The organism is Methylocystis sp., from assembly GCF_051062815.1.
GTDB lineage: Bacteria > Pseudomonadota > Alphaproteobacteria > Rhizobiales > Beijerinckiaceae > Methylocystis.
In genome coordinates this window covers 225396-281354 of the sequence record NZ_JBPFDU010000078.1, presented here as the reverse complement: position 1 = coordinate 281354, position 55959 = coordinate 225396, and the positions used below count along the sequence as shown (strand labels likewise).

Sequence of the window (55959 nt, the reverse complement as noted above, 5' to 3'; positions counted from 1 at the left end):
CGCCTGCCCGGCGGAAAGCGAAAAGCTCACGCGATCGAGGACGCGCCTGCCCCCGCGCAAAACGCCGAGATTGTCGACGCAAAGGCGTAAAGCGCCATCGACGGGCGGCTGAACGGGCTGGAGGACGTCGATCGACATGCGCTCCGCATAGAGCTTTGCGATCGACTCCGCCAGACGGGGCGGACAGATAGCCTCCTTGACGAGGGCCCCTCCGCTCGCGCCTCAAGCGCCCCGCCCTGCCCCCGGCCGCGCCGCTGGCGCAGACGGGACGGGAATGCTAAGCAGCGCGAACCCTTTCTTGGGGCGCTCAGCGGCCCAAGTTCTCGCCAATAGCGCGCGGCGCGCCCGTTATTCAGGGATTGCCCAGTAAGTGACGAAGCATAAGAGCTTAGAGGATTACGCGGCAAGGCGATTCCGTTTTGCTGGCAACGCCTTGCTGGAGTTCAGCGATCCGTTCTTCGCCCAGATCGACAGGCTGCGGGCCGAGTTCGAGGCGCAGGGCAAGCATTTCGTCAGCTTCGCCAATTACGATTATCTCGGGCTCGCGAATCACCCGCGGATTCGCGAGGAGGCGAAGCGCGAGATCGACGGCCTCGGCATCGGCGCGCTGGCCTCTCGGCTTGTCGGCGGCGAACGCACCACGCACAAGCCGTTCGAGGCGGAGATCGCCGAATTTCTCGGCATGGAGAGCGCGCTGACGCTCGTCTCCGGCTATCTCTCCAATGTGACGACGATCGCCTGGCTGATGAGCGGCAAGCGCGACGCGATCTTCATCGACGAACTGGCGCATAACAGCATCGTCGCGGGCGCCGACGGCGCGCCGGCGCAGGTCGTCAAATTCCGCCACAACGATTTAGATCACCTTGAACATCTGCTCGCGCGCCACCGCGAGGAATACCGCAACGTCCTGATCGTGGTCGAGGGCGTCTACAGCATGGACGGCGACACCGCCGACCTGCCGCGGCTCCTGGCGATCAAGGAAAAATTTCAGGTCTGGCTTTTGGTCGACGAGGCGCATTCGCTCGGCGTGCTCGGCGCGACGGGCCGCGGCCTCGCCGAGCATCAGGGCGTCGATCCGGCGCGCATCGACCTCATCGTCGGCACCATGTCGAAAACGCTCGCGTCCTGCGGCGGCTATGTCTGCGGCAAGAAGCAGGTCATCGACTGGTTCCGCTATACGCTGCCGGGCTTCGTCTACAGCGTCGGCCTGTCGCCCGTCATTCTCGCCGCCGCGCGCGCCGCCCTGCGGTTGATGCAGGAAGAGACCTGGCGGATCGCCAAGCTCGCGGACAACGCCGAGCTCTTCCGGAAGGTCGCGCATGAGGCGGGATTCTCGACCGGGCCGGCGATCGGCCGCGGGGTCGTGCCGATCCTGTTCTCGAGCGACGTCGAGACCATGTGGGCGTCGCAGCATCTGCTGGAGAACGGCTATTACGTGCCGCCGGTGGTGCGCATCGGCGTGCCGAAGGACGGGCCGCGGCTGCGCTTCTTTTTCTCGGCGAACCACAGCGAAGCGGAAATTCGCGGCGTCATCCAAGTGCTGCGCGACATGCCGCCGGTGACGGAAGAGGCGCATCAGATCGTCGCCGCGGCGATGGCGGGCGGATAGGCCATTCGCCATATCCGCGTCACTTTGACGCTTTCGGTTAATGCCGACTTGCCGCTAGGACTAGCATCATGGCGCGGATCGAGATTCTTCCGGTCGACGGCCCTTTTCGCTTTGCGACCTTCTGCAGGCTGCCGCGATTGCTCTATGCCGGCGCGCAGGGCTTCGCGCCGCCGCTCGACATCGAGCGCTGGAGCGTCTTCGCGCATAAGCTCAACCCGCATTACAAGCTCGTCGAAGAGCGGAAATTTCTCGCCCGCCGTGATGGCCAATGGGTTGGCCGCGTCATGGCGCAGATCTATAAGCCCGACGTCACGCCGGTCGGCGCGTCCAACGCGCAATTCGGCGCGCTCGACGCAATCGACGACATCGAGGTCGTGCGCGCGCTGACCCAGGCCGCCGAGGACTGGCTGCGCGCCAAGGGCGCGGAGCGGATCAACGGACCGTTCTCGCCGTCGGTCAACAAGGAGTGCGGACTTCTTGTCGATGGCTTCGACGCGACGCCGATGTTTTTCATGCCCTGGCATCCGCCCTATCTCTCGCGCCATCTCGAGGCGCTGGGGTATGAGAAGGCGCAGGACCTCTTGTCCTACCGCTTCGACATTTCGAGCGACGAGAGCGACAAGCCCGCGCGCATTTCAACGCGGCGCGAATGGCGCGATCGATTGAAACTCCGGCCGTTGAACATGAAGGCCTTGAAGCAGGGCGAGACCGCGCTGATGGCCGAGCTGTTCAACGACGGCTGGAGCGGAAATTGGGGCTTCGTGCCCTTCACCAAGGAAGAATTCGACTCCGACGCCGACGCGCTGCAATTTCTCGTGCCGGAGGATTTCGGCATCGTCGTCGAGCTCGACGGCGTTCCGCAGTCATTCGCGATCGCGCTTCCCAATCTCAATGAGATTCTCGCCGATCTCAACGGTCGCCTGTTCCCCTTCGGCTGGGCGCGCGCGTTCAAGCGCTTCCGCTCGCATCAGTTCAAATCGGCGCGGCTGTTGCTGCTTGGCACGCGCAAGACGCTGCAAAGAAGCGCGACCGGCGGCGCGATCTTCCTGTCGCTCGTCGAAGAGATGCGGCGGCGCCACGCGAAAATCCGCGTTCCGCATCTCGAAGCGGGCTGGGTGTTGGAAAGCAACGCCGACATGCGCCGGCCGATCGAAATGTTCGGCGGCAAGGTCGACAAGATTCACCGCATCTATGAAAAGCGCCTCACGGTCGGCGGCGAGGCGATGCGTATGCGCGACGGCGTTAGGGCGACTCAGCTACAGGATGCAACGTCATGAATGGCATATCCGTCACCGCCAATGGCGCCGACCGCTCGCATGTCGAACGGCGCAAGCTGATCCTCGAAAAATACCCGCAAGTGCGCGAACTTTTCGGCAAGGACCCGGTGACCTTCAAAATCACGGCGGCGATTTTCGCCCTTCAGCTCGTCATCGCCGCGATCTTGGGTTCGCTTGGCCTTTCCTATTGGTGGCTGTCGCTCTTGATGGCGATCTGCGTCGGCGCCTTCGCCAATCACGCCAATTTCGTCATCATCCACGACGCCATCCACAATTGCGTCTTCGCGAGCCCGCTCGCCAACAAGTGGACCGCGATCCTTGCCGATCTTCCCAACGCCTTTCCGACGGCGATGGGCTTTCGCTGCTACCACATCAAGCATCATTCGCATCTGTCGGCTTATGATTATGACGCCGACATTCCGAGCCGCTGGGAGGTCGAATGGGTCGGCAATAGCGCTTGGCGCAAGGCCGTGTGGCTCTTCTTCTTTCCCGCGATCCAGCTTGCGCGCCTGTCGCGCCTCAAAGGCACGGTGCCGATCTGGGGAACCTGGACCTATATCAATACCGCCGTCATCGCCGTCTTCGATCTTTTGGTGCTCTGGGCGTTTGGGCCGAACGCCCTGCTCTATCTTTTCTTCTCCTTCTGGTTCTCGGTTGGAGGCCTGCATCCGTTGAGCGCGCGCTGGCTGCAGGAGCATTTCGCCTTCGGCCCCGACCAGGGGACGTTCGATTATTACGGCCCGCTCAATACGCTCGCGCTCAACATCGGCTATCACAATGAGCATCACGATTTTCACGAGATCCCGTGGAACCGTTTGCCGGAGCTGAAGGCGATGGCGCCGGAGTTCTATGACGATCTGCGTTGCCATCGCTCCTGGGTGGCGCTGCTCGTCACCTTCATCTTCGATCCGACCTATTCGCTCGGCACGCGGTCGGAAAATGTGACGCAGGCGGCGGGGCGCGAGGCCCCCATCGTCGCGCCGGCGGAGTAGCTCATGTCTCAGGACGCAAGAACAGAAGCGCTCGACGCTTCGCCCCGCCTCTTCGAGAGCGATCTTCTCGATAAGCTGTCGCGCGTGCATCATTTGACGCCGGTGATCGTCTATTGCCCGATCATTCTCGGCCTGCTGATCTATTCGCTCACCTTCAACAGTCTGACGCTCGTCTTATTGGGTCTTGTCGTCGGCTATCTCGGCTGGACGCTGACCGAATATTTCGGTCACCGCTATCTCTTCCACACCGTGTTCGCGCTGCCGTTCGGCCTGGGGCCGCGCTTCCAGTTCCTCATTCACGGCGTGCATCACATCTATCCCAACGACCCGCTGCGGCTCGTCATGCCGCCGCTGCTCTCGGCGCCGATCATGCTGATCGCGCTCATCTGCGCCCGCGTGCTCTTTGGCGCGACATTCGCGTGGCCGGCGCTGGCCGGCTTCATCACGGGCTATGTGATCTATGATTGCGTGCACTACTGGACGCATCACGGGCAGCCGAAATCCGAGTTTGGCCGCTTAGTGAAACGCCTGCACATGCTGCACCATTTCCGCGACGCCGAAAAAGGCTTCGGCGTGCACGCGATCTGGTGGGACTATGTGTTCGGCACGGCCTATCGGAAGGATGAGACGCCGGGCACGCGCGCGGTGTGAAGGGGGCGCGACAACCCTCTCCCGCTTGCGGGAGAGGGTGGCTCGACGAAGTCGAGCCGGGTGAGGGCCCTCATCCGACCCTCGCTACGCGAGGGCCACCTTCTCCCGCACGCGGGAGAAGGAACCGCGCTACTTCTGCCCCGTCCTTGCAAACCACTCGTCTTCGCTGATCACCTCGATCCCCAGCTCCGCCGCCTTCTTGAGCTTCGAGCCAGCGCCGGGACCGGCGACCACGAGATCGGTCTTCTTCGACACCGACGCCGCGACATGCGCGCCAAAACGCTCGGCCTGCGCCTTGGCTTCATCGCGCGTGAGGCGTTCGAGAGAACCGGTGAAGACCACCGTCTTGCCGGCGACGGGCGACGTGGACGCCACCGCCGGCATCGGCTCCAGCGTGATTTGTTTAAGAAGCGCGTCGAGTTCGCGCTCATTATGCGGCTCGGCGAAGAAGTCGTGCAGCGCCTCGGCGACGACGGGTCCGACGCCATCGATCGAATCGATGCGGGCGCGCGCCTCGCTCCCCAACGCCGCATCACGGGCCGTCTCGCGCAACGACTCGAAGTCGCCGAAATGGCGCGCCAGCCGGCGCGCATTGGTTTCGCCGACATGGCGCATCCCAAGCGCAAAGATGAAGCGATTGATCGGAACGCTTCGGCGCGCCTCGATCGCCGCAAAGAGGTTGCGCACCGAGGTTTCGCCATAGCCCTCGCGTTCCGCGAGTCGCGGCGACATCTGCGCTTCGCGCTCGGAAAGCGCAAAAATATCGGAAGCGGTTTTGATCAGACCTTCGTCGTAGAAAAACTCTATCTGCTTGTCGCCGAGCCCTTCAATGTCCATGGCGTTGCGCGAGGCAAAATGTTTCAAGCGCTCGATCGCCTGCGCCGGACAGACGAGCGATCCCGTGCACCGGCGCACGACATCGGCTTCGCCGGTCTTCGCATCAATCTCGCGCAGCGCCGCCGAGCCGCAGCGCGGGCAGACATGCGGAAATTGATAAGGCTTCGCGCCGTGCGGGCGCTTCTCCGTCACCACGGCGACGATCTGCGGTATGACGTCGCCCGCGCGCTGCACCACGACGGTGTCGCCGATGCGAATATCCTTGCGCGCGATCTCGTCCTCATTGTGCAGCGTCGCGTTCTGCACGACGACGCCGCCGACCGTCACCGGTTCGAGCCTCGCGACCGGCGTCAGCGCGCCCGTGCGACCAACCTGAATCTCGATGTCGCGCAAAATTGTCGTCGCGCGCTCAGCCGGGAACTTGCGCGCAACGGCCCAGCGCGGCGCGCGCGAGACGAACCCGAGCCGCTCCTGCAGCGCGATGTCGTTCACCTTGTAGACGACGCCGTCGATGTCATAGCCGAGCGTCGCGCGTTGCGTTTCGATCGCCTGGTAATGCGTCAGCATGTCTTCCGCGCTCTCGCAGAGCGTCGTTAGCGGATTGACCGGCAGCCCGTAACCGCGCAGCGCCTCAAGCACGCCCAGTTGCGTATTTGCGGGCAGCGCGGACGTCTCACCCCAACCATAGGCGAAGAAATGCAGCGGCCGTGATGCCGTGATCTTCGGATCGAGTTGCCGCAGCGAGCCGGCGGCGGCGTTGCGCGGATTGGCGAAGAGAGTCTTGCCGGACTCCTTTTGCCGCACGTTGAGCGCAGCAAAATCCTTGTGCGTCATGTAGACTTCGCCGCGCACTTCAAAAACGTCGGAATGATCGCCGCATAGCCGTTGCGGGATCTCGTCGATCGTTCGCACATTGGCGGTGACGTCTTCGCCCTCATAACCGTCGCCGCGCGTCGCCGCCTGCACCAGATGGCCTTTCTCGTAGCGCAGCGAACAAGACAGCCCGTCGATCTTCGGCTCAAAGGTGAAGCGCAGCGCGCCGTCGCGCAGACCGAGAAAACGGCGCACGCGCGCGACGAATTCCAAGACCTCTTCGTCCGAGAAGACGTTGCCGAGCGAGAGCATCGGCACGGCGTGCTTCACTTTGGCGAATTTTTCAGAGGGCTTGGCGCCGACCGTCTTCGTCAGCGACTGCGGGGTCGCGAGTTCGGGGAACGCCTTTTCCAATTCCTCATAGCGATGGCGCAGCGCGTCATATTCGGCGTCCGAGATCGTTGGCGCGTCTTCCCGGTAATAGCGCCGATCGTGCGCCGTGAGTTCTTCCTGCAGCCGCGCATGTTCGGCGCGCGCTTCGGAAAGGGAAGGCTCGGGAGGCGACTTTGCCATGTGCTGGACGATCCGGTCGATTGGGCGCGCCAGACGGCGCTTTATTCTTTCAGGGCTGAAAGAGCGAGTTCTAATCGATCGCTACCCCAGAATAGTTCCTCTTTTGCAAAAAAGCTCGGCGCGCCGAACACGCCCCGACTCTTGGCCTCATCCGTGCGCGCTCTGAGCAATCGCTTTACGGACTCGTCTTTGGCGCGGTTAAGAGTCGCCTCCTCGTCGAGCGAGAGACCCCGTAAAATTTCCTTCAGAACGGAGGGTTCCGAGATGTCGAGGTCATCGGAAAAATTGGCGCGATAAACGGCCCGAACGAAAGCAGCAAGCTTCTCCGTCCCATCCAACGCGGTTGCGACCCGAGCGGCCAAAAGGCCGTTGCGCGGAAAGGCGCTGGGCCTGCGCCAGGCGATGCCCTTGCTCTGGCAGAGACGTTCGATGTCGCGCCACATATAGGCGCCTTTTGCTGGATAGAGATTAAACGGTGAATCCCGCCAGCCCTGCTCGGCGAAGATCGGCCCAAGAAGAAAGGGTCGCCACACCATTTCGATGCGAGCGGCGGCGGCCTTTTCCTCGATCTCTTCCGCCGCGACATAAGAATATGTGCTTGCGAATTCGAACCAGAACTCGAGTTTCTCCGCCATCGTCGCCCTACGCCGCTTCCGGCGCGGCTCCGACGAGGCGGCGCGCATCCCGCGCGCTGATCGGGCGCCCAAAGGCGTAGCCCTGCGCGAAGCCGCAGCCGAGCTGATAAAGCTCGATGGCGTCCTGCTCGGTCTCCGCGCCCTCGGCGACGACGTCCATGCCGAGATCCTGCGCCAGCGCGATGATCGAGCGCAGAATGATAGGGCGCGCGCCCTTGCCGGACTGCTTGATGAAGGAACGGTCGATCTTGATCGTGTCGAAAGGGAAGCGCTGCAAATAGGCGAGCGACGAATAACCGGCGCCGAAATCATCGAGCGACAGCCCCGCGCCGAGTTCCCTGATGCGCGCCAGCATCTGCGCGGCATATTCGGGATTCTCCATCACCAGACTCTCGGTCAGTTCGAGTTTCAGGCTGCCTTTGGCGATATCATTGCGCATCAACACGCTTTTGACGTCGCGCAGGAGGTCGTGACGCAAGAGCTGGCGCGACGAGACATTGACGGAGGCGAAAATCGGCGGATCGACCGCAAGCGCGCGCTGCCAGGCCGCGAGTTCGCGCGCCGTGCGCTCCAGCGCCAGAAGTCCGAGGTCGATGATCAGTCCCGTCTGCTCGGCGATGGGAAGGAATTCGGAAGGCTCGAGCCGACCCAGGCGCAGATGGTCCCAGCGCAGCAAGGCCTCGAAACCGGCGATGGTGCGATCCTCGAGCCTGACGATCGGCTGAAAAAATACCTTGATCTCGCCCCGCTCCAGCGCCCGCCGCAGATCGGCCTCGAGCGTCAGCCGGTCGGAGCGCTGCGCGCGCATGGCCGGGCGGAACACTTCGATGCGGTTGCCGCCCGAGCGCTTGGCGTGGCGCATCGCGATTTGGGCGTCTTCCAGCATGTCGCCGGCGCCGGGATGCGTCTGCTGGTCATAAAGCGCGATGCCGATCGAGGCGAACAGCGCGATCTCGCGATCGGTGAAGCGCACCGGAATAGACAGCGAGCGGCGCACCGAATCGGCGATGGAGATGACATGGTCGGCGTGCGACTCCGAGACGAGGATGATCGCGAATGTATCGCCGGAAAGTCGCGCCAGCGTGTCCTGAGGCTGCAACAGCCGCGTCAGGCGATGCGCCACGGTGAGCAGAATGCTGTCGCCCATCGCCATGCCGACCTGCTCATTGATCTGCTTGAAGCGGTCGATGTCGATGACGAGGATGGTCGGGCGCACGTCCTTTTCCATGCGCGCGAGAATCAGCGCGGCCTCCAGCCGGTCGAAGAACAATTCGCGGTTCGGCAGGCCCGTGAGATTGTCATGTACGGCGTCGTGCAGCAGCCGTTCCTGGGCGTTGCGTTCGTCGGTCACGTCATTGAGCGTGCCGACGACGCGGATCACCTCGCCGTCGGGGCCGACGACGGGCCGCGCCCGCAGCCGGTAGCAGAGATAGTGGCCGTCCGCGGCGCGCAGGCGGAAGTCCTGATTGATGCGGCCGCGCCGCTGCTCCAGGATGGCGTCGAGGCAGGCGCGATAGCGGTCCTGCTCGAAGGGATGCAGCAGATCGAGCCAGGAGGAGGCGGCGCCCTCGAGCCCGCCGCGGTCGAGCCCGAGGGCCGCTTCCGCTTCCGGGCTGACATAGATGTGATCCGAGGGCACGTCCCAGTCGAACACGATTTCATTGGCGCCGGTGAGCGCGAGGGCCTTGCGCTCGACGTCGCTGATGGCGCCGTGCGACAGCCCGCCGGCGGCGAAGGCGTTTTGCATCACCGTGAAACCGATCAGCATCACGATGAGCACCAGGCCGCCGACGAGCGCCGGAGACACCAGATCGTTGGTGATCCAGCCGGCGACCGCAAATCCGGCCGTCGCCACCCACACGGCCAGCAGGAACCACGTCGGAATCAGCATGATGGCCCGATCGAAGCCATGCGTCGCGAGATAGAGAATCAACACGAAGCCGACGACGGCGGCCGTCGCCAGCGAGATGCGCGCCACGCCAGCGGCGACGGGCGCGTCGAACACCGCCAGGCCGACGAGGTCCAACAGAATCAGCAGCCACAGGGCCGCGACGTGCCAGGCGCGCACATGCCAGCGGTTGAGGTTCAGATAGGCGAAAAGGAAGACGACGAGCGTCGCCGAGAGAACCGTCTCGGCGCCGGCGCGCCAGATGCGGTTGGCGTTGGCGTCAAAGCCGAAAATCTTGTCCCAAAAGCCGAAATCGATGCACACGTAGGCCAGCACCGCCCAGGCGAGCGCCGCCGCCGCCGGGAAGATGACGGCGCCTTTCACCACGAAGACGATGGTCAGAAACAGCGCGAGCAGGCCGGCGATGCCGATGACGATGCCCTTGTAGAGCGTCAGACTCGTCACCTTGTCCTTATAGGCGACCGGCTCCCACAAATAGAGCTGTGGCAGGTTCGGCGTGCGCAGCTCCGCGACATAGGTGACCGTGGTTCCAGGGTCGAGCGTCAGCCGGAAAACGTCGGCGTCCGAGGCGTCTTCGGCCTCGGGCGGAAAGCCCTGGCTGGCCGTGATCGCCGTAATGCGCGTCGAGCCGAGATCGGGCCAGATGACGCCCGAGCCCTGGAGGCGGTAATGCGGGGCGACAATCAGGCGCTCGATCTGCTCATCCGTGTCGTTGGTGAGCGCGAAAACGATCCAGTTGGGCTGGCTGCCAGCCTCCTTGGCGCCGACCTCGATACGGCGGACGATGCCGTCCGAACCCGGCGCGGTCGAGACCTGCAGCCGGTCGCCCTGCGAGGAATGTTTCTCGATGACATTGGTGAGATCGATCGCCCGCGCGTCTTGCGGCACCCGCACCGACTCCATGGCGACGGCCTGAGCGGAGAGGATGAACAAAAAGAGCGCAATCAGGTATTTTTTCAGACGCACGAATTCTCTTCTCGATGCCGCAGGCTCGGAGAACGCGTCTGGCGCGGCCGATGGCGGGCGCCAAGCGCGTGGGCGGGCTGTCATCGCCAGACTCTGATCGGAAAGTGGTAGAGGCTTCGAGCCTTGCCGGCAAGCCGATTCGCCAAGCTGTGCAATAACGGTATGTTCCTTGCGTCGGCTGCGTTTCTTGGCCGCGCTTGCGGAGCGCGGACGGCGCCAATATACGCTGCTTGAAGGCCACCGTCGCTATCTGCAGGCGCATGGCGGTTTTTTTGCGGTGTGCCCACCCGCGAAGTTCTGGGAAAACAGGAACGGATTGGATGCGAAGCGCTCTCGGCGGCCCTCGCCTTCTGCTGCGCCGCCTCCGCGAAATCAGCGCGGAACCGGTAAGCGCGCAGGCGCGGCTCGACAAGATCGTGGTGCAGATCGCCGCGAATATGGTCGCCGAGGTTTGTTCCGTTTATGTGCTGCGCGCCGACCAGCGCTTGGAGCTTTACGCCACGGAGGGCCTTAACCGCGAGGCCGTGCATCTCACCACGATGCACGCGGGCGAAGGACTTGTCGGCCTGATCGCCAAGAGCGCCGAGCCTCTCGCCCTCTCCGAGGCGCAGGAGCATCCCTCCTTCTCCTACAAGCCGGAGACGGGCGAAGACGCCTATCACTCCTTCCTTGGCGTGCCGATCCTGCGCGGCGGCAACACGCTCGGCGTGCTCGTCGTGCAGAACAAGGTGCGCCGCGTCTATTCGGAAGAAGAGATCGAGGCGCTGCAGACGACGGCGATGCTGCTCGCCGAACTCATCGCCTCGGGCGAATTGCAGGCGATCGAAGACCCGCGCGATCTCGCGCTTTATCGCCCGGCGTCGCTGAGAGGCGCGCCGATGGCGGAAGGCGTCGGCCTCGGCCATGTGCTGCTGCACGAGCCCCGCGTCGTCATCAAGCAGCTCGTCGCCGAGGACATGCCCTCTGAACTCGCAAGGCTTGAACATGCGATCGACGCGATGCGCCAGTCGATCGACGAACTCGTCGCGCATAGCGACCGCATCGCCGCCGGCGAGCCGCGCGACGTGCTCGAAACCGTGCGCATGGTCGCTTATGACCGCGGCTGGGTGCGCCGCCTGCGCGAAGCGGTGATGACCGGGCTGACCGCCGAGGCCGCGGTCGAGCGCGTCCAAAACGATGCGCGGGCGCGCATGCAGCGTCAGACCGATCCCTATCTGCGCGACCGCCTGCACGATCTCGACGATATCGCCAACCGGCTGCTGCATCAGCTGACGGGTCAGAGCTACGTCGCCGATCGCGACAGCGTGCCGGAAAACGCCATCATCGTGGCGCGCAACATGGGGCCGGCGGCGCTTCTCGACTATGACCGCAAGCGGCTGCGCGGCCTCGTGCTGGAGGAAGGCGGGCCGACGAGCCACGTCGCCATTGTCGCGCGCGCGCTTGGCGTCGCCACCGTGGGGCTCGTCGCCGGCCTGATCGACATCGTCGAAACCGGCGATCCGATCATCGTCGACGGCACGACCGGCGAAGTGCATGTCCGGCCGCAGCCCGACGTGCAGAGCGCTTATGCTGAAAAGGCGCGGCTGCGGGCGCGGCGTCAGGAGCAATACGCCAAGCTGCGCGACGTGCCGGCGGTCACCAAGGACGGCGTCGAAATCGGGCTGCACATGAACGCCGGCCTGGCGATCGACATGCCACATCTGCGTGAGACCGGCGCGAATTCGATCGGACTCTTTCGCACCGAGTTGCAATTCATGCTCGCGCCGCGCTTTCCGCGCATGGACGAGCAATATCGCTTCTACAAGGCCGTGCTCGACGCCGAGCCGGATAAGCCGATCACGTTTCGCACGCTCGACATCGGCTCCGACAAGATCCTTCCCTATATGGCGAAGATCGAAGAGGAGAACCCGGCGCTCGGTTGGCGCGCCATTCGCATCGGCCTCGACAGGCCGGGGCTTTTGCGCATGCAGCTGCGCGCGATGCTGAAGGCGGGCGCCCATCGCAATTTGCGCATCATGTTTCCGATGATCGCCAATGTCGCCGAATTTGACGCGGCGAAAGCGATTGCGCTGCGGGAGCTCGACCACATCACGCATCATCGCCATCCGCCGCCGACGCGATTGGAGCTCGGCGCGATGGTGGAAGTGCCGTCGCTCTTGTGGGAAATCGATCTTATCGCCGAGCGCGCGGATTTTCTGTCGGTCGGATCGAACGATCTGGTGCAATACATGTATGCGGCCGACCGCGACAACACGCGCGTTTCGAAGCGCTACGACAATCTCTCGCGGCCGGTGCTGCGCGCGCTCGAGCGCATCGTCACGGCGGGCGCACGGCACAATGCGCCGGTGACGCTCTGCGGCGAGATGGGCGGCCGCCCGCTCGAGGCGCTGGCGCTGCTCGGCATCGGCTACCGCTCGCTGTCGATGGCGGCCTCCGCCATCGGTCCGGTCAAGTCGATGATCCTCAGTCTCAATCTCGAAGAGACGCAGATGTATCTCGCCTCGCTGCTCGCGTCCGACGACGGCAGCGCGTCGGTGCGCGAGCAATTACGGGATTATGCGATCGCGCGCGGCGTGCCCTTGTAGCGAGCGCCCTTTCTTCACGCCGTCGCCCTCACCATTGCTCGGGAAGCCTCCTCCCCATGTTCGCTCAAGACAAGCTCGACCTCATTCTGCGCCGCTACGACGAGATCGGCGACAAGCTCGCGGCCGGCGCCGATGGGCAGGCCTTCGTCGCGCTCTCGCGCGAACGCGCGGCGCTCGACGCGGTCGTCGACAGGATTCGCGCCTATCGCGCGGCACAGCAGGAATCCGACGATCTTTCCGCCATGCTCGCTGACGCCTCGCTCGACGCCGAAATGCGCGGGCTGGCCGAAAGCGAGACGGAGGCCGCGCAGGAACGACTTGCTGCGGCGGAAAGCGCGCTGAAACTGGCGCTGCTGCCGAAGGATGAAGCAGACGAGAAAGGCGTCATTCTCGAAGTGCGGGCCGGCACCGGCGGCGACGAGGCGGCGCTGTTCGCCGGCGATCTCTTCCACGCCTATCAGAGATATGCGGCGCTCAAGGGCTGGCGCATTGAGATCGTGTCCGAAAGCCCCGGCCCGCTTGGCGGATTCAAGGAAATCGTCGCCGAGATCATCGGTCGCGGAGTCTATGGCCGGCTAAAATTCGAGTCGGGCGTGCATCGCGTCCAGCGCGTGCCGGAAACCGAGACGCAGGGTCGCATCCACACGTCGGCCGCGACGGTCGCCGTGCTGCCGCAGGCCGAGGACGTCGACGTCGACATCGACGAGAAGGATTTGCAGATCGATACGATGCGCGCGCAAGGCGCCGGCGGCCAGCACGTCAACAAGACCGAGTCGGCCATCCGCATCACTCATATTCCATCGGGCATCGTGGTGATGATGCAGGAGGAGCGCTCTCAACATCGCAACAGAGCCAAGGCGATGAACGTTCTTCGCTCGCGTCTCTATGACGCCGAACGCCAGCGCCTCGACAAGGAACGTTCGGACGATCGCAAGCAGCAGGTCGGCTCAGGCGATCGCTCCGAGCGTATCCGCACCTATAATTTTCCGCAGGGACGCGTCACCGATCACCGCATCAATCTCACGCTCTACAAGCTCGACCGCGTGATGGAAGGCGAGTTCGACGAGATCTTCGACGCGCTGACGACCGATCATCAGCAAAAGCTCCTCGCGCAGAGCGAGGCGTAGAGGCGCGCCGCCGAAATGACGTGCGCATGCGTCCTGTGCGCCGACGCACGAACGTCGTTAGAGGCTCTCGCTAGAGTGCGGCTACTCGCCAAATGACGAGTGAGAACGCCGAGGAGAACCTCATGTCCACGTTGAAAAAGATCGTCTCTACGAGCCTCGCCGCCAGCGTCATGTTGGGGGCGGTCGCGAGCGCCACGCCGGCATTGGCCTGGTCCAAATGGCATCATCACGGCTATGGCTGGGCGCCTTACGCCGTGGGCGGCGCGCTCGCATTAGGCGCAGTGGCGGCGGCGGCCGCGAGCGAGCCGGATTGCGATTACGTTCGCGAGCCGATCTATAGCCGCCGCGGCTATGTCATCGGCTACCGCGCCGTGCCGATGTGCTGACGCGGCCAAGATCCCATCGTCAGGAAGGGGCCGGCCCACGCCGGCCTTTTCATGTCAAGCGCGCGGCGCTCACCAGCCGTAATCGAAATACTGACCGATTTCATTGTAGCGCTGCGGATCTTGCAGCGAGAAATCCTGCTGCTCCAGGAAGTAATTGTCATTGGCGTAACGATTGGGCTGCAGATTTCCCTTCGCCGCGTCCGGCGCCGCGCCGTCGTCGAGCCAGTCTTTGCCGGTCGTCAGATTATGCGGCAGCGGAATCGGAAAATCGTCGCCCTGCGTCGCGGTGACCTGCCCCGTCGCGACAGGCGCGCGTTGTTTCGATTTCGCCAGAGCGTCGCTCGAGGCGACCGCGCAAATGAACGCGAGGCCCAACGCCAGTGTCAAAGACTTACGCATTTTCGAACTCCGTTTCGCGTCAAGCGGCCACTCTAGCTGGATCGCCCGCCGTATTGCTAGTGTCGGAAGTGGCGCACGCCGGTGAAAACCATGGCGAGACCCTGCTCGTCCGCCGCGGCGATGACGTCCTTATCATTCATAGAGCCGCCGGGCTGGATGACGGCCGTCACGCCTGCCTCAGCCGCCGCCAATAGTCCGTCCGCAAAGGGAAAGAAAGCGTCGGAAGCGACGACGGCCCCTTTCGCGAGACTTGTCGTCAACCCCGCCGCGCGCGCGGCCTCCTGCGCCTTATGCGCGGCGGTGCGCGATGAGTCGACGCGCGACATTTGCCCGGCGCCGATTCCCACCGTGGCGGCTCCCTTCGCGTAGACGATAGCGTTCGACTTGACGTGTTTCACGACGCGGAAGGCGAATTTGAGATCCGCGAGCTCCTCGGCCGTCGGTTCGCGCTTCGTCACAACCTGCAGATTCATCTCGTCGACGACGGCGCAGTCGCGCGATTGCGCGAGAAAGCCGCCCGAAACCGAGCGATAGGTCAAGCCGGCCGCGCGCGCATCTGGAACGCCGCCGGTCAACAGCAGGCGCAGATTCTTCTTGGCGCCGATGATCGAAATCGACTCTTCGTCGGCGTCTGGCGCGATGATCACCTCGGTGAAGATCTTGACGATCTCGCGCGCCGCTTCGGCGTCGAGCTTGCGATTGAGCGCGACGATGCCGCCGAAGGCGGACATCGGATCGCAGCGCAACGCCTTGGCGTAGGCGTCGACAAGAGTCGCGCCTTCGGCGACGCCGCAAGGATTGGCGTGTTTGACGATGACGACGGCCGAGGTCCGCGCCGGATCGAATTCCGCCACGCATTCGAAGGCTGCGTCGGTATCATTGACGTTGTTGTACGAGAGCTGCTTGCCCTGAATCTGGCGCGCCGTGGCGACGCCCGGCCGCTTCTCGCCGGTGAGATAGAAGCCCGCGGATTGATGCGGGTTTTCGCCGTAGCGCATCGGCTCGGCGAGTCGTCCGCCGAAGGCGCGTAGCGGCGGCGAGGCTTCGCCAAGCTGCTGCGCGAGCCAATTGGAAATCGCGGCGTCATAGGCGGCGGTCCGCGCGAACGCCTTCTGCGCCAGCCGTCGACGCGTCGCGAGCCGCGTTGCGCCCTTCGTCGCCGCGAGTTCCTCGATGAGCACGGCGTAATCATCGGGATCGACCACGACGGCGACGTCGTCGTGATTCTTCGACGCGGCGCGGATCATCGCCGGCCCGCCGATGTCGATGTTTTCAACGCATTCTTCGTACGGCGCGCCTTTCGCCAGCGCCGACTCGAAGGGGTAGAGATTGACGACGAGCAGATCGATCGGCCGGATGTCATGCGCGAGCATCGCCGCTTCATGTTCGGGATTCTCGCGGATCGCCAGAAGGCCGCCATGCACCTTGGGATGCAGAGTCTTCAGCCTTCCGTCCATCATCTCCGGAAACTGCGTGAGATCGGCCACATCGCGAACCGCGAGACCCGCCTCGGCGAGCGCTTTGCGCGTGCCGCCGGTGGAGACAAGCTCCACGCCATGCGTCGCCAGAACGCGCGCAAACTCGACGAGGCCGGTTTTGTCGGAAACGGAAATCAGCGCGCGCGCCACGTGGCGCAAATCGACGGGCATTGCATACTCCTAAACTGGCGCCGCGCTTATCACACCTTGCCGCCGGGAGGAACTTGCTCGCCGGCGCGCCGCCGGAAGCTCCAAGCGATCTCGGCCCCAGGAGCCGCCGCCCCTCGCAAAATGATTTGCGCGCATTTGCGCGCGCCGCCGGGCGCGGCGAAGAAAATACTGTCTTCGATTTCGGGCGTCAGGTCTTGCGCTTCAAAGATGAGGAGTTCGCCATCGGCGAGCGTGAGCTCGATTGCGCCATCGGCGTTCGGCGCGATGCGCACGCGCGGATGAATGTGAAAGCGCAGGGCGAAGTCGCTCGCTTGCGCATGACTTCCGCCGCGCTCCGCAGCGATGAGCCGATCGACTCCGAGGAGCGCGGCGCCATCGGCCGGAAGGGTCAGTTCACGCTGATGGACAAGGCCGAATTCGCGCACATAGCCGTCATGCGACAAAAGGAGCGTCGTCTCGCCGTCGAGACGGCGGCGCTCGACCGCCGTGTTGCGCGGGCCGCCAAGAACGCGCCCGGCGCGCCGGCGCGGCGCGCTCTGTGGCGCGATGCGGGCGCTGGAGCGGTCGCCGAGGACAAGCGTCGAATGCGCGGCGGTGGCGCGCGCCAGCTCACGGGCGTCGAGATGCGGCGCCGAAGGAGCGCCGCAATTGACGACGACCCGCTCGATTCCAAGCGAATATTCGAAAGACAGGCTGCCCGCGTGCGCGGACAGGGAAAATTCGAAAGGCGGCGGCCCGCCGGCGTCGACGAGGACGAGCGCGTCGCCCGCCTCCATGCGCTGATAACCGGCGTATGGGGCGTTGACGGGCGGCGCGCCGCGCGTGTCCTCGTGGGCGAGCGCGCTCGCCAGCCGGTCCAGCGCCGTCGCGCCCATGCCGTTGAACAGCGCCAGCGAGCCGTCGCCATGCTGCAGCATGCGCAGCATCGGCATCATCCGGTCGATGGCGCGCAGGACGGCGGACGGCGTTTGCAGGCCGCGGGCCGCAATCACCTGCCGCAGCGGCAACAAATCGAGCAGCAGGTCGACCGCGACCTGCGGATTGCGGCTGACATGGCCGCCGTCGATGAGGATCTGGCGGTCGAGCTCCGCGCTGAGCGCGCGCGACACATGCGGGGCGATTTTGCGGCCAGTGTCCGCGCAGACGGCGAATTCGGCAAGCGCGATGGCGCAGAAGGCGCGATCGGCGCCGCGCGCGCCATCGCCGGCCAGCGCCCGCCACAACAGCCGGGCGTTGCGCGCGAGCGCCAGCATGAACGCGTCATAAAAATCGGCGTCGGCGCCGTCGAGCAGCGTCGGCGATTGCGATAGAAATGAGAGGAGGCGCCGCGCCACGACGGCAGGCTCCATCGCCGGATCGTCGGCCGGAATTTTCGGAAGCGAAAGAAAATCGGCGACAAGCTCCTGCGCAGTGGCCAGGGCCACCCTGTTGTCCGAGGCCTGCAAATGCCGCAGCCAGGAGAAGCCTGCAAGGGAGCGCCGCCAGCATTCGGAAGGCGCGGCGACCAGAAAAGGCGATACGCCCCGCGCCTGTACGGTTTTGCCGTCGAAGGAGAAATAGCCGGCGTAAATCTGGTCGGCGACGGTCGAATCGGTGGTTCTGATGTCGGGAGGCGCGATGCGCAGCCGCTCCGGCGGCGCGATCGCCATCGACTTCATGAGATGATAGGGCGCGGCGGCGCCTCGCGCGAAGGCCCCCGCCGCCCGCGCCGCCGAAACGCTGGCCAGCCGAACCCGATCCCGCAACATGATGGCGCTCAGTGGGCGTCCTCCGACAGCGGCTTTCGCGCGATAGATCCCCACCGGCAACGCGCCGACCGGCACTATCAAACCCCGCCGTCCGCTTATAGTCCAAATTTCCGTGACTTCCGAATGAGATCGCGCGGGCTTTGGCGCTACGCCATTGCATGCGAAAGGGGGAAAATGGCAATGTCGCGCCTCTTTTTTAGGAGGCTTCGCCCATGCCGCTTTACACGATCGACGGAATCGCGCCGCGCCTTCCGGCCCCCGGCCGGTTCTTCGTGGCTCCAGGCGCGCATGTCATCGGCCGCGTCGCGCTGGAGGAGGACGCCAATGTCTGGTTCGGCTGCGTGCTGCGTGGCGACAATGAGTGGATCACGGTCGGCGCCCGCACCAATATTCAGGAAAACAGCGTTCTCCACACCGACATGGGCTTTCCGCTCGTCATCGGGCCGGACTGCACGATCGGCCATGGCGTCATTCTGCATAGCTGCATCATCGGCGAAGCGACGTTGATCGGCATGGGGGCGACAATCCTCAACGGGGCGAAGATCGGCGCGAACTGCCTCGTCGGCGCCAATGCGCTGGTGACCGAAGGCAAGGAATTCCCGGACTTTTCGCTGATCGTCGGCTCCCCCGCCAAGGCGATCCGCACGCTCGACGAAGCGGCGCGCGACCGCCATCTCGACTCGGCGAAACATTATGTAGAGAACGGCCAACGCTACGCGAGCGGGCTGACGCTGATCGGCTGAAAGCGGCCTCACCGCGACACATACAGCGGGGCGCTGGTCGCCGGGGCAATCGCCACCCAGGCGTTCTGATTTTGCTGCGACTGTCGCTTGACGAAGCGATAGGGAGCGCGCGTCCAGGGCCGCATCTCGTTGGAAAGATTGTCGAGCACGAATTCGCCGCGGTTGGTCTTGACCGTCAGGACCGAATGGCCGTCGCCGTTCTTCTCCTTCACCACCGTGAGCAGCAGCGCCTGCCGGGGAAAGCCTTCCTCGATCAGCATGCGGCGCTTTAGAAGCGCGAAATCCTCGCAGTCGCCCTTGCCGTCGCTGGGATAATCCCACTGATCGACCGCGCCCCAGTGATCGACGTCGGCGATCGGGGCGATATTCTCATTCACCCAGGCGTTGACGCGCGCGATCTTGCGAAAAACGGCGGCGGTGAGTTCGACCTCCTGCGGCGCGGTTTCCTCGTTCTGGCATTCGCCCCGGTAGCGCTGGCAGAAGTCCACCCAGCCGTAGGGGACGCTCGTTTCCGGGCCGAGCGTGGCGAAGGTCGCGGTTTCGGGTCCGGCGAAACTTTTTGCGTTGACGGCGACAAGCGCCGCGCCCGCCATCCCGAGAGCCACAACCGCCTTGCTAACGATGCCCAACATAACCCGCCTCCGTGACATGAGGCGAGGTTAGTTTTGTTGTTTTGCTGTCGATGAAAGTATTTCAGCCGCATTTTACGCGAATGCGTTCAGATTTTCATCGGTCTGCAGTAAGTATAATTTTTGACTATCGAAATGCGTAAAATTGGATGCAATCTCATAGCCTGTTGAAACTTAGCCGGTTTTGTTGCGCACGCGCTTCAACGCGACCCGCTGCGCATTGCTTCGGTTTAAGCTTCGAGGAACGCCGGTTAACATATGCCCTTAGCGCAGGTTAACGCGCCCGTTCAGCGCGAAAATTATTTTAGCGGGTGTGACGGCGCGCCTTTCTTGAAGCGCAAAATCGTCACAGAGCTTTACGCCGCGCTCCAGGAGGGTGCGCTAACGATAAAGCCAGGCGTTGCGGGCCAGCATGCCGGGGCCGCCGAGCGCGCGGATCGCGAGATTGCGGGCGGCAGCCGGCAATCCGCGCATATGGAAATAGCCGCCCTGGCGACGCGAGACGCGCACGACCCGCTCAGCGCGGGGAAGCCTTGCGCCCTCATAGGCGGCGAAGGCGGGTTCCACCGTCGCGCCCAATCGCATGAAGGCTTCGCCCAGGGCGTCAGCGTCCTCGATCGCCTGCGCCGCGCCCTGCGCGAGAAACGGGACCATCGGATGCGCGGCGTCGCCGAGGAGCGTCACCGGTCCCTGCGTCCAGTGTTCCAGCGCCGGCCGCGTGAACAAAGGCCAATGGCGCCAGGAGGCGCCGGCTTCGATCAAGTCGCGCAGTTCTGCCGCGAGTTTACGCGGCGCGAGTCGGCGCGCGAGCGCCGCGCCGTCAAGCGACAGGCTTGAAGCGGCGTCCTCGGCCTCCGGCGGCTCTTCGAGGATGACGACGGCGTTGATCATTGACGCGTCGCGCAGCGGATAGTGCACGACATGAGCGCCCGGCAGCAGCCAGAGATTGGACGCGCGCACGCGCAGCGCCGCCGGAACGCTCTCGGCGGGCAGCGTCGCGCGCCAGGCGACGCAGCCGGAATAGGCGGGCGCGTCGCGCTCGGACGGGACGAGATGGCCGCGCACGCTCGAGCGCACGCCGTCGGCGCCGATCAGGCCCGCCGCCTCGATTTCCTCGACGCCGTCCTGGGTATGCACGCGAATGCGAACGCCTCGGGCGGTCGCTTCGAAATCGCCGACGCGAGCGCCGGCGCGGACATGAGTCTGCGGATTGTCCAGCGCCGCCTGCAGCAGCGCGCCCTGCAGGTCGGCGCGGTGGAAAAGCCGAAACGGCGCGCCCCAGCGGGTCCTCGCGGCGGAAAGATCAAGGCGCGCCAGAATGGCGCCGTCCCGCCCGCGGCGGATATTGATGGCCTCGGGCTCCAGAGCGACGCCGGCGAGCGCCGGCTCGAGCCCGAGCTTGGCGAGGATGCGCCCGGCGTTCGGCGCGATCTGCAGTCCCGCGCCGACCTCCTCGATCCGAGCAGCGCGCTCGAGCACCAGCGCACGCTTGCCGGCGCGCGCCAGCGACAGAGCCGCGGCGAGGCCGCCAATGCCTGCGCCGGCGATGACGATCGGCGCGTTCACCCGCGATCTTCTATCAGGCGGCGGTGTCTTCAGAGATGCGATAGACGCATTCGGCCGGGTCGGCGCCGCCGCGCAGCGTCGCGTCGTAGACGTAATGCGTCGAGCAATAGGGGCAGATCGCCTCCGACCCCGCGCCCATGTCGAGATAGACATGCGGATGGTCGAAGGGCGGGAGCGCCCCGATGCACATGAATTCCTTGGCCCCGATCCTGATCTGCGCGACGCCGGGCTGATTGTGGAAATGGGGCGTGTAATGCTGGGCCATGATCCGCTCCTTGAGAGGCGCCGGGGCGGCGGGAACTGTCCCGCCCCTATAATCCAGCGGGCGTGCGTTGGATAGGGGTTTAGCTCTTGGGGGTTTAGCTCTTGGGCCTTTCCAAGTCCGAGACGCCCAGAGTTTTCAGTCGCGCGCGCTCTTCTTCACTGAGCGCCTTGGCGGGCGTGGCGGGGAAGCCTGCCCGTCGCCGCGCCGCCATCCAGATGGCGGCGGCGCCCGCGAGCAGCGCGATCAGCGGCGCGGCCCAGAGTAGCAGCGTGCCGGGCTTCACCGGCGGGCGCAGCAGCACGAAGTCGCCATAGCGGGCATGGACGAATTCGCGCACCTGCGCGTCGCTCATCCCCTCCTTAAGCTTCTCGCGCACGAGCACGCGCAAATCCTTGGCGAGCGAGGCGTCGGAATCGTCGATCGACTGGTTCTGGCAGACGAGGCAGCGCAGCTCGGTGGTGATCGCCCGCGCTCGCGCTTCGAGCGCCGGATCGGCAAGCCTTTCGCCGGGCGTGACGGCATGGGCCGTCAGGGGGAAGATAACGAGCGCGATGAAGACCCCCACCCCAACCCTCCCCCGCTTCGCGGGAGAGGGAGCAAGATTCGGCGATTTCTCGCCATCCGACAAATACCGATCGTTAGGGTCCCCTCTCCCGCGACAGCGGGGGAGGGACAGGGAGGGGGCTTCGACGCTCATTCCGCGGGCTCCAGGGCTGGCGCGGCGGCGCGGCGGGCGACGCCGATGCGCAGACGCCGGTCGGCGAGCGACAGCGCGCCGCCGAAGGCCATGACCAGCGCGCCGATCCAGATCAGCGTCACGAGCGGCTTCCAGTACAGCCGCGCGTCAATCGTTCCGTCCTCATGCGACTCGCCGATCGCCGCATAGACCTGCCCGAGCCCAAGCGTGACGATCCCCGCCTCCGAGCGCGCCATGCGCCGCGCCTGATAGAAGCGCTTCGCCGGCTCGATCGTCGCGAGCGTCGCGCCATCCTTGCGCACCGCCATCACCGCATAGACTTCCGAATAATTCGGTCCCTGGCGCGGCGAAACAGATTCAATGCCGATCTGATAGGGACCGACATCGTAGAAGCTCGCGGGCTTCATCGCGACGATGGTTTCGACGCCCCAGCCGGTCGCGGCGAGGCCAAGCAGCGTCAGCCCCATGCCGGCATGAGCGATCGACGTGCCGAAGGCCGAAAGCGGCAAGCCGGCGAGCCGCTTGAAGCTCGCGCGTCCGGAGGTCCCCCGCACGCGCAGCGCGAGATCGCTCAAGGCGCCGACGACGAGATAGATCGCGACGCCGGCGGCAGCGATCGAGAGAAACGGCGTTCCGTACCACGCGCCGAACGCGGCCGTCGCGACGACGCCGACAATGAAGGCGATGCGCAGCCGCTGCAAGGCGGCGGCAAGATCGCCGCGCTTCCAGGACAGCATCTGGCCGATCGGCATCAACAAGGCGAGCGGCAGTGCGATGGGAATCAGCACGGTGTTGAAGAACGGCGCGCCGACGGAAATCTTCTCGCCGGTGATCGCTTCCAGCGCCAGCGGATAGAGCGTGCCGACGACGACGGTGGCGCAGCACGCCGAAAGCAGCAGATTGTTGAGGACGAGCGCGCCTTCCCGTGAGATCGGCGAAAACAGGCCGCCGACGGGCAGCGCGCCGGCCCGCAGCGCAAAGAGCGCAAGAGCGCCGCCGATGAAAAAGACGAGAATGGCGAGGATGAACACGCCGCGGTCGGGATCGCTGGCGAAGGCATGCACTGACGTCAGCACGCCGGAGCGCACCAGGAAGGTGCCGAGCAGAGACAGCGAGAAGGCGAGGATCGCGAGAAAGATCGTCCAGACCTTCAGCGCCTCACGCTTTTCCATCACGGCGGCGCTGTGCACGAGCGCCGTGCCGGCGATCCAGGGCATCAGCGAGGCGTTCTCGACCGGGTCCCAGAACCAGAAGCCGCCCCAGCCGAGCGTGTAATAGGCCCAGTACGATCCCATCGCGATGCCGAGCGTCAGCGCGATCCAGGCGAAGAGAGTCCAGGGGCGAATGACTCGCGCCCAGCCGGCGTCGATGCGTCCGCCAATGAGCGCGGCGGCGGCGAAGGAGAACACGATCGAAAAGCCGACATAGCCGAGATAGAGCAGCGGCGGATGGATCGCGAGGCCCGGGTCCTGCAGGATCGGATTGAGATCGCGGCCCTCCCACGGCGCCGGCGCGACGCGCGCGAACGGATTTGAGGTGAGCAGGATGAAAAGAAGAAAGGCCGCGCCGAGCAGCCCTTGCACGGCGAGCGCGTCGGCGCGCAGCCGGTCGGTCATCGCGTTCGAGAAAATCGCGATCAGCGCGCCGCACAGCGAGAGAACGAGCACCCACAGAAGCATTGAGCCTTCGTGGTTCCCCCAGACGCCCGAGATTTTATAGATGAAGGGCTTCAGCGAATGGGAATTCTCGATCACGTTGACGAGCGAGAAGTCGGAAACGACATGGGCGTAGGTCAGCGCGCCATAGGAGAGCGCGACGAATAGGAATTGCGTGATCGCCGCGGGGCGCGCGACGCGCATCAGCGCGGCGTCATTCAAGCGAGCGCCAATGAAGGGGATGGCGAATTGCGCCAACGCCAGGGCGAGGGCCAGAACGAGCGCGTAATGTCCGGTTTCAACGATCATGCGAGGCTCGCGCCAATACCCTCTCCCAAGGGGAGAGGGTCGGTCCAAAGGACCGGGGTGAGGGGCAAGAGTCTTCGGCGTCTTTCGCCGCCCTGACGTTCAGCGCCGCAACCCCTCTCCCGGCCGCTGCGCGGCCACCCTCTCCCGATGGGAGAGGGTTGACGCGAATTTTCTTGAGGCGCGCGCACGCTCACTTCGTCTCCCCCTGCCAGACGCCCTGCTTTTTCAAGGCGTCGGCGACGTCGCGCGGCATGTAGCGTTCGTCGTGCTTGGCCAGCACGCTGTCGGCGCGAAAGGCGCCGTCAGGTTGCAGCACGCCATCGACGACGACGCCCTGCCCTTCGCGGAAGAGATCCGGCAGGAGGCCCGTGTAGGACACCGTAAGATCGCTCGTCTTGTCGGTGACAGTGAAGCGCACATCTTGGCCCTTCTTGACCACCGTGCCTTCCTTCACCAGTCCGCCGATGCGCAGCCGCGCGCCGGCGGCCGTTTGCTTCTTCGCAAGCTCCGACGGCGTGTAGAAGAATACGATATTGTCGCGCAGCGCGAACAGCATAAGCCCGGCGGCGAGGCCGAGAACGGCCATCGCTCCGGCAATCAACGTCAGCCGCTTTCCCTTACGCGTCATTATTCAGAACGCTCCCATGCGGCCTCATATGGCCGCTCTCGCGAAGAGGCGAAACGTCGCCTCAGCCCCCGATGTTCAATTCCTTCGCCAGCGCCTCGATGCGGGCGACATCGTCTTGCCTGCTGGCGAGCGCCTTGCGCGCCTCGGTCACCGCCTTCTTCGCCTTTTCTGTCTCGGCGAGGACGCTATAGGCGCGAATGAGCTTTAGCCATCCTTCGACGTCGTCGCCCTTGGACTCGAGCCGCGAGGCAAGACGATCCACCATGCCGCGGATCATCTCCTGACGCTGATCGGCGGGCATCGCCGCGATCGCTTTACCCTGCTCGCTCGACGGCCCGCGCGCGACGACCGGCGGGTTCGCCTCGCCGCGCAGAATGGCGAGCTGGGCGTTGACCGCCTTCAGATAAGCGGCGTCGGCCGGCGCGTCAGCGGCCATCTTGGAAAAGATTGCGATCGCTTTTTCCTTTTCGCCGGCCTGCGCCGCGGCGAGTCCAAGATAATACTGCGCCTCTGGCGCTGAAGGGTCGAGCGCGAGCGCGGCCTCGAAATCCTTCCTGGCTTGCGGCGTCACCACGCCTTGAGCGACGACGACGCGCGCTTCTCCAAGCGCCGCATGTCGCGCCGCGGTTGCGCCCAAAAGTCGCAGCGCTTCCGAATAGGCGTGGACGGCGTCTTCGCCGCGCCCCGTGCGCAGCAGATATGGCGCGATGACTTCGAAGCCGCGGCCGTCTTCGGGATGCTCGCGCAAATGCTGTTCGATGCGCGCGACGGCGCCGGAGAGGTCATTGCGGTCCGGCGCGGAGTCGAGCCGCGCCGTCAGCGGCATGTCCGGCATGTCGGAATGGCCGAGCCGCGCATAAAGCATCAGCGCGACGGCGGGGATGACCACGATAGCCGCGAGCGCCGCGGCGAGCGCGAGTTTGCGCGAGGCGATGACCCTCGCCTTTGGCGCGGCTTCCGCGCGCAACAGCCGCCGCGCCGCCTCGGTCTTCGCGGCTCCCGCGTCCGCCGCGTCGAGGCGCCCTTCCTCGCGCTCGCGCTCGATTTCGGCGATCTGCTCCTCGAAAAAGGCGACGTCGGCGGCGCTTTCATCCTGCGCCCCATTCCGCATGGCGAGCGGCGCCAGCACCGCCATCACCGCGGCGCCGGTCAGCAAGGCGAATATAAGCCAGATCATGCCCGCTCTTTAAGGCTTTGCGCTCCCTATTGGAAGGGCGGCCATTGCCCGTTCACGCCCGTCCATCGATATTGCCGCCAGGGAGGCAGCGTGATCACGCGGCTCGCGATTTCCGGCTATCGATCCATTCGCGATCTGGTCCTTGCGCCGGGGCGCCTCACCGTCGTGACTGGCGCCAATGGCGCCGGCAAGTCCAGCCTCTATCTCGCCGCCCGTCACGGTAAGGCTTGACTGACGGGCGCGCCTAATCGGAACTGCGCTGGATCCCGTCGTGCGAGACCTCATGCTTCGAGACCCTCATACTCATCACCAACACGCCATCGATCGAACAGCTTTGATCTCGCAGGTCACTGGCGCCGAATACGCCGATGTGAAAGCTGAACTGCCAATCCTCAGAAAGCGCGGCCAGCTGATGCATCACGCCATTTACTGGGGCGTGGCGAGCTGCATCGTGACGAGCCTTCTCGTGATCCTCAGTTTTGCGGCGGCATTTTTCCATGTGCGCCATGAGTATGGCGCGGGGTTGCTGTTCGCCCTGGCGATGGCGCTCTTCACCGCCGCGCTGATCGCCTTCGCGAGAGAATTGCAGCTTGGATATCTGGAGATTAGCGGCGGCGCTAAGCCTCCCCAAAGACCCGCGCGAAAATCGTATCCACATGTTTGAAGTGGTACGAGAGGTCGAACAGCGCGTCCAACTCCGCCGGCGATAGTTTCGCGCTTACGTCCTTGTCCTGCCCAAGCAGTGTACGGAAATCCCCTTCCAGATTATTTTCTTGCGACGGGCGTCCTTCGAACGCCCTATGCCAAACTGGCATGGCGTTTCGCTGCACCATGGCGTAGGCGTCCTCGCGCGAGACGCCTTTTTGCGTCAGCGCCAGAAGCACGCGCTGCGAATGAATGAGCCCACCGAGCTTCTCTAGATTCTTGCGCATATTTTCCGGGTAGACGACGAGATTTTCAATCACGCTCGTCAAGCGCGCCAGCGCGAAGTCCAACGTCACCGTCGCGTCGGGCCCGATCATACGCTCGACCGAAGAATGCGAAATATCGCGCTCGTGCCAGAGCGCGACGTTTTCCATCGCCGGAATCGCCATGGCGCGCACGAGACGCGCAAGGCCGGTCAGATTTTCGGTCAGCACCGGATTGCGCTTATGCGGCATGGCGGAAGAGCCCTTCTGCCCAGCTGAAAAATATTCCTCCGCCTCGAGCACCTCGGTGCGCTGAAGATGACGGACTTCGATGGCGAGCCGTTCGACGGACGACGCCACGACGCCGAGCGTCGCAAAAAACGCCGCGTGGCGATCGCGCGGAATGACCTGCGTCGAGATCGGTTCGACGGTCAGCCCCATCTTATGCGCCACATAGTCTTCGACGCGCGGATCAATATTGGCGAAAGTGCCGACGGCGCCAGAAATCGCGCAGGTCGAAATTTCCCGGCGCGCCTGGACGAGCCGCTCCCGCGCGCGGGTGAATTCGGCGTAGGCCTGGGCCAGTTTCAGCCCGAACGTCGTCGGCTCGGCGTGAATGCCGTGCGAGCGTCCGATCGTCGGCGTGTATTTATGCTCAAAGGCGCGCGTCTTGAGCGCCGACAGCAGCGCGTCGACGTCGGCGATCAGCAGATCCGCGGCGCGCGACAATTGCACGGCAAGACAGGTGTCGAGCACGTCCGAAGACGTCATGCCCTGATGAACGAAACGCGACTCGGCGCCGATGAATTCGGCGAGATGGGTCAAAAAGGCGATCACGTCATGCTTCGTCACCCGTTCGATCTCGTCGATTCGCGCGACGTCGAAGGTGACGAAATCCGCTTTGTCCCAGATCGCCTTGGCGCTCTCCCGGGGGATGACGCCGATCTCGGCGAGCGCGTCACAGGCGTAGGCCTCGATCTCGAACCAGATGCGAAACCGCGTCTGCGGCTCCCAAATCACGGTCATCTCGGGTCTGGAATAGCGGGGGATCATCCGGCGCGCCTTGAAAATTTGAGGAAGAGAGAGGCGCCTAGCATGCGCGTTGCATCAAAGTCCATATATGGGCTGATCAGGTGGGAGGAATCATGCAATCGACGGATGTCGTCGTTCTTGGCGCGGGGATCGTCGGCGTCAGCGCCGCGCTGCATCTGCAGGCGCGCGGCCGTGACGTCGCGCTCATCGATCGCACTGGCGCGGTGGGACAGGAGACGAGCTTTGGCAACGCCGGCTTGATCGAACGTTCGTCGCTCATCCCCTATCTGTTCCCGCGCGATCCGGCGAAACTTATCAAATATGCGCTGAACCTTCTCCCTGAGGCGCATTACCACGTCTCAGCGCTGCCGGCGGTGGGGCCATGGCTCCTGCGCTATTGGCGCGAGAGCGCGCCTGAACGGGTGCGGCGGAATATCGAAGCGCGGCGCCCGCTGATCGAACACAGCCTGAGCGAGCATGAGGCGCTGATCCAGCAGGCAGGCGCCGGCGAGCTGTTGCGCAGGACCGGCTGGATCAAGCTGCATCGCGGGGAGGCGACTCTGGCGCATGGCCTCGCCGACGCCGAGCGGCTGCGCGCCTATGGCTTACATATTGATACGCTCGACGCCGCCGGAGTCGCTTCGCTGGAGCCCGATCTCGCCCCGATCATGGGCGGTATCCATTACCGTGACACCGCCGCGATCATCGATCCCGCCGCGCTCTCGAAAGCCTACGCCGATCTGTTTGTCTCACGCGGCGGCCAGTTCCTTTCCGGAGACGCGCGCAGCCTTTCGCAAGAGCCGGATGGGCGTTGGCGCGTCGAGACGGCGAACGGGCCGCTCGTCGCGGGCGCGGCGGTGGCGGCGCTCGGCCCCTGGTCGGATTTTGTTTATGGGCCGCTCGGCTACCGCATTCCGCTTGGCTGGAAGCGCGGCTATCACATGCATTACGCTGCAAAAGACGGCGCAAGGCTCAATCATCCGATCCTCGACGCCGACGTCGGTTATCTTTTGGCGCCGATGCGCCGCGGGGTCCGGCTGACGAGCGGCGCCGAATTCGCCCGCCGCGACGCGCCGCCGACGCCGGTGCAGATCGAGGTTTGCGAACCGGCGGCGCGCCGATTGTTTCCGCTCGCCGAACGGCTCGACCCGGAACCCTGGCGCGGCGCGCGGCCCTGCCTGCCGGACATGCTGCCGATCGTTGGTCCGGCGCCGCGTCATCGCGGACTATGGTTCGATTTCGGCCATGCGCATCATGGGCTGACGCTTGGGCCGGTTTCCGGCCGGCTCCTCGCCGACATGATGACGGGCGAACAACCCTTCATCGATCCGACGCCCTATCGCGCCGATCGCTTCTGATCTTTCCGCGCGCGGTTTTGTGGGATTCTCGCGAGCCTATTCGGCGCCGACGAGCCTTAAGGCGCGGTCCAAAACGCGCACGACGCGCGCGAGATCATGTCCGCGCCGAAGCACAAGCCCTGTCGCTGCGATCACGGCATACGCGCCCTGCCGACGCGAAAGCGCAGGATCCTTTTCGATTCGATACAGCGGCGCTTCGCTCGCGCGCCGAAAAATCGAGAACACGGCCTTCGCCGGCGTGAAGTCGATCGCATAGTCGCGCCACTCCCCCTGCGCGACTTTCGCTCCATAAACATTGAAGATGACGTTGAGTTCGGGGCGGCTGAACGAAACCGCCGCGCCGCGCTTGTCTCCCCGGGCCTGCGCCGCGTCCGGCGAAGCGCCGTTCACGACGACGAGCGCGGGTCGAACCCGGCTGGGCTCCGTCGTCTCCGACTCCGCCATGCGTCCGCTCTCCTCGATCTCTCTTAACCATGTTGGCCCGCAAGGATGCGCCGGGCAAGACTTAATGACTGGTTTACGACGAGATTCTTCGCGTCCTTGCGCTCTGATAAGATTTGGCTGGGAAGAATCATACTTTCGCCGACTTGGCGCCCCTTGCCAGCCAAACGCGCCGCCCAAAATGAAGTTCATTGCCTCGACAGCTCGGGGCCACGCGTTTTCGGTTTCGTCAGCCCCCCAGCCCCCCGAAGCGTGTGGTTGCGAGAGATAGAGGTCGTGGCGATGGTCGGGCCGGCCGGGAGTTTCGCTCCCGCGCCGGCTCGTCTAGCTTTAGCGGGTCGCCATAGCCGCCTTTAGCGGCCCCGTGGCGGCGCCCCGCCGCCGAGGCTCTTGCAAAAAACCGCAACAATGACGAACTCAAGAGCCGCCGTCGCATCGACCGCGACGCGCATTCTCTTTTTCTTTTCATCGGAGAGAACATGACCGACGACGCCGCATCCGTCGCCGCCGCGGCTCCCGCCGCCGATCCGCAAACCGCCGCCGATTTCGGTTTTGAGGCCGACGTCGCGCGCCTGCTCGAGCTGATGACGCACTCTGTCTATTCGGAGCGCGACATCTTTCTGCGCGAACTCGTCTCGAACGCCGCCGACGCTTGCGAAAAGCTGCGTTACGAGGCGCTTTCCGACGAAAAACTCGCCGCGCAAGCCGCCGCGCCGCTGGTCACGATCTCACTCGATCAGGAAAAGCGCACGCTGACGATCGCCGACAATGGCGTCGGCATGTCGCGCGAGGAGTTGATCAGCGCCCTTGGCACCATCGCCAATTCGGGAACGCGCGCCTTTCTCGACAAACTCGGCAAGGAGAAAGACGCCGGCTTCATCGGCCAGTTCGGCGTTGGCTTCTACTCCGCCTTCATGGTCGCTGATCGCGTCGAGGTCGCGACGCGGCGGGCCGGCGAGGATCAGGCCTGGCTGTGGAGTTCAGACGGCAAGGGCTCCTATCAGATCGCGGCTCTGCCGCTCGAAGCGGCGCCCCCCGTCGGCGCCCGCGTCACTTTGCATCTCAACGCCGAGAGCGATGAATTTCTTGACGGCTGGCGGATTGAAAGCGTCGTGCGCGAGCACTCGGGCGCGATCGCCGCGCCGATTGATCTCATCGCGGCGCCCGGCGAAGAGCCCCGGCGGATCGCCGAAGGCGTCGCCCTGTGGACGAAGCCCAAGTCCGAAATCACCCAGGAGCAATATGTCGACTTCTATCGGCAATTGTCCGGGCAGCTGGACGAGCCGGCGCTGATCGCCCACTGGCGCGCCGAAGGACGCACCGAATATACGGTGCTCGCCTTTGTTCCTGGGGCGCGGCCGTTCGATCTCTTCGACCCGGCGCGAAAGAGCAAATCCAAGCTGTATGTGCGGCGCGTGCTGATCTCGCGCGACATGGAGCTGCTGCCCGCCTGGCTGCGGTTCATGCGCATCGTCGTCGACAGCGCCGACATTCCGCTCAATGTCTCGCGCGAGATGGTGCAGAAAAGCCCGGTCGCCGGCGCGATCGGCAAGGCCATCGCGACGCGCATTTTGCAGGAACTCAAGAAGCTCGCCGACGCCGAGCCGGAAAAATTCGCGGACGTGTGGAAGAATTTCGGCTCGGTGATCAAGGAGGGGCTGCATGAAGACCCGAGCCGCCGCGACGCTCTGTTCGAAATTGCGCGTTTCGCCTCGACGAAATCCGAGGAAAAAACCCGCACGCTCAAGGATTACGTCGCCGATCTGAGGGAAAATCAGACCGCGATCTATTATCTTGTCGGCGACGATATGAAGCGGCTGCGCGCCAGCCCGCAGCTTGAAGGCTTCCGCGCGAGAGGCGTCGAAGTGCTGCTTCTCGACGATGCGGTCGACGCCTTCTGGGTGACGAGCGCGCTCGGCTACGAGGGCAAGCCGTTCAAATCCGTCACGCAGGGCCAGGCCGACATCGACGCGGTCGCGCTCATCGACGAGGCGAAGACGGACACCGAGGCGCCCGCCGACGTCGCCGACCTGCTTGCAGCCCTCAAGGAGACGCTTGCCGAATATGTCGACGACGTGCGCGCCTCGACGCGGCTGACCGACAGCGCCGTTTGCCTAGTGGCGCCCGATACCGGATTTGATCGCCAATTGTCCCGCCTTCTGGCCGAACATGGACAACAGGCGGCCTTCGGAAAGCCGGTTTTGGAGATCAACCCGAGGCATGAAGCGATCGTCGCGCTGGCGACGGCCTTGCGCACAAAGGGGCGCGAAGCGACGCGCGACGAACAGCTCCTCCTGCTCGATCTCGCCCGCGTCGCCGACGGCGAGCATCCCATCGACGCAGCGGCTTTCGCAAAAAGGCTGACAACGCTTCTCGCCAGCCGGGGGTAGAGATGAGTCTGGGCGCGAGGAAGGCCGCAACGAGCGATCCGCTGACGCGCGCCCAGGCGATCGCGACAGTTGCGGACTATCTCGACGCCTGCGGGGTCGACGACGCGCAGGAGGACGCGCGCGTTCTGCTGCGCGCCGCCACAGGGCTGACGCGGCTCGAACTCGCCATGACGCCGCGCGCGCCGCTTTCTCAGGAGGAGGCGCGCGCCCTCTCCCGCTATGCGGCGCGACGGGCCGCCCGTGAGCCGGTGTCGCGCATTCTTGGAGAGCGCGGATTCTGGACGCTCGACCTCGCGGTCGCGCCGTCAGTGCTCGATCCGCGGCCCGACACGGAAACGCTGGTGGAGACGGCGTTGCGCTTCGTTGCGGAAAGGCGCGACGCGCCGCTCTCCATTCTCGATCTCGGCGCCGGCTCGGGCGCTATCGCCTGCGCGCTTCTCAGCGAGCTTCCGGCCGCGCGCGCCGTCGCCGTCGATCTCTCGGAGGACGCCTGCGCGGCCACCGCCGCAAATCTCGCTCGTTGCGGCCTGTCAGACCGCGCGGCGGTTGTGCGCGGCCGCTGGGCGGAGGCGCTCCAGGCGCGTTTCGACCTCATCGTGTCCAATCCTCCATATGTGCGCACTGGGGACATCGCAGGGCTCGATCCTGAGGTGCGGCTCCATGATCCGGCGCTGGCGCTCGACGGCGGCTCCGACGGGCTCGAGCGGTATCGAGAGATCATCGGCGACTTGCTGCGGTTCATTGACGAGGACACGGTCGTCGTATTCGAGGTCGGCTTCGATCAAGCTGCAAGCGTCGCGGCGCTGTTGGAGGCCCAGGGCTTCAAAATCGACCGTGTGGCGCGCGACATTGGCGGCCACGAGAGGGTTGTCGCGGCGCGGCTTTACCCGTCAAGGCCGTGACATATTGGCGACAGTGACCGCTTTTTTGGCCTGTCTCGCCGCGCTCGGCCTTGTTGGCGGCCACCCCCTCCACTATAGTCATCCCAGGTCCAGCCGATCGCCGACGTCGAGAGAAAACTCGAACGCTTTGGCTCCGCTTCGCGAACGGAAGCCCGAAACGACCGGCCAGGAGCAACGTCGAAATCGACATGAAAGCGCCGGAGTGAAGACCACTTCGATTGTCGGGAGCGTTGCGATCCGGCAGGCAGGCATGCAGTCGCGTTGGGCATCTAGCAGTTGCGCTGAGGGGAATTGGCGCAGAGCGACGTGGGGCCGCCGATTGCGGCCGACTTGAGGAAAATCGACTCGCGCACAGCATTATCGAAGCTTGAGGTCCGAAAACGGATTGCTGTCGCCTGTCCGTTGGCACATGCGCCGGGCGAAGGAATTTAGCGGCGACGTTGTTGGGAACGCCGCGCAGGCGGGGCCGAGCGCAGCAAGATTTCGGGGAGTTTGATGAGACCAGGGCAAAACAAGAGAATGCGCGGACGGAGCAACCGCAAAGGGCCCAATCCGCTTACACGATCCTATGAGTCGAATGGCCCCGACGTGAAGATCCGCGGCACGGCTCAGCATGTCGCCGAAAAATATCTTCAGCTTGCGCGCGACGCGCAGTCCTCCGGCGACACGATCATGGCCGAGAGCCTGCTGCAGCATGCGGAGCACTATTTCCGGCTGATCGCCGCCGCGCAGCAACAGCAGCAAGTCAACGGCTATGGGCGCCCGCAGCTGGAAGCGGAAATCGACACCTCCGAGGACGATGACGATTTCGCCCCGCTTCCAGACCGCTTCGCGCCGCTTGCCGAACGGCTGCCGCCGCCGGCCTTCCAGCCGCCGCCGCCCTTCGCGCCGCAACCGCAGCCGCATTTTGCGCAGCCCCAGCCCCAGCCGCAACCTCAGCCCTTTGAGGAGCGCCCGATCGGCGAGATGCGGGCCGGCGAGCGCGCGGAGCGTCCGGAACGCCCGCAGCGGCACGAACGACCGCAGTTCAACCGAGACCGCAACGCCGAGGGCGGCGACCGTCCTCGTCACCAGGGATATGAGCGCGGCCGCGACCGACGCTTCCAGCCGCGCCCCGAAGCCAACGCGCCCGAGAGCGAAGCAGGGACGGCGCTTCCCTCATTCATCACCGCGCCAGTGGCGCGCGCCGCCGCTGTTCCCAGCGAGAGCGCGGGCGCGGAACCCGTTCTCGAGCGCGAGAACGCGCCGCGTGAACACGAGGGCGGAGTCAATTATCATCTGAGCTCGCGCCGGCGTCGGCGCCCGCGCCCGCCGATGGATGACGTCGCCGGCGGCGCACGGGACGATGACGCGCCGCAGGTGGGCGAACTTCCGCTCGAGCCAGATCGGTTCTAGGGCTTCAGGCGAGGATGCTGATCGCGTCGCCGGCCTTGATCCGGCCGCCCTCGATCACCCGCGCGTAAACGCCGCAATCGATGTGGCCGAAGTTCTGGCGCAGCGTTTGAACGAGATCCATATCGCGTCGCCCCGTGCCCGGCTCGACGCCTGTGGCCGCGCAGCGATCGGTCATTTTGAGCACCTCGAGCCGCGCGCCGCCGATCGACAGGATTCGCCCCGGGAGCGCCGCTTCGGCCCATGCGTCCATGTCTTCGACGTAGAGATTGGCGCGAAACCGCAGCGGATCGAGCGCGGCCCCCTGCGCAATCGCCGCGACGCTCGCCAAATTGACGAGTGAGACAAATCCGGACTTTGAATCCGTGAAGCGAAAGCCGTCGGGCGCGGCCAGAAGCCGGACGGGGCCGCGGATTTCGGGCCCAAGAAAGCCGGTCAGGAACGCTTCGATGGCGCCGCGCCCTTCGGCGGACCGCAAATCTCCTCGCGCGACCTCGCGCCCTGCCCTGGCGATCGTCAATACGCCTGTCGCCTCGTCGTAACGCGTCGCAAGACCCGCGAGCGCGCCATTCCTCATCAGCATCAGGAATTTGATCTTGGGCTGATGCTCGGGCGCGGCGGGATCGAAGCCTGAAGGGCCGTTTTCCAGCGCAAACAGCCGATCTCCCGGAAAATAATCGCCAGTCCTCAGATCGGCGGCGTCCAGCGGCTCGGGCGAGAGGCCTTTGACGGGATAGCGGTAGAGGGAGGCGAGTCGCATGGACGTCCCTGTTTCGGTGACAAGTCGAGGCGGTTTGCCTACACCCGCCCGGCCATCAGGAAAATAGACTCGGCCGTTCGCAAGGAGAGCCAGCCGTGCCGGACAAGACGCTCACGGTCCTCGTTCTGGCCGCAGTGGCGTTTTCCGCCGCGCATGACCACCTGTCGCGCGACGATTTCTCGCAACCACGGCATGGGCGATCGTCGCCGTTTTTCTTTCGGTGAAATACGCGCTCACAGGCGCCGCGCTGTATTTCTATTTCCGCGGCAAGATCGGCTCGGGGTTCTGGTCGGTCATCGGCGTTCTCGGCGCCGCGGCGTTGTAGTTCGCGCATTTGAGCCCCGCCGCCGATCAACGGCCGTCCAACATCTATGCAATGTACGGCAGTCCCATCGCCGGTGCATCGCCTCGGGCCTGGTCTATGCGATGATGCTGTCGCTTGTGGCGCTCACGCTCTATGGGGGATGGCGCGCGCTCTGGCCGGCTGCGCGCCTGCGTCGCCAAGGCGATTAGCCGAGGTATTCCGATGTGCCCGGCGCGGCCGAGTCCGCGCTTTCGCGCCGCACCCCCTTTACTGCCGCCTAGCCGTTCCCATATCGACCACGAGGGCAGCCGCAAGGGGCCTTGAACGAGAAAATTTTGGACGCGAGGCGCGCCGCTTAAAACAAAGGGCCGCCTCATGGTCAGAGGGGCTATAAATGAACTTTGAGAAATACACCGAACGCGCGCGCGGATTTGTTCAGTCGGCGCAGTCGATGGCGACGCGCGAAGGCCACCAGCAGTTTACGCCCGAGCACATATTGAAAGTCCTGCTCGATGACGACCAGGGCCTGTCCGCCGGGCTGATCGACCGCGCCGGCGGCCGCTCGCGCGAGGCGCTGGCGAAAACCGAGGCCGCGCTCGCCAAATTGCCGAAAGTGATGGGGGCCGGCGCCGGTCAGCTCTATCTCGCGCCGGCGACCGCCCGGCTCTTCGACAACGCCGAGAAGATCGCGCAGAAGGCGGGCGATTCTTACGTCACCGTCGAGCGGCTGCTGTTGGCGCTGGCGATGGAGAAGGACTCCGAGGCCGCGAAAATTCTTGCCGCCGCCGGCGTGACGCCGCAGACGCTCAACGCCGCGATCGAAGATCTGCGCAAGGGTCGCACGGCGGATTCGGCTTCCGCCGAGAACGCCTATGACGCGCTGAAGAAATACGCCCGCGACCTCACCGAGGCGGCGCGCGAGGGCAAGCTCGATCCGGTGATCGGCCGCGACGAGGAGATCCGCCGCGCTATTCAGGTGCTGTCGCGCCGCACCAAGAACAATCCGGTGCTCATCGGCGAGCCCGGCGTCGGCAAGACCGCGATCGTCGAGGGCCTGGCTTTGCGCATCGTCAATGGCGACGTGCCGGAATCGCTTGAGGACAAGAAGCTGCTCGCGCTCGACATGGGCGCGCTGATCGCCGGGGCGAAATATCGCGGCGAATTCGAAGAGCGGCTGAAGGCGGTGCTGAACGAAGTCACCGCCGCCGAAGGCAATGTCATCCTGTTTATCGACGAGATGCATACGCTGGTCGGCGCCGGCAAGGCGGATGGCGCGATGGACGCCTCCAATCTGCTCAAACCGGCGCTGGCGCGCGGCGAATTGCATTGCGTCGGCGCGACGACGCTCGACGAATACAGGAAACATGTCGAAAAGGATGCGGCGCTCGCCCGGCGCTTCCAGCCGGTCTTCGTCGACGAGCCGACCGTCGAAGATACGATCTCGATCCTGCGCGGCCTGAAGGAGAAATACGAACTCCATCACGGCGTGCGCATCACCGATAGCGCGATCGTCGCCGCGGCGACTTTGTCGAACCGCTACATCTCCGACCGCTTCCTGCCGGACAAGGCGATCGACCTCATCGACGAGGCGTCGTCGCGCCTGCGCATGCAGATCGACTCGAAGCCCGAGGAGCTCGACGAACTCGACCGGCGCATCATCCAGCTGAAGATCGAACAGGAAGCGCTTAAGAAGGAAACGGACACGGCGTCAAAGGATCGCCTGGCGAAGCTGGAAGGCGAACTCGCGGACCTCGAAGAAAAATCGGCGGCGCTCACCGCGCGCTGGCGAGCCGAGAAGGACAAGCTCGGCGCGGCACAGAAGCTCAAAGAGCAGCTTGAAGCGGCGCGTAACGAACTGGCGCAGGCGCAGCGGCGTGGCGAGTATCAGCGCGCGGGCGAGCTGACCTATGGCGTGATCCCCGACCTCGAAAGGAAGCTGACGGAGACTGAAACCGAAGCTGACACGCTCGTCGACGAGGAGGTCACGGCCAATGACGTGGCGCAGGTCGTCTCGCGCTGGACCGGCGTGCCGGTCGACAAGATGCTCGAGGGCGAACGCGAGAAGTTGCTGCACATGGAGGACGAGCTCGCAAAGCGCGTCGTCGGGCAGCATGACGCAGTGGTCGCCGTGTCGACCGCCGTGCGCCGCGCGCGGGCCGGACTGCAGGATCCGAACCGTCCGATCGGCAGTTTCATCTTCCTTGGCCCCACGGGCGTCGGCAAGACCGAGCTGACGAAGGCGCTCGCCGCGTTTCTGTTCGACGACGAGACGGCGATGGTGCGGCTCGACATGTCCGAATATATGGAAAAGCACTCAGTGGCGCGGCTCATCGGCGCGCCGCCCGGCTATGTCGGCTATGAGGAAGGCGGCGCATTGACCGAAGCCGTCCGCCGCCGGCCGTATCAGGTGGTGCTCTTCGACGAGATCGAGAAGGCGCATCCGGACGTCTTCAACGTGCTGCTGCAGGTGCTCGACGACGGCCGCCTGACCGACGGCCAGGGCCGCACGGTGGATTTCAAAAATACGCTGATCATCATGACATCGAATCTCGGCTCGGAATTCCTCGTCATGCAGAAGGAGGGCGAGGATTCCTCCGCCGTGCACAGCGAAGTCATGCAGGTCGTGCGGGCGCATTTCAGGCCGGAATTCCTGAACCGCGTCGACGAGATCATCCTGTTCAACCGCCTGCGGCGCGAGGACATGGGCGCGATCGTCGACATCCAAGTCAAGCGGCTGCAGAAGCTGCTCGAAGATCGCAAGATCACGCTGCATCTTGACGCCAAGGCGCGTGATTGGCTGGCGGCGAAGGGCTACGATCCGACCTATGGCGCAAGGCCCTTGAAGCGCGTCATGCAGAAGGAATTGCAGGACACGCTTGCGGAGCGGCTGCTCGCGGGCGAGATCATCGACGGCGCGAGCGTCGAAGTGTCGGCCGACGCCTCGGGCCTCGTCATCGACGGCAGGTCGGCGCATCGTCATGCCCCGCCGCTGCTGCGCACGGTGGGGAACGCGTAACCCCCTCCCCAACCCTCCCCCGCTTCGCGGGAGAGGGAGCAGATTCCGCGCTTCTTCGGGATTTCGCTAACGCCGATCGTTAGCGTCCCCTCTCCCGCGAAGCGGGGGAGGGACAGGGAGGGGGCTCTTGACGTTTCCCGAGCGCCGCGTTCTTGACGCGGCGCGTCGCCCTACCCCAGCCGCTCTTTCCTCCGATTCAGCACATCCGCTTCGCGCAGATCGAGTTCGCGCTCAATCCGACGGCGGGCTTCGTCGGTGAGTTTGCCTTCCGGCAGCATGCCGTTGATCAGGTTGCGCTCCTCGGCGATGAGCCGCAGGTCGATCTCGTCGTGAAGCGCCGTCAGCGCACGGCGTTCTTCACTTTCCTCGCATTTCATGCGGACGCGCGACAGAAAGTAGTCCTGTTGCGCGAGAAGCGAGTTCATCGCTTCTTCCGGGACGTCATTCTCCGCGCCGAAGCGCGCGAGTTTCGCGCTCGACGCCTCAATCGCGGCGTGGCGGGCGCGCAGCTCCTCGGCGCGGTCGAGGACGCGTTCTCTCATGCCGGTTTTAACGAGGCCGAGTGTGCGGATGATCCAGGGCAACACCGACCCTTGGAAGACGAGCGTCACCATCACGACGCAGAAGGTGAGGAAAAAGATCGAGTCACGATAGGGAAACGGCTCGCCGTTCGCTGTCGAGAGCGGAATCGCCAGCGCCGCGGCGAGCGAGACAATTCCGCGCACGCCGGTGAAGGAAATGATGAACGGCCATTGCCAGGGCGGCGAAGGATCACGTCGCGCCAGCGGCGGAATGAGCCAGCGCGGCAGATAGGTGAGCGGAAAAATCCACACGAATCGCGCCGCGATCACAACAAGCGACACGATCGCGGCGGACGTCGTCAGTTCGTACATCGAATGGTCCTGGATTCGCGCAAAAAGCGCCTGCGCCTGTAGACCGGTGAAAAGAAAAACCAGGCCTTCGATCAGAAAAAGGAAGAAATCCCAGAAGAACACGCCTTGCAGACGCGTCGCCGCGCTGATCAGCCTCGGCCCTTTCCAGCTGATGTAGAGACCGGCCGCAACCGTCGCGATGACGCCCGAGCCGCCGAGATGCTCAGGCGGCCAATAGGCCAAGAACGGCGTGATCAGCGAGAGGGTGATTTCGATGCGCGGATCGCGCATGAAGCGACGCAGCCGCAGCATCGTCCAGCCGACGCCAAGACCCCATACGATCTCGCCGGCGATAATCGCCGCGAACGTCTCGCCCCCCTGCGCCAGGGAAAAGGAGCCGACGCTGACCGCCGCCACCGCGAAGCGATAAAGGACAAGCGCCGTGGCGTCATTGGCGAGACCCTCTCCCTCCAAAATGACCGAAATGCGCCGCGGCAATTGCATGCGTCGCGCAATGGCGAGCGGCGCGACGGCGTCGGGCGGCGATACGATCGCGCCGAGCACGAAGCCGACCGCCAAAGGCCAGCCGAGCAGCCAATTCGTCGCAACCGAAACGGAAATTGTGGTGAAGACGACGCAGCCGACGGCGAGCAGAAGTATTGGCCGCAGATTGGACCGAAACTCCTGCCAGCTCATGTTGATCGCGGAAATGTAGATCACCGGCGGCAGCACGAGGAGCAGCACGAATTGCGGCTCCAGCACGAAGGCGGGCACGCCAGGCGCCACTGCGATCAGCACGCCCGATGCGACAAGCAGGATCGGCGAGGCGACGCCGGAGCGCAAGGCGATGAAGGCGACGAACGCCACCGCCGCGAGAAGAAAGACGAGGATTTGCAAACCCGCCAGCATGCCCTCACCTCTTTGCCGCGCCCCAGCGGCAGAGTGAACTCCGCGACGCCGATGAAGCCAAGCTTACAACTTCCGAAGCGCCACTTCCTCGATCCTGTGATCGGCGTCCTTGGTGAGAATCAAACTCGCGCGCGGGCGCGTCGGGGCGATGTTCTGGCGCAGATTCTCGAGGTTGATGCGCGTCCATATGTCTTTTGCGACGCGCGTCGTCTCCTCTGCGTCGAGATCGGCATAGACCCGGAAGTAGGATTCCGGATCGCGGAACGCCGTCTGCTGAAGCCGCCGAAAGCGCTCCACATACCATCGCTCCAGCACGTCTTCGGGCGCGTCGAGATAGACCGAGAAATCGAAGAAGTCGGAGACGAAGGGAATTTCGCGGCCGTCGCGCATGCGCGGCGCAAGCAGAACGTTGACGCCTTCGACGATGAGAATGTCGGGACGGTCGACGCAGCTCGCTTCGCCCTCGACGACGTCATAGGTCATATGCGAATAGACCGGCGCGCAGACGTTGCGCCGTCCCGCCTTCACGTCGGAGAGAAATCGCAGCAGCGATTTGTTGTCGTAGCTTTCCGGAAAGCCCTTCTTGTCCATCAGCCTTTCGGCTTCAAGGATTCTGTTGGGCAAGAGAAATCCGTCGGTGGTGATGAGCTCCACTTTCGGCGTATTCGGCCAGCGCGACAGCAGGGCGCGCAAGACGCGCGCCGTCGTGGACTTCCCCACGGCGACGGAACCGGCGACGCCAATGATGTAGGGAACCTTGCCGTCCTCGGCGCCGAGAAAGCGCTGCGTCGCCTTGAAGAGGCCCTGCGTCGCCGCGACGTAAAGCGCGAGCAGGCGCGACAGCGGCAGATAGATTTCGATGACCTCTTCGAGCGAGATCGGATCGTTGAGCGATTTCAGCCGGACGAGATCATCGAGCGTCAGCGTCAGCGGCGTATCGGCGCGCAGCGACGCCCATTCGGCGCGCGTAAAATGCCGGTAGGGGGAAAGAGCCTCGTTGTTGGGGACGAGCTCCGCCACCGTCATTCCTTTGCTCCGCGCGCGGCTTTCTCGGCAAGCCCGGATTGTTTCGTGCGCCGCTCCAGTTCGCGCAACACGTCGCCCAGCGAAATATCCCGCGCTTCGAGCAAGACCAGAAGATGATAGAGCGTGTCCGCGGCTTCATTGACGAGCGCGCTTCGGTCGCCCTCCATCGCCGCGATCACCGTTTCAACCGCCTCTTCGCCGAACTTCTTGGCGATGCGCGGCATTCCGGCGTCGAGCAGGGTCTTCGTATAGGAGGTCGAGGCGTCGTCCTCGCGGCGTGATTTGATGAGCGCCGCCAGATCGTCGAGCGTGAAACTCATGACAGGCCCCCTCTCCAACCCTCCCCCGCTGCGCGGGAGAGGGAGCAGATTCCGCGCTTCATCGGGATTTCTCTAACGCCGATCGTTAGCGTCCCCTCTCCCGCGAGCGAAGCGAAGCGGGGGAGGGACAGGGAGGGGGTCGTGGCGACGGCGCGATGACATTTTTTGCTCATCTCCCCGCCTCCAGGCCGTCGAGGCGCATCGGGAGACCCGCCGCCGCCATATGAAGCTTCGCCTGCGGGATCGAATATTCGCCGAAATGGAAGATCGAAGCGGCGAGCACGGCGCTCGCATGGCCTTCCTTGACGCCCGCGACGAGATGGTCGAGCGTACCAACGCCGCCCGAGGCGATGACCGGCACCTGCACCGCGTCGGCGACGGCCCGCGTCAGCGCGATATCGAAGCCGCTTTTCGTGCCGTCGCGATCCATCGAGGTGAGCAGGATTTCGCCGGCGCCGAGTTCGCTGACCTCGCGGGCGTACCGCACTGCGTCGATCCCCGTTGCGCGGCGCCCGCCATGGGTGAAGATTTCCCAGCGTCCCTCGGCTGCGCGCTTGGCGTCAATGGCGACGACGATGCATTGCGCGCCGAATTTTTCCGACGCTTCGCGAACGAAGCCCCGATTGGCCACGGCGGCGGAATTGATCGAGACCTTGTCGGCGCCGGCGAGCAGCAGATTGCGGATGTCGTCCAGCGTGCGCACGCCGCCTCCCACAGTCAGCGGCATGAAGCAGGCTTCAGCCGTGCGCTGCACGACGTCGAGCAGAATGCCGCGGTCTTCATGGCTCGCGGTAATGTCGAGAAAGCAGAGTTCGTCGGCGCCGGCGGCGTCATAGGCGATGGCGCATTCGACCGGATCGCCGGCATCGCGCAGATCGACGAAATTGACGCCTTTGACGACGCGTCCTCCTTTCACGTCCAGGCAGGGAATGACGCGCGCTTTCAGCATCACGCCGCACGCGCGCGGATCATCGCCAACGCCTGCCCCGGATCGAGACGCCCGTCGTAGAGCGCCCGCCCGGTGATGGCGCCGGCGAGCTTGCGGCAGTCGGGCTGCAGCAGGCGCTCCACGTCGGCAAGCGACGCCAAGCCGCCCGAGGCGATAACGGGAATCGTCAAGGCGTCGGCGAGCGCCAGCGTCGCCTCGATATTGAGGCCGGTCAAAACGCCGTCGCGCGAGATGTCGGTGTAGATGATGGCGCTCACGCCCGCGTCTTCGAAGCTCTTGCCGAGATCGAGCGCCGACATGCGTGTCGCGCGCGACCAGCCGTCGACGGCGACAAAACCGTTCTTGGCGTCGACCCCTACGGCGACGCGGCCCGGGTGAAGGCGCGCCGCCTCGCGCACGAAAGACGGGTCTTTTACGGCCGCCGTGCCGATGATGACGCGCGCAACGCCTTTCTCCAACCAGCGCGACAGCGTGCGCATGTCGCGAATGCCGCCGCCAAGCTGCACGGGAATCGTCAGCGCGGCGAGAATGGCTTCGACCGCCCGGGCGTTGCGCGGCGCGCCCGCAAAGGCGCCGTCGAGATCGACGACGTGCAGATATTCGAACCCGACCCGCTGGAAGGCGCGCGCCTGCTCGGCAGGATCGTCATTGAACACCGTCGCGCGGTCCATATCGCCCTGGGCGAGGCGCACGCATTGCCCTTCCTTCAAATCGATTGCGGGAAACAGAATCACGGACGCCACCTCAGGAAATTGCCGATCAACGCTAGGCCCAGCCTCTGGCTTTTTTCGGGATGGAACTGCACGCCGACGAGATTGTCGCGCGCCACGGCCGCGGTGAGCGGCGCGCCATAGTCGGTCGTCGCCAGGACGTGGTCCGGCGAGGCCGGCGTCAGCTGAAACGAGTGCACGAAATAGGCGTGCAATCCACGCTCTCCCGTCGGCACGCCGGCAAAGAGCGGATGTTCCCGGCTCAGCGTCAGCGTATTCCAGCCCATATGCGGGATTTTCAGCGAAGGATCCGCAGGCTCGATCGCCGCGACGTCGCCTCGAATCCAGCCGAGGCCCGGCGTTTCGCCATGTTCAAGGCCGCGTGCGCCCATGAGCTGCATCCCGACGCAAATCCCTAAGAACGGCCGGCCACGGTCGATGACCGCCTCTTGCAGGGCGGCGTAAAGACCCTCGATCGCCATCAGGCCGCGGCGACAATCGGCGAAAGCGCCGACGCCCGGCAGCACGACGCGCTCGGCGGCGCGCACGACGTCGGGGTCGCTGGTGACGCGAATGTCGTCTTGCGCCTGCGACTCGCGGGCGGCGCGCTCAAAGGCTTTCAAGGCGGAATGCAGATTGCCCGACCCATAGTCGATGATCGCGGTCGTCAAGGAGCGGGCTCCCCAGCGACATCGTCCTTCGCGATCGGCTGAGACGGGCGATGGCGGTGGAAATAGGCCGCCTCCGCCTCGTCGAGGTCATCGCCAATGACGAGATCCTGCTCGACATAGCCGCGACGCGCCAAATTCCAGCCGACGAGCCGCTCCCCCTCGAAACCGAGCCAGACAGCGAGCCCGAGCGTCAGCCAGGACATCGCGTCGCGCGACACCCGCAGCTTCCAGGCGATGAGCGCGAGGATGACGAGAAGAAGCGTCCACAGCCCCGCGACGAGCCAAGCTCTGCGCCAGGCCAGCCAGAACGGACCAAAAATAAAAGCCGGCCAGGAAAAGCCGTCGCGCAAGAAGACGATCTTGTCCGGCGCGGGAGGCTGGCCCGACGCCATTCGCGGAAAATGAACAGTGAATATCGCCATCGGCCGTCCCCTCGTCGGCGTCACCCGCCTCTTTTCAGGCGGTGAGCGTTCCCTTGGTGGAAGGCGCTTCCCCCTGCGTGCGGCGCGGATCGATCGCCACCGCCTTGCCGAAGGCGCGCGCGAAGCCCTTGAAGGCGCTTTCGGCGATATGGTGGCTGTTGACGCCGCGCAGACATTCGATGTGCAGCCCGACGCGGGCGTGAACCGCAAAGGCCTGGAAGAATTCGCGCATCAGCTCGGTGTCAAAGCCGCCAATCCGCTGCGCCGGAAACGAGACCTCGTAAACGAGGAAGGGCCGGCCCGAGACGTCCACGACGACGCGGGTCAGCGCCTCGTCGAGCGGCACATGCGCGTCGCCATAGCGGGAAATGCCCTTGCGGTCTCCAAGCGCGCGATCCACCGCCTGGCCGATGGCGATGCCGACGTCCTCAACCGTGTGATGACCGTCGATATGCAGATCGCCCTCAGCGCGCACGGTAAGATCCAGCGGCGCATGACGGGCGATCTGATCGAGCATATGATCGAAAAATCCCACCCCGGTCGATATGTCCGAGCGGCCGTCCCCGTCGAGGTCGACGGTGACCGAGATTTTGGTTTCCTTGGTGTTGCGCTCGATCGTGGCGCTGCGCATTTCCAGCCTTTTCTTGGGCCCTACCGGCGTTTCCGGCGACTGCGGCCGCAAGCGGCCAGCTTGTAGCAACTCCGCCCTGGATTCGCCACCCGAACCGCTCGGGCGTCAAAGAGAAGCGAGATGCGCGCCAACGAACGCCGCTTGTCGGCGGATCGGACACAAAACAAAGAATGGTCCGCCTGTTCGCGTCGATTCCCTGGTTAAGCGCGACCACGGCAATATCTCCGACGCCGGAAGGCGCTTGTACCTTCGCGACAACGCATCAAGAAGACGCTAAATGCCGCAGCGGCGGCGACTTCGGCCGGTGGAATCGCGAAGGCGTGGCGAGAATCTGTGGCGCCGCAGCGCCGTAAGGAGGCTTAAACATGCGACTTAGGCTCGGTTTCGCGCTCCTCGCGGCGTCTTTGATGTCCATTCCGGCGACCGCCGAGCCTTGGCGGGACGGCTTCGTGCCGCGCATCGAAGCGCTGGCGCTCATGCAAACGCTCAACGCCTCCTTGCTCGCAAGCCGCAGCGCCACGGCGACGCTCGAGAAATGGTGCGCCGATCACAAGATGTCCGCCGAGCCCAAGATCGTCGCCCGCCGCGTTGCCGGAACCGAGCAGCAGCCGAGCGCGGAGACGCGCCGACGGCTCGACGTCAGCGACGACGAGCCGGTGAAATATCGGCGCGTGCAGCTCGCCTGCGGCGATCACGTGCTCTCGGAGGCCGACAATTGGTATGTGCCTGGGCGGCTTTCCGATGAAATGAACCGCACGCTGGAAATGACGGAAACGCCCTTCGGTAAGGCCATCGCTCCGCTGCAGCCGTTCCGCCGCACGATCGATATGAAGATGCGCTGGTCGCCCTTGCCCGAGGGCTGGGAACTCTCGGCCATCCCGACGGCCGCGCCTGAAAAGACCGGCGGCTCGCTTTTCATTCCGTACGACCTCTTCGAGCACACGGCCGTGGTCTATGCCCACGATCAACGTCCTCTCTCCGAGGTGCATGAGACCTATACGCGCGAGGTCCTGGATTTTCCCGCGCCGCTCGCCGGCGCGCCGCGCGAGTGAGTCTTGCAGTGAATCCCAGCCCAACTGGCGAATTGCGCGGCTGCCCTGTCGCCGCTCCGCCCTTGCTCAAATCGCCGCTAAACCTTACATCGGCTGAACATCTCAGGTTGGATACGGCGAATGGATAGCGAAAAACACCGCTTTGCGGCCATGCACGCGACGACGATCATCCTCGTCAAGAAAGCCGGAGAAACGGTGATCGCCGGCGACGGCCAGGTCAGCCTCGGCCAGACGATCATGAAGGGCAACGCCAAGAAAGTCCGCCGTTTGGGCAAGGGCGACGTGATCGCCGGTTTCGCAGGCGCCACCGCCGACGCCTTCACGCTCTTCGAACGGCTCGAATCGAAGCTCGAGCAATATCCCGGGCAATTGATGCGCGCCTGCGTCGAACTCGCCAAGGACTGGCGCATGGACCGCTATCTGCGGCGCCTGGAGGCGATGATGCTCGTCGCCGACAAGAGCGTCGGCCTTGTGCTCACCGGCTCTGGCGACGTGCTTGAGCCGGAAGGCACGGGCGAAGGCGCGGTGGCCGCGATCGGCTCGGGCGGAAACTTCGCGCTCGCCGCCGGGCGCGCCCTGCTTGATTCGCCGCTCGACGCCGAAACCATCGCCCGCCGCGCAATGGTGATCGCCTCGGAGATTTGCGTCTACACCAACCAGAACGTGGTGGTGGAGAAAATCTAAACGAGGCAGTCGTTGGTCGGCGGTAGGACAATCCGACTGCCGATCGCCGACTGCCGACTGCCGTTCCGAAGGAACTGACCATGTCCGACTTCTCGCCGCGCGAGATCGTTTCCGAACTTGATCGCTACATCGTTGGACAAAGCGACGCCAAGCGCGCCGTCGCCATCGCGCTGCGCAACCGCTGGCGGCGGCTGCAGCTCGAAGGCCAGATGCGCGAAGAAGTGCTGCCCAAGAACATCCTGATGATCGGCCCGACAGGCTGCGGCAAGACAGAGATCGCCCGGCGTCTCGCGCGTCTCGCGAATGCGCCCTTCATCAAAGTCGAAGCGACGAAATTCACCGAGGTCGGCTATGTCGGCCGCGATGTGGAGCAGATTGTGCGCGATCTGGTCGAGGTCGCCATCCTGATGGTCAAGGAGCGCCGCCGCAAGGACGTGCAGGCGCGCGCGCAGCAAGCGGCCGAAGAGCGCACGCTCGACGCGCTGGTGGGGCCCGCCGCGTCGCCCGGCACGCGCGAAACGTTTCGGCGCCGCCTGCGCGCGGGCGAACTCGACGATAAGGAAATCGAAGTCGAGCTGACGCAGTCGGGCTCCTCGATGCCGATGTTCGAACTGCCGAACATGCCCGGCGCCAGCGTCTCCGCCTTTTCGCTCGGCGATATTTTCGGCAAGGCGATGCAGCGCGGCAAGTCGCGCAAACTCTCAGTGAAAGAGGCGCAGGGACCTCTGATCGCCGAAGAGAGCGACAAGCTGATCGATCAGGAAGCGAGCGTCCGTGAGGCGATCCATGAGGTCGAGAACAACGGCATCGTTTTCATCGACGAGATGGACAAAATCTGCGCGCGCGAAGGCCGCGGCGGCGCCGACGTCTCGCGCGAAGGCGTGCAGCGTGACCTACTGCCGCTGATCGAAGGCACGACGGTCGCGACGAAACATGGAACGGTAAAGACGGACCATGTGCTGTTCATCGCCTCCGGCGCGTTCCATGTGGCGAAGCCCTCCGACCTGCTGCCGGAACTTCAGGGGCGCTTGCCGATTCGCGTCGAACTCGCCTCTCTCAACGAAGACGACTTCCGCCGCATTCTGACCGAAACCGAGGCCTGCCTGACGAAACAATATTCAGCGCTGTTGGGCACCGAGGGCATGACGCTCGAATTTGCGCCGTCCGCCGTCGACGCGATCGCCAAGGTCGCCGTGCAGGTGAACACCTCCGTCGAGAACATCGGCGCGCGGCGCCTGCAAACGGTGATGGAGCGCGTGCTCGACGACATCAGTTTTTCGGCGTCGGACCGCGCGGGCGACAGCATTGTGATCGACGGCGCCTATGTCGAGGAGCATATCGGCGATCTGGCGAAGAACAGGGATTTGAGCCGGTTCATTTTGTAAACTTGTCTTGTGCGGCAAGAGCGCGCGCTCGATAGGCGTTGAGGCGCTCTACCATTTCTGGCGTGGGCAATGCCCATACGCCAGGCAACACATTGTCCGCCCCCATCGCTCGGTTAAACTTGAGCAGCCTGTGTTTCGGCGCACGATCAGTGGCATAATTGAAGCCGACGAAACTTGGCGAGGTAAAGCCCTGCCGATAAATACAGAAACGTTCAACGTCGCGCCACGCCGTTTTCTGCGGCGTGCGGATCAATCCGCCGGCCAACGTAAATCCCACGCTGTCCAACAGCAAAGTCTGAGGACGCGCCAGAAGCCCTAGAAACACGCAAACACATAGACCAAAGAAGCCGATGCCGAGCCAACCAATTATTGCACTCTGCGCAAGGTCAGCACGGCCAGAAGCGTTGACAAAAAGTACTATAAAGATTGACGCGCCGGTCATTGCGCAACTAAGCAGCAGCGCCACCAGCGTAATAACGGTCGACTGGACGTAGCGTTCCTCCGAAAGCTGCCCTTGATCCACCGCAATCTTCCCGTCCGCGACGTCAATGGAATTCCGGATACCACGACGGCTTTTCAAGCAAAAGCGCCGTCTCCATTCGGTCGCAAATCCGGGGCAATGACAGCGCGGGCGCCCCGGACTTGCCTCAGCCCCCGCTTCTCGCCATAAGACCGGCCAAACCCAAAACCTTGGCCAATCCCATGTCCCCTTTCCCTCAGCGCGTCTTCTCGGGCGTGCAGTCCACCGGCAATCTGCATCTCGGCAACTATCTCGGCGCGATCGTCAAATTCGTCGAGCTACAGAAGAACTTCGACTGCATGTATTGCGTCGTCGACCTGCATGCGATCACGGTGCCGCAGGATCCGATCGCGCTGAAGGCGAACACGCGGGAAATCGCCGCCGCCTTCATCGCCTGCGGCATCGACCCGAAGGAGAACATCGTCTTCAACCAGAGCCAGGTGCCGGAGCACGCCGAACTCGCCTGGGTGTTGAATTGCGTCGCGCGCATCGGCTGGCTCAACCGCATGACCCAGTTCAAGGACAAGGCCGGCAAGGATCGCGAGAACGCCTCGATGGGCCTGCTCGACTATCCGGTGCTGATGGCCGCCGACATTCTCATCTATCGCGCCACGCATGTGCCGGTCGGCGACGACCAGAAGCAGCATCTGGAGCTCGCGCGCGATATCGCGCAGAAGTTCAACAACGACTTCTCGGAATCGATCGCGCGCAACGGCTTTGGCGAAGCGTTCTTCCCCCTGCCCGAGCCGCTGATCTCCGGCCCGGCGACGCGGGTGATGAGCCTACGCGACGGCACGAAGAAAATGTCGAAGTCCGACGCTTCCGACTATTCGCGCATCAATCTCTCGGACGACGCCGACCAGATCGCGCAGAAGGTGAGGAAGGCCAAGACAGACCCCGATGCGCTGCCTTCCGAGGAAAAGGGCCTCGAAGGGCGCCCCGAGGCCGACAATCTCGTCGGCATCTTCGCGGCGCTTTCGGGGCGCAGCAAGGCGGATTTGCTCGGCGAATTCGGCGGCGCGAATTTCTCGAGCTTCAAAAGCGCGCTTGTCGATCTCGCCGTCGCCAAGCTCGCGCCGATCACCGACAAAATGCGTCGCATTCGCGAGGATGAGAGCTATGTCGACGGCGTGCTGCGCGACGGCGCCGAACGCGCCCGCGCCATCGCCCGCGAGAACATGAATGCGGTGAAGGATATTGTTGGGTTTTTGCGTTAGCGACCGCTACTTCCCTGGATTTCTCTGAGAAGGCGCTCGGCTTCCGATTTCAGCGACGGCAGTTCGTTTCTCACGACGTCCCATACAAGCACGAGATCCACGCCCCAATAGGCGTGAATCAGTCGGTTACGAAACGCGATAATTCTTTTCCAGGGGACAGGCGCGCCAGAGCGCAGTTCGGGCGTTAACCGGTTCGCCGCTTCCCCTATGATCTCGAAATTTCGGATGACCGCGTCTTGGATCATTCTCTCGCGCAGAAATGACTCTTCTCCATCGCTCACGTAGGTCTCAATGGCGGCGATGCTGTCGAGAATATGTTGAAGGTATAGGCAGTCAGATTTCACAGACTGAAAATTTCCTCTTCAATAAGTGGTTTCAAATACGGACTGAGGCCCCGCGAGGTGACGAGGTCGACCTTTCGACCGATCAGCTCTTCCAACTCCTCGGCGAGCGCAAGGAAATCCGAGAAGCCGCGGTCTCGCGCCAGATCGATCAAAATATCCACATCGCTCGACGGCGTTTCCGACCTTCGAGCGACAGATCCGAAAAGCCGGACATTCGAGGCACCGTGCCGACTCGCGACGTTCAGAACTTCCGCGCGTTTGGCTACCAATGTATCCAGCAGTGGCATCGCGATCTTCCTCTGCCGCGAATCATATCAGGTTTTCGTTAGCGCTGTAGGGGGCTCGGCCCCCCGCTCGCCCAGTCGAGCAATTCCACTGTGTGGATGATTGGGATGGGGGTTCCCGACCTGATCTGTACGATGCAGCCGATGTTGCCCGCGGCCACAATGTCCGGCGCAGCGCTCTCGATATTTGCGACTTTTCTCGATCGCAACGCATCGGCCAGCTTCGGCTGCAGCACATTATAGGTTCCCGCCGAGCCGCAGCAAATGTGCCCCTCCGGAACGTTAACGACGTCAAACCCGGCTGCGACCAGCAGCGCGACCGGCTGTTGCGATATTCTCTGCCCATGTTGCAGAGAGCAGGCGGAATGGTAGGCGACCCGAAGTTTCGGCGCGTCGCCCGACGGCGCAAACCCAATCTCAGTCATCAGCTCCGTCACGTCTCTGGTCATCGCCGAGATGCGCGCGGCCTTATCCGCGAGAGCCGGATCGTTGCGGAACATATGGCCGTAGTCCTTCACGCTCGTTCCGCAGCCTGACGCGTTGATGACGATATGATCGAGTCCGCCAGATTCGATTTCGCGCGACCAGGCTTCGATATTCGCGCGCGCAAAGCGTAGCGAATCGTCGACCTTTCCGAGATGGTGCGGCAGCGCCCCACAGCAGCCAACGCCCTTCGCGACGACGGCCTCGACGCCGTGGCGTGTCAGGAGCCGTATCGTCGCCTCATTGATCGACGTGTCGATGACCGTCTGAACGCAGCCATTGAGTAGGGCAACGCGCAGCTTGCGCGCGCCTTGCGCGGCAAAGACCTGCGGAGAGTCGACGCTGGAAGCTGGCTGAAGGCGGGACGGCGCCAGCGCGAGCGCCGCCGCAATACGGCGCGGCAACCAGCGCGCCAAGGGGCGGAGCGTCGCCGCGACGCGAAACAGCGGTCGCGCGAGAAAAGGACGCGGTAAGACGAAAGCGAGCGCTCCGCGCATGGCGCGCTCCGCGAAGGGTCGGGCATATGTTTTTTCGATATGCGCACGGGCGTGATCGACGAGATGCATGAAATGCACGCCCGAGGGACATGTCGTCATGCAGGAGAGGCATGACAGGCAGCGATCGATATGAAGGGCCGTGCGCGCGTCAGCCGGACGCTCCTTCTCGAACATCTCCTTGATGAGATAAATGCGGCCGCGCGGCCCGTCGAGTTCGTCGCCGGTGAGAAGATAGGTTGGACATGTCGCCGAGCAGAATCCGCAGTGCACGCAGGCGCGCAGAATCTTCTCTGTCTCGGCCATTTCGGGATCGGCGAGCGCCTGCAGCGAGAAGAACGTCTGCATCGTCTCTTAAAACTCCGCGCGCATGCGGCCGCGCTCCAAAATATGCGCCGGATCGAAGCTGTTCTTGACGCGGCGCGTCAGCGCCGTGAGCGCGGCCGGTTGCGGATGGAAGACGTCGACTGTCGCGCGAGTCTCTTCGCTCGCGCGGATCAGCGTCGCATGGCCGCCGCTGGCGTCCACCGCGCTGCGCACGACGGCGGCATACGCGTCAGGCGCGGTCTCGAGGCGCAGCCAGATCAGTCCGCCGGCCCAGTCGTAGAAATGCGCAAGCATCGGCGCGCCGGCGCGGCGGATGCGCTCGACGACCGCGAAACCTTCGCTCGGCGCAACGGAAATGCGCCAGATTTGGCCGACCTTGGCGGCGACGGGCGCAGCGTCGCGCAAGGCCCGCCACAGCGTCTTCGAGTCGTATTCGTCGAGCGTCTCGAACCGGAGCCCATCGCGCGCCAGTCGCGCGACGAGATCGTCGCGGCGCGCCGTTACGGAAATGGCCGGGCCTTCCAGCCGTATGGCGGCAGCATTGGCGTTCAGCGCCAATGGCGCGGCGCCAGCCGGCAGCATGGCGAGCGCGGAAGGCTCGCAGGGCGTCGCGGTGGCGCGGCGTAGCAGCGCGAGGCTCTCCGCCTCATCCGCCCCGATCGCCAGCAGCGTGCATTCGGTCTGCGGCTTTGGAAGCACCTTGAGCGTCAGCTCCGTCAGAAGCGCCAGCGTGCCGTAGGAGCCGCAGACAAGCTTGGAGAGATCGTAGCCTGTGACGTTCTTCATCACGCGGCCGCCGGATTTCACCAGCTCGCCGCGACCGGTGACGCAGCGGAACCCGAGCAGATGATCGCGCGCCGCGCCCGCCTTGATCCGCCGCGGCCCGGCGGCGTTCACCGCGATCGCGCCGCCGATCGTGGCGCCGCCCGCTTCTCCGCCGAACAGCAGCCCATAGTCCATGGGCTCGAAGGCGAGCTGTTGCCCATGCCGGTCCAATAGCGCTTCGATCTCGCTCAGAGGAACGCCGGCGCGCGCCGAGAGCACGAGTTCATTGGGCTCATAGAGCGTCACGCCTGTCAGCGCGGCTGTGGAGAGCGCCTGCGCTTGCGGCGCGTAGCGGCCGAGCCCCGACTTGGAGCCGCCGCCAACGATCGCGCAGCAGTCGCCTTTCGCTTTCGCCGCGCAAATGGCGTCGACCGCTTCCGCCTCGTCGCGGATTTCGAGCGTCGCGCAAGCGGACTGCATCGCTAAAATCTCGGCAGGTTGGGAAAGGGCATTTTGCCGCCCGAGACATGCATCATCCCGAGTTCCGCGCAACGATGCAGCGTCGGAAACACCTTGCCCGGATTGAGCCGGCCCTCGGGGTCAAAGGCGCATTTGAGCCGCATCTGCTGCGCGAGATCCACCTCCGTGAACATCTCGCCCATGAGGTCACGCTTCTCGACGCCGACGCCATGTTCGCCGGTGAGAACGCCGCCCAGCGAGACGCACAAGCGCAAGATGTCGAAACCGAGCTTTTCCGCGCGTTCGACGTCGCCCTCTTTCGACGCGTCATAGAGAATAAGCGGGTGGAGATTGCCGTCGCCGGCATGAAAGACATTGGCGACGCTCAGCCCCTGCGCCTTGGCGAGCCGATCCATGCCGGCGAGCGCTTCTGGCAGCCGCGCCCGCGGAATCGTGCCGTCCATGCAAAGATAGTCGGGCGCGATGCAGCTCACCGCCGGGAAGGCGTTCTTGCGACCGGCCCAGAACTGCAGGCGCTCGGCCTCGCTTGTCGAAGCCCGTATCGTGGTTGCGCCTTCCTCGCGCGCGATATCCTGCACGACGCCGACGAGATGATCGACTTCGGCCTGCGGCCCGTCGAGTTCGACGATGACGAGCGCCGCGGCGTCGAGCGGATAGCCGCAGGGCTGAAAACGCTCGACCGCGTGGATCGTCGCCTTGTCCATCATTTCGAGGCCGGCGGGGATGACGCCGTGCGCGATGATGGCGCCGACGCAGCGCGCTCCCGCCGCCACGCTCGCAAAGCCGAGCAGCAATCCCCGCGCCACGGGCGGCTTTTGGAGCAGCCGCACCGTCACCTCCGTGACGACGCCGAGCAAGCCTTCGGAGCCGGTCATCAGGCCGATAAGGTCGTAGCCTTCGCTGTCGAGATGCTTGCCGCCGAGCCTGATCAGGTCGCCGCCCATCAGCACGACGTCCAGTCCGAGAATGTTGTTGGTCGTCAGGCCGTATTTCAGGCAGTGAACGCCGCCGGCGTTCTCGGCGACATTGCCGCCGATCGAACAGGCGATCTGCGACGACGGATCCGGCGCATAATAGAAGCCCTGCGCTTCAACGGTCTTGGAGATCGCCAAATTTTGAACGCCAGGCTGGACGCGCGCGCAGCGGTTTTCATAATCGATTTCGAGGATTCGATTGAACTTGGACATGCCGAGAAGAATGCCGTCCTCGAGCGGCATCGAACCGCCAGACAGCGACGTGCCGGCACCGCGGGGCACGAGTTTGACGTTCATGTCGGCCGCAAGCGCCATGATCGCGCGCACCTGTTCAACGCTCTCCGGGAGCGTGACGACGAGCGGGAGCGCCCGATACATGGTGAAGGCGTCGCATTCGTAGGCGCGACGCGCGACTTCGTCGACGATCAGGCTTTCGCGAGGCAGTATGGCCGCGAGTCGCGCAATGAGTTCATTACGCCGCGACATAATCGCCGGCTCGGGCTTCGGCATGAGAAGCGTCATCGACTCAGAAGCGTCATGGACTCGCGCCTCCAACGCGAGCGAGAGCGCCGCTGAATCTGCAGCTTCGCCTGAGCGGAGCTTGGACCCAGCTCCGGGCCGCGCCCTATGGTCCGAACCGTTTAGAGGAGCCTCGAAGCGCCCGCAAGCGCGGCGCGATCGCGCAACCATTAGAAATGCGCGGATTTCTGGCGCTCTTCATTAATCCGCCTATGCTAGGTGAGATCGATCGCACGACGAAACACGGGCCGAAGGGAAATGACCAAGACCATCCTCATCGTCGAGGATAACGAGCTCAATATGAAGCTCTTTAACGATCTCTTGGAAGCCAACGGCCATGCGACGCTGCAAACAAAGAGCGGCTTCGAAGCGATATCCCTCGCGCGCAATCACCGGCCGGATCTGATCCTGATGGACATCCAGCTGCCCGAGATCAGCGGCCTGGAAGTCACCCGCATGCTCAAGGAGGACGATAATCTGCGCGCCATTCCCGTCATCGCGATCACCGCCTTTGCGATGAAGGGCGACGAGGAAAAAATCCTTCAGGGCGGCTGCGAAGCCTATTTGTCGAAACCGATCTCCGTGGCGAAATTCCTAGAAACCGTGAATTCCTTTCTCGCAGATAAGCCCTGAGAGCTCTGTCGTCACATGAGCAAAGCGCGTTCGCGTCGTCAACGAACAACCGCGCGTCTTGCAGCCGTTATGACGGCTCTCGTTCAGTCCGGCGACGGCCTCCGGTCTGGAGTCGGGCGCAGACGACTTCATCGCCAGGCCCGTCGGTGGTCCAACCACGGCGGATCGGCGGCCCTCTTTGAGCGGGCTTGCAGGCGACGCGCGGCTGAACTATACAGCGCGCGACGACGTCAAGCCGTCCGGCCTCCCCCAAGAGGCGTCCGAATAGAACGGGGCCATAGCTCAGTTGGGAGAGCGCTTCAATGGCATTGAAGAGGTCGTCGGTTCGATTCCGTCTGGCTCCACCACTATCCTAGTTCGCTGTTTTAACGTGGCTTTTTCGAAGAACCAACGAAATGGTTCTCGACAATCCGGGACTTGGCCCTAGCCGAATCGCAAGAAGGCCTCGCAGCCTCTGAACCTGGCGGCCGGTCTCGGCGTGGGCAAATTGTTCTCGCGTCCAAAAAGGTGATCCGCGACGAAACCCCGGCGCGAGAGACCCGTTCAAAGACGCTCACCAAATGGACGAATTGGATCCGAAATGCGTTCTCAAAGATTGGGTTGGCGCTGATCTCGCGACAACGGCGCTGCCTGCCAGCGACATCGGTTGACGCCCATCGGCGCGCGCAGGGCGACACTTCCAAAGAAAAGGACATGCGAAATGAAATCACGACTATCCATTGCGACGATCATATCTTTGTTCTGCTCGGGTTGGGCCTTCGCTGAAGATGCGCCGGTGACATATCAATGCGAGGTTTCGGCTCAACAGAGCGACTCAAGCCAGTCCGCGCCATTTTCCATTGAGATAAGAGGCGCCGCGGTGAAGCTCAGCAACGTCAGCGCCCTCGATGGCAATTTTTCTCTCATTCGAAAGAATGACGCCTTTTACGTCTTTAAAAATAAGAAGAATCAGGGAGGCAA

52 protein-coding genes, 1 tRNA gene and 1 pseudogene (2 of these 54 running past the window's edge) are annotated in these 55959 nt (G+C 64.3%); 22 read left to right on the top strand and 32 right to left on the bottom strand.

Features of this window, described 5'->3' with window-relative positions; all coding sequences use genetic code 11:
- Positions 1-138 carry the beginning of a heme ABC exporter ATP-binding protein CcmA gene (gene ccmA, locus ACR65W_RS15905; RefSeq protein ID WP_434498629.1) on the bottom strand. Its footprint begins 528 nt before the window's first position, so the window shows 138 of its 666 coding nt (coding positions 1-138); it begins with the start codon at positions 136-138; its stop codon lies beyond the left edge, outside the window.
- 232 nt (positions 139-370) lie between these two features.
- Here ccmA and ACR65W_RS15900 point away from each other — a divergent pair, with 232 nt between their 5' ends.
- From ACR65W_RS15900 to ACR65W_RS15885, 4 genes are all read left to right on the top strand, one after another.
- Positions 371-1609 (top strand): aminotransferase class I/II-fold pyridoxal phosphate-dependent enzyme, encoded by a 1239-nt coding sequence (locus tag ACR65W_RS15900; protein ID WP_434498628.1) that lies wholly within the window; start codon positions 371-373, stop codon positions 1607-1609.
- A 68-nt stretch (positions 1610-1677) separates the two neighbouring features.
- The gene (locus tag ACR65W_RS15895; RefSeq protein WP_434498627.1) at positions 1678-2886 is read left to right on the top strand and encodes a hypothetical protein; all 1209 of its coding nucleotides are present in this window, start codon (positions 1678-1680) and stop codon (positions 2884-2886) included.
- A complete protein-coding gene (locus tag ACR65W_RS15890; protein WP_434498626.1) occupies positions 2883-3878 on the top strand; it encodes a fatty acid desaturase in 996 nt (331 codons plus the stop codon). Before ACR65W_RS15895 ends, ACR65W_RS15890 begins: the two co-directional genes overlap by 4 nt.
- A 3-nt stretch (positions 3879-3881) precedes the next feature.
- A complete protein-coding gene (locus tag ACR65W_RS15885; protein ID WP_434502797.1) occupies positions 3882-4529 on the top strand; it encodes a sterol desaturase family protein in 648 nt (215 codons plus the stop codon).
- A 129-nt stretch (positions 4530-4658) separates the two neighbouring features.
- On the opposite strand, the gene ligA is transcribed toward ACR65W_RS15885, so the two are convergent.
- The 3 genes from ligA to ACR65W_RS15870 are packed head-to-tail and all read right to left on the bottom strand — an operon-like array spanning position 4659 to position 10262.
- A complete protein-coding gene (ligA, locus tag ACR65W_RS15880) occupies positions 4659-6752 on the bottom strand; it encodes an NAD-dependent DNA ligase LigA (protein WP_434498636.1) in 2094 nt (697 codons plus the stop codon).
- A 41-nt stretch (positions 6753-6793) separates the two neighbouring features.
- Positions 6794-7387, bottom strand: a complete 594-nt coding sequence (locus ACR65W_RS15875) for a 2-hydroxychromene-2-carboxylate isomerase (protein WP_434498637.1) — start codon at positions 7385-7387, stop codon at positions 6794-6796.
- Positions 7388-7394: 7 nt separating this feature from the next.
- A complete protein-coding gene (locus ACR65W_RS15870; protein ID WP_434498638.1) occupies positions 7395-10262 on the bottom strand; it encodes an EAL domain-containing protein in 2868 nt (955 codons plus the stop codon).
- A gap of 320 nt (positions 10263-10582) precedes the next feature.
- On the opposite strand from ACR65W_RS15870, the gene ptsP reads away from it, so the two are divergent.
- From ptsP to ACR65W_RS15855, 3 genes are all read left to right on the top strand, one after another.
- The gene (gene ptsP, locus ACR65W_RS15865; RefSeq protein WP_434498639.1) at positions 10583-12847 is read left to right on the top strand and encodes a phosphoenolpyruvate--protein phosphotransferase; all 2265 of its coding nucleotides are present in this window, start codon (positions 10583-10585) and stop codon (positions 12845-12847) included.
- Between the two features lie 56 nt (positions 12848-12903).
- Entirely contained in the window at positions 12904-13974 is a 1071-nt protein-coding gene (gene prfA, locus ACR65W_RS15860) for a peptide chain release factor 1 (protein WP_434498640.1), read from the top strand.
- 122 nt (positions 13975-14096) lie between these two features.
- Positions 14097-14360 (top strand): hypothetical protein, encoded by a 264-nt coding sequence (locus ACR65W_RS15855; RefSeq protein WP_434498641.1) that lies wholly within the window; start codon positions 14097-14099, stop codon positions 14358-14360.
- 69 nt (positions 14361-14429) lie between these two features.
- Here ACR65W_RS15855 and ACR65W_RS15850 read toward each other — a convergent pair whose 3' ends face one another.
- The 3 genes from ACR65W_RS15850 to ACR65W_RS15840 are packed head-to-tail and all read right to left on the bottom strand — an operon-like array spanning position 14430 to position 18156.
- Positions 14430-14759, bottom strand: a complete 330-nt coding sequence (locus tag ACR65W_RS15850; RefSeq protein WP_434498642.1) for a cellulose-binding protein — start codon at positions 14757-14759, stop codon at positions 14430-14432.
- A gap of 56 nt (positions 14760-14815) precedes the next feature.
- On the bottom strand, positions 14816-16408 hold the full coding sequence (gene purH, locus ACR65W_RS15845; protein WP_434498643.1) for a bifunctional phosphoribosylaminoimidazolecarboxamide formyltransferase/IMP cyclohydrolase: 1593 nt from the start codon (positions 16406-16408) through the stop codon (positions 14816-14818).
- Between the two features lie 29 nt (positions 16409-16437).
- The gene (locus ACR65W_RS15840; protein WP_434498644.1) at positions 16438-18156 is read right to left on the bottom strand and encodes a heparinase II/III family protein; all 1719 of its coding nucleotides are present in this window, start codon (positions 18154-18156) and stop codon (positions 16438-16440) included.
- Between the two features lie 212 nt (positions 18157-18368).
- On the opposite strand from ACR65W_RS15840, the gene ACR65W_RS15835 reads away from it, so the two are divergent.
- Positions 18369-18899, top strand: a complete 531-nt coding sequence (locus tag ACR65W_RS15835) for a gamma carbonic anhydrase family protein (protein ID WP_434494827.1) — start codon at positions 18369-18371, stop codon at positions 18897-18899.
- Positions 18900-18907: 8 nt separating this feature from the next.
- Here ACR65W_RS15835 and ACR65W_RS15830 read toward each other — a convergent pair whose 3' ends face one another.
- From ACR65W_RS15830 to ccmI, 7 genes are all read right to left on the bottom strand, one after another.
- A complete protein-coding gene (locus ACR65W_RS15830; RefSeq protein WP_434498645.1) occupies positions 18908-19531 on the bottom strand; it encodes a transglutaminase-like cysteine peptidase in 624 nt (207 codons plus the stop codon).
- A gap of 378 nt (positions 19532-19909) precedes the next feature.
- Positions 19910-21094 (bottom strand): FAD-dependent monooxygenase, encoded by a 1185-nt coding sequence (locus tag ACR65W_RS15825; protein ID WP_434498646.1) that lies wholly within the window; start codon positions 21092-21094, stop codon positions 19910-19912.
- 13 nt (positions 21095-21107) lie between these two features.
- Complete coding sequence (locus ACR65W_RS15820) at positions 21108-21359, bottom strand: zinc-finger domain-containing protein (RefSeq protein WP_124738773.1); 252 nt, start codon at positions 21357-21359, stop codon at positions 21108-21110.
- A 94-nt stretch (positions 21360-21453) separates the two neighbouring features.
- Positions 21454-21924 carry a cytochrome c-type biogenesis protein gene (locus ACR65W_RS15815; protein WP_434502795.1) on the bottom strand — a complete coding sequence of 157 codons (471 nt, stop codon included), beginning with the start codon at positions 21922-21924 and terminating at the stop codon, positions 21454-21456.
- Positions 21925-22052: 128 nt separating this feature from the next.
- Positions 22053-24020 carry a heme lyase CcmF/NrfE family subunit gene (locus ACR65W_RS15810; RefSeq protein ID WP_434498648.1) on the bottom strand — a complete coding sequence of 656 codons (1968 nt, stop codon included), beginning with the start codon at positions 24018-24020 and terminating at the stop codon, positions 22053-22055.
- Between the two features lie 190 nt (positions 24021-24210).
- Positions 24211-24648, bottom strand: coding sequence for a cytochrome c maturation protein CcmE (gene ccmE / locus ACR65W_RS15805; protein WP_434498649.1), 438 nt, complete (start codon positions 24646-24648; stop codon positions 24211-24213).
- 61 nt (positions 24649-24709) lie between these two features.
- A complete protein-coding gene (gene ccmI, locus ACR65W_RS15800) occupies positions 24710-25825 on the bottom strand; it encodes a c-type cytochrome biogenesis protein CcmI (RefSeq protein WP_434498650.1) in 1116 nt (371 codons plus the stop codon).
- Positions 25826-25915: 90 nt separating this feature from the next.
- On the opposite strand from ccmI, the pseudogene ACR65W_RS15795 reads away from it, so the two are divergent.
- A pseudogene (locus ACR65W_RS15795) lies at positions 25916-26041 on the top strand (AAA family ATPase); the annotation flags it as partial.
- Positions 26042-26108: 67 nt separating this feature from the next.
- On the top strand, positions 26109-26489 hold the full coding sequence (locus ACR65W_RS15790; protein WP_434498651.1) for a DUF2721 domain-containing protein: 381 nt from the start codon (positions 26109-26111) through the stop codon (positions 26487-26489).
- On the opposite strand, the gene purB is transcribed toward ACR65W_RS15790, so the two are convergent.
- Positions 26443-27786, bottom strand: coding sequence for an adenylosuccinate lyase (purB, locus tag ACR65W_RS15785; protein WP_434498652.1), 1344 nt, complete (start codon positions 27784-27786; stop codon positions 26443-26445). The two genes, ACR65W_RS15790 and purB, sit on opposite strands and share 47 nt — an antisense overlap.
- Positions 27787-27878: 92 nt before the next feature.
- Here purB and ACR65W_RS15780 point away from each other — a divergent pair, with 92 nt between their 5' ends.
- Positions 27879-29123, top strand: a complete 1245-nt coding sequence (locus tag ACR65W_RS15780) for an NAD(P)/FAD-dependent oxidoreductase (protein ID WP_434498653.1) — start codon at positions 27879-27881, stop codon at positions 29121-29123.
- A gap of 36 nt (positions 29124-29159) precedes the next feature.
- On the opposite strand, the gene ACR65W_RS15775 is transcribed toward ACR65W_RS15780, so the two are convergent.
- On the bottom strand, positions 29160-29567 hold the full coding sequence (locus ACR65W_RS15775) for a DUF2794 domain-containing protein (RefSeq protein WP_434498654.1): 408 nt from the start codon (positions 29565-29567) through the stop codon (positions 29160-29162).
- 476 nt (positions 29568-30043) lie between these two features.
- On the opposite strand from ACR65W_RS15775, the gene htpG reads away from it, so the two are divergent.
- The 3 genes from htpG to ACR65W_RS15760 all read left to right on the top strand — a co-directional run bounded on the left by htpG (position 30044) and on the right by ACR65W_RS15760 (position 34251).
- A complete protein-coding gene (gene htpG / locus ACR65W_RS15770; protein WP_434498655.1) occupies positions 30044-31954 on the top strand; it encodes a molecular chaperone HtpG in 1911 nt (636 codons plus the stop codon).
- 2 nt (positions 31955-31956) lie between these two features.
- Positions 31957-32856, top strand: a complete 900-nt coding sequence (gene prmC, locus ACR65W_RS15765) for a peptide chain release factor N(5)-glutamine methyltransferase (protein ID WP_434498656.1) — start codon at positions 31957-31959, stop codon at positions 32854-32856.
- A gap of 519 nt (positions 32857-33375) precedes the next feature.
- Positions 33376-34251 (top strand): DUF4167 domain-containing protein, encoded by an 876-nt coding sequence (locus ACR65W_RS15760; protein ID WP_434498657.1) that lies wholly within the window; start codon positions 33376-33378, stop codon positions 34249-34251.
- A gap of 4 nt (positions 34252-34255) precedes the next feature.
- Here ACR65W_RS15760 and ACR65W_RS15755 read toward each other — a convergent pair whose 3' ends face one another.
- A complete protein-coding gene (locus ACR65W_RS15755) occupies positions 34256-35008 on the bottom strand; it encodes an MOSC domain-containing protein (RefSeq protein ID WP_434498658.1) in 753 nt (250 codons plus the stop codon).
- 38 nt (positions 35009-35046) lie between these two features.
- Positions 35047-35202, bottom strand: a complete 156-nt coding sequence (locus tag ACR65W_RS15750) for a hypothetical protein (protein WP_434498659.1) — start codon at positions 35200-35202, stop codon at positions 35047-35049.
- A 504-nt stretch (positions 35203-35706) separates the two neighbouring features.
- Here ACR65W_RS15750 and clpB point away from each other — a divergent pair.
- On the top strand, positions 35707-38328 hold the full coding sequence (gene clpB, locus ACR65W_RS15745) for an ATP-dependent chaperone ClpB (protein WP_434502793.1): 2622 nt from the start codon (positions 35707-35709) through the stop codon (positions 38326-38328).
- Between the two features lie 170 nt (positions 38329-38498).
- Here the strand turns inward: clpB and ACR65W_RS15740 are convergent, their stop codons facing one another.
- The 8 genes from ACR65W_RS15740 to hisB form a co-directional block, all read right to left on the bottom strand.
- Positions 38499-40109, bottom strand: coding sequence for a Na+/H+ antiporter (locus ACR65W_RS15740; protein ID WP_434500818.1), 1611 nt, complete (start codon positions 40107-40109; stop codon positions 38499-38501).
- 63 nt (positions 40110-40172) lie between these two features.
- Positions 40173-41135 carry a type I pantothenate kinase gene (coaA, locus tag ACR65W_RS15735; protein ID WP_175092617.1) on the bottom strand — a complete coding sequence of 321 codons (963 nt, stop codon included), beginning with the start codon at positions 41133-41135 and terminating at the stop codon, positions 40173-40175.
- A complete protein-coding gene (locus tag ACR65W_RS15730) occupies positions 41132-41455 on the bottom strand; it encodes a phosphoribosyl-ATP diphosphatase (protein WP_434500817.1) in 324 nt (107 codons plus the stop codon). Before ACR65W_RS15730 ends, coaA begins: the two co-directional genes overlap by 4 nt.
- A gap of 169 nt (positions 41456-41624) precedes the next feature.
- Complete coding sequence (gene hisF, locus ACR65W_RS15725) at positions 41625-42404, bottom strand: imidazole glycerol phosphate synthase subunit HisF (protein WP_434500821.1); 780 nt, start codon at positions 42402-42404, stop codon at positions 41625-41627.
- On the bottom strand, positions 42404-43138 hold the full coding sequence (gene hisA / locus ACR65W_RS15720; protein WP_434500816.1) for a 1-(5-phosphoribosyl)-5-[(5-phosphoribosylamino)methylideneamino]imidazole-4-carboxamide isomerase: 735 nt from the start codon (positions 43136-43138) through the stop codon (positions 42404-42406). Before hisA ends, hisF begins: the two co-directional genes overlap by 1 nt.
- Entirely contained in the window at positions 43135-43785 is a 651-nt protein-coding gene (gene hisH / locus ACR65W_RS15715; RefSeq protein WP_434500815.1) for an imidazole glycerol phosphate synthase subunit HisH, read from the bottom strand. The genes hisA and hisH overlap by 4 nt, the downstream gene beginning before the upstream one ends.
- On the bottom strand, positions 43782-44207 hold the full coding sequence (locus ACR65W_RS15710) for a DUF2628 domain-containing protein (RefSeq protein ID WP_434500814.1): 426 nt from the start codon (positions 44205-44207) through the stop codon (positions 43782-43784). The genes hisH and ACR65W_RS15710 overlap by 4 nt, the downstream gene beginning before the upstream one ends.
- A gap of 34 nt (positions 44208-44241) precedes the next feature.
- A complete protein-coding gene (gene hisB, locus ACR65W_RS15705) occupies positions 44242-44838 on the bottom strand; it encodes an imidazoleglycerol-phosphate dehydratase HisB (protein WP_434500813.1) in 597 nt (198 codons plus the stop codon).
- A gap of 365 nt (positions 44839-45203) precedes the next feature.
- Here hisB and ACR65W_RS15700 point away from each other — a divergent pair, with 365 nt between their 5' ends.
- The 3 genes from ACR65W_RS15700 to hslU all read left to right on the top strand — a co-directional run bounded on the left by ACR65W_RS15700 (position 45204) and on the right by hslU (position 47959).
- Positions 45204-45890: a hypothetical protein gene (locus ACR65W_RS15700; protein WP_434500812.1), complete on the top strand. Its 687-nt coding sequence runs from the start codon at positions 45204-45206 to the stop codon at positions 45888-45890.
- Positions 45891-46010: 120 nt separating this feature from the next.
- Entirely contained in the window at positions 46011-46574 is a 564-nt protein-coding gene (gene hslV, locus ACR65W_RS15695; RefSeq protein ID WP_434500811.1) for an ATP-dependent protease subunit HslV, read from the top strand.
- 80 nt (positions 46575-46654) lie between these two features.
- Entirely contained in the window at positions 46655-47959 is a 1305-nt protein-coding gene (hslU, locus tag ACR65W_RS15690; protein WP_434500810.1) for an ATP-dependent protease ATPase subunit HslU, read from the top strand.
- Here the strand turns inward: hslU and ACR65W_RS15685 are convergent.
- Positions 47949-48539: an STM3941 family protein gene (locus ACR65W_RS15685; protein WP_434500809.1), complete on the bottom strand. Its 591-nt coding sequence runs from the start codon at positions 48537-48539 to the stop codon at positions 47949-47951. The two genes, hslU and ACR65W_RS15685, sit on opposite strands and share 11 nt — an antisense overlap.
- Positions 48540-48661: 122 nt before the next feature.
- On the opposite strand from ACR65W_RS15685, the gene trpS reads away from it, so the two are divergent.
- Complete coding sequence (gene trpS / locus ACR65W_RS15680; protein WP_434500808.1) at positions 48662-49696, top strand: tryptophan--tRNA ligase; 1035 nt, start codon at positions 48662-48664, stop codon at positions 49694-49696.
- Here trpS and ACR65W_RS15675 read toward each other — a convergent pair.
- Genes ACR65W_RS15675 through ACR65W_RS15655 form a run of 5 tightly spaced genes read right to left on the bottom strand, consistent with a single transcriptional unit; the run spans position 49693 to position 54369 of the window.
- Positions 49693-50040, bottom strand: a complete 348-nt coding sequence (locus ACR65W_RS15675; RefSeq protein WP_434500807.1) for a HepT-like ribonuclease domain-containing protein — start codon at positions 50038-50040, stop codon at positions 49693-49695. The genes trpS and ACR65W_RS15675 overlap by 4 nt on opposite strands.
- Positions 50037-50327, bottom strand: coding sequence for a nucleotidyltransferase family protein (locus ACR65W_RS15670; RefSeq protein WP_434500806.1), 291 nt, complete (start codon positions 50325-50327; stop codon positions 50037-50039). The genes ACR65W_RS15675 and ACR65W_RS15670 overlap by 4 nt, the downstream gene beginning before the upstream one ends.
- Positions 50328-50365: 38 nt before the next feature.
- A complete protein-coding gene (gene glcF, locus ACR65W_RS15665; RefSeq protein WP_434500805.1) occupies positions 50366-51649 on the bottom strand; it encodes a glycolate oxidase subunit GlcF in 1284 nt (427 codons plus the stop codon).
- Between the two features lie 6 nt (positions 51650-51655).
- On the bottom strand, positions 51656-52873 hold the full coding sequence (gene glcE / locus ACR65W_RS15660) for a glycolate oxidase subunit GlcE (protein ID WP_434500804.1): 1218 nt from the start codon (positions 52871-52873) through the stop codon (positions 51656-51658).
- A gap of 2 nt (positions 52874-52875) precedes the next feature.
- The gene (locus tag ACR65W_RS15655) at positions 52876-54369 is read right to left on the bottom strand and encodes an FAD-linked oxidase C-terminal domain-containing protein (protein ID WP_434500803.1); all 1494 of its coding nucleotides are present in this window, start codon (positions 54367-54369) and stop codon (positions 52876-52878) included.
- Between the two features lie 255 nt (positions 54370-54624).
- Here ACR65W_RS15655 and ACR65W_RS15650 point away from each other — a divergent pair, with 255 nt between their 5' ends.
- From ACR65W_RS15650 to ACR65W_RS15640, 3 genes are all read left to right on the top strand, one after another.
- On the top strand, positions 54625-54999 hold the full coding sequence (locus ACR65W_RS15650; protein WP_434500802.1) for a response regulator: 375 nt from the start codon (positions 54625-54627) through the stop codon (positions 54997-54999).
- 271 nt (positions 55000-55270) lie between these two features.
- Positions 55271-55346 (top strand) — tRNA-Ala (locus ACR65W_RS15645).
- A gap of 353 nt (positions 55347-55699) precedes the next feature.
- Positions 55700-55959: the 5' portion of a hypothetical protein gene (locus tag ACR65W_RS15640; protein ID WP_434500801.1), read on the top strand. Its footprint extends 100 nt past the window's final position; only the first 260 of its 360 coding nucleotides appear in the window; it begins with the start codon at positions 55700-55702; its stop codon lies beyond the right edge, outside the window.

Bases quoted from the DNA above. Each gene is read 5' to 3' on its own strand.
- ACR65W_RS15790 (WP_434498651.1), top strand. From the start codon at position 26,109: ATGCTTCGAGACCCTCATACTCATCACCAACACGCCATCGATCGAACA.
- ACR65W_RS15700 (WP_434500812.1), top strand. From the start codon at position 45,204: ATGCGACTTAGGCTCGGTTTCGCGCTCCTCGCGGCGTCTTTGATGTCC.
- trpS (WP_434500808.1), top strand. From the start codon at position 48,662: ATGTCCCCTTTCCCTCAGCGCGTCTTCTCGGGCGTGCAGTCCACCGGC.
- glcF (WP_434500805.1), bottom strand. From the start codon at position 51,649: ATGCAGACGTTCTTCTCGCTGCAGGCGCTCGCCGATCCCGAAATGGCC.
- ACR65W_RS15810 (WP_434498648.1), bottom strand. From the start codon at position 24,020: ATGATCGTTGAAACCGGACATTACGCGCTCGTTCTGGCCCTCGCCCTG.
- ACR65W_RS15740 (WP_434500818.1), bottom strand. From the start codon at position 40,109: ATGCTGGCGGGTTTGCAAATCCTCGTCTTTCTTCTCGCGGCGGTGGCG.
- htpG (WP_434498655.1), top strand. From the start codon at position 30,044: ATGACCGACGACGCCGCATCCGTCGCCGCCGCGGCTCCCGCCGCCGAT.
- ACR65W_RS15670 (WP_434500806.1), bottom strand. From the start codon at position 50,327: ATGCCACTGCTGGATACATTGGTAGCCAAACGCGCGGAAGTTCTGAAC.
- ACR65W_RS15760 (WP_434498657.1), top strand. From the start codon at position 33,376: ATGCGCGGACGGAGCAACCGCAAAGGGCCCAATCCGCTTACACGATCC.
- clpB (WP_434502793.1), top strand. From the start codon at position 35,707: ATGAACTTTGAGAAATACACCGAACGCGCGCGCGGATTTGTTCAGTCG.
- ACR65W_RS15835 (WP_434494827.1), top strand. From the start codon at position 18,369: ATGCCGCTTTACACGATCGACGGAATCGCGCCGCGCCTTCCGGCCCCC.
- ligA (WP_434498636.1), bottom strand. From the start codon at position 6,752: ATGGCAAAGTCGCCTCCCGAGCCTTCCCTTTCCGAAGCGCGCGCCGAA.
- ACR65W_RS15895 (WP_434498627.1), top strand. From the start codon at position 1,678: ATGGCGCGGATCGAGATTCTTCCGGTCGACGGCCCTTTTCGCTTTGCG.
- glcE (WP_434500804.1), bottom strand. From the start codon at position 52,873: ATGCAGTCCGCTTGCGCGACGCTCGAAATCCGCGACGAGGCGGAAGCG.
- ACR65W_RS15875 (WP_434498637.1), bottom strand. From the start codon at position 7,387: ATGGCGGAGAAACTCGAGTTCTGGTTCGAATTCGCAAGCACATATTCT.
- hisB (WP_434500813.1), bottom strand. From the start codon at position 44,838: ATGCGCAGCGCCACGATCGAGCGCAACACCAAGGAAACCAAAATCTCG.
- coaA (WP_175092617.1), bottom strand. From the start codon at position 41,135: ATGACGGTGGCGGAGCTCGTCCCCAACAACGAGGCTCTTTCCCCCTAC.
- ACR65W_RS15840 (WP_434498644.1), bottom strand. From the start codon at position 18,156: ATGTTGCGGGATCGGGTTCGGCTGGCCAGCGTTTCGGCGGCGCGGGCG.
- ccmI (WP_434498650.1), bottom strand. From the start codon at position 25,825: ATGATCTGGCTTATATTCGCCTTGCTGACCGGCGCCGCGGTGATGGCG.
- purH (WP_434498643.1), bottom strand. From the start codon at position 16,408: ATGCCCGTCGATTTGCGCCACGTGGCGCGCGCGCTGATTTCCGTTTCC.
- prfA (WP_434498640.1), top strand. From the start codon at position 12,904: ATGTTCGCTCAAGACAAGCTCGACCTCATTCTGCGCCGCTACGACGAG.
- ACR65W_RS15755 (WP_434498658.1), bottom strand. From the start codon at position 35,008: ATGCGACTCGCCTCCCTCTACCGCTATCCCGTCAAAGGCCTCTCGCCC.
- ccmE (WP_434498649.1), bottom strand. From the start codon at position 24,648: ATGACGCGTAAGGGAAAGCGGCTGACGTTGATTGCCGGAGCGATGGCC.
- hslU (WP_434500810.1), top strand. From the start codon at position 46,655: ATGTCCGACTTCTCGCCGCGCGAGATCGTTTCCGAACTTGATCGCTAC.
- ptsP (WP_434498639.1), top strand. From the start codon at position 10,583: ATGCGAAGCGCTCTCGGCGGCCCTCGCCTTCTGCTGCGCCGCCTCCGC.
- ACR65W_RS15885 (WP_434502797.1), top strand. From the start codon at position 3,882: ATGTCTCAGGACGCAAGAACAGAAGCGCTCGACGCTTCGCCCCGCCTC.
- ACR65W_RS15855 (WP_434498641.1), top strand. From the start codon at position 14,097: ATGTCCACGTTGAAAAAGATCGTCTCTACGAGCCTCGCCGCCAGCGTC.
- ACR65W_RS15820 (WP_124738773.1), bottom strand. From the start codon at position 21,359: ATGGCCCAGCATTACACGCCCCATTTCCACAATCAGCCCGGCGTCGCG.
- hisF (WP_434500821.1), bottom strand. From the start codon at position 42,404: ATGCTGAAAGCGCGCGTCATTCCCTGCCTGGACGTGAAAGGAGGACGC.
- ACR65W_RS15655 (WP_434500803.1), bottom strand. From the start codon at position 54,369: ATGACGCTTCTCATGCCGAAGCCCGAGCCGGCGATTATGTCGCGGCGT.
- ACR65W_RS15775 (WP_434498654.1), bottom strand. From the start codon at position 29,567: ATGGCGGAGTCGGAGACGACGGAGCCCAGCCGGGTTCGACCCGCGCTC.
- ACR65W_RS15830 (WP_434498645.1), bottom strand. From the start codon at position 19,531: ATGTTGGGCATCGTTAGCAAGGCGGTTGTGGCTCTCGGGATGGCGGGC.
- ACR65W_RS15750 (WP_434498659.1), bottom strand. From the start codon at position 35,202: ATGCCGTGGTTGCGAGAAATCGTCGCGCGACAGGTGGTCATGCGCGGC.
- ACR65W_RS15890 (WP_434498626.1), top strand. From the start codon at position 2,883: ATGAATGGCATATCCGTCACCGCCAATGGCGCCGACCGCTCGCATGTC.
- hslV (WP_434500811.1), top strand. From the start codon at position 46,011: ATGGATAGCGAAAAACACCGCTTTGCGGCCATGCACGCGACGACGATC.
- prmC (WP_434498656.1), top strand. From the start codon at position 31,957: ATGAGTCTGGGCGCGAGGAAGGCCGCAACGAGCGATCCGCTGACGCGC.
- ACR65W_RS15710 (WP_434500814.1), bottom strand. From the start codon at position 44,207: ATGGCGATATTCACTGTTCATTTTCCGCGAATGGCGTCGGGCCAGCCT.
- ACR65W_RS15850 (WP_434498642.1), bottom strand. From the start codon at position 14,759: ATGCGTAAGTCTTTGACACTGGCGTTGGGCCTCGCGTTCATTTGCGCG.
- ACR65W_RS15650 (WP_434500802.1), top strand. From the start codon at position 54,625: ATGACCAAGACCATCCTCATCGTCGAGGATAACGAGCTCAATATGAAG.
- ACR65W_RS15780 (WP_434498653.1), top strand. From the start codon at position 27,879: ATGCAATCGACGGATGTCGTCGTTCTTGGCGCGGGGATCGTCGGCGTC.
- ACR65W_RS15730 (WP_434500817.1), bottom strand. From the start codon at position 41,455: ATGAGTTTCACGCTCGACGATCTGGCGGCGCTCATCAAATCACGCCGC.
- purB (WP_434498652.1), bottom strand. From the start codon at position 27,786: ATGATCCCCCGCTATTCCAGACCCGAGATGACCGTGATTTGGGAGCCG.